Consider the following 56049-nt stretch of genomic DNA (forward strand, 5'->3'; position numbering starts at 1 on the left):
TGTGGGCGCTGCCGCGGATCCGCGAGGAACTCGGTGACGATTTCGGGGTGCTGCCCTTTCCGGGGGACGGCAGTCACGGGCGGCCTTCCGTGCCGGTCGGGGCGTACGGCGCCGCCGTCAGCGCCCGCAGCCGGCACAAGGAGCCGGCCAAGGAGTACGTGAAGTGGCTCTGGGTCGAACGCACCGATTACCAGGAGGACTTCGCGCTGTCCTACGGGCTTCACCTTCCCGCCCGGATCTCCCTCGTCGAGAAGGCCACCGCGCTCAAGGACGGTCCCGCCGCCGACGCCGTTCGCTTCACCACCGACCACGGCTACGCCCAGCCGCTGCTGTGGACCCCGGCCGCCCAGAGCGCCTACCAGGACGCGCTCAGCCGGATCATCAAGAACGGGGCCGGTCCGGAGCGGGAACTGCGGGCCGTCGTACGGAAGGTGGCGGCCGAACTCGACCGTGTGAAGAAGACCTCGTGAGGCGGCGCGGGGCGCTCTGGTTCTGGGTGTTCGTCGGGCCGTTCGCGCTCGGGCTCGCGCTGTTCACGTACGTCCCGCTGCTGTGGAGCGTGGCGCTCAGCTTCTTCGACGCGCACAACACCGTCACGCCCACGCACTTCGTCGGGCTGGACAACTACACGGCGATGCTGCGGGACCGCGCGTTCGTGGACAGCCTGAAGACCTTTCTCGTCTTCACCGCCTTCATCGTGCCCGTCACCTACCTGTTCTCCCTCTCCCTCGCCCTCATGGTCAACCGGGTCCGGCGGGCCCGGGCCTTCTTCCGGTCCGTGTTCTTCCTGCCGGCCGCGTGCAGTTATGTCGTGGCCGCGCTCATCTGGAAGATGTCGCTCTTCAACGGGGTGCGGTTCGGGCTGGCGAACACGGTGCTGGGGTGGTTCGGCGCCGACCCGGTCGCCTGGCTGTCGACACCCGATCCGCCCTGGTACTGGCTGGTGATCGTGACCGTACGGCTGTGGCTCCAGGCCGGGTTCTACATGATCCTGTTCCTCGCCGGGCTCCAGCGGATCGACCCGGTGCTGTACGAGGCGGCGGCCGTGGACGGGGCCCGGCCCGGCTGGACGGTGCTGCGGCACATCACCCTGCCCCAGCTGCGGGCCACCTCGGTCGCGGTGGTGCTGCTGCTCGTCATCAACGCCTTCCAGGCCTTCGACGAGTTCTACAACCTGCTGTCCGACGCCCGGGGCTATCCGCCGTACGCCCGGCCGCCGTTGGTCTATCTCTACTACACCGCACTCGGGCAGGGGCAGAACCTCGGGCTCGGCAGCGCGGGCGCGGTGATCCTCGCGCTGGTCATCGCCGTCGTCACGGTGGGGCAGGCGCGCTGGCTGCGGCTCGGGAGGACGGACGGCGATGGATGACGCCCTGGTGCGGGCCGGGCGGGCGCTGCGGCTGGTGCTGCTGATCGCGCTCGCCCTGCTCTTCCTGATCCCCTTCTACCTGCTCGTGCGCAACGGGCTGGCCGGCGAGAAGGACATCACCTCTCCCGAGTGGACCTTCTTCCCCCGAACGGTGCGGTGGGGGAACGTCGGTGAGCTGTTCGGCGATCCGTCCGTGCCCTTCGCGCGCTCCCTGCTCAACTCCGCGCTGATCGCCGTCGCCACCACCCTCGGCACCCTGCTCCTCGCCTCCCTCGCGGGCTACGGCCTCGCCCGCGTCCCCTACCGTCACGCGAACAAGGTCTTCTACGGCATCCTCGGCACCCTGCTGGTTCCGGCGGCCGTCACCTTCGTGCCCAGCTTCGTGCTGGTGTCGTCGCTGGGCTGGATCTCCACGCTGCGCGGGCTGATCGTCCCGACCCTGTTCCCGGCCTTCGCCTGCTTCGTCTTCCGGCAGTACTTCCTCGGTTTCCCCAGGGAGTTGGAGGACGCGGCGCAGGTGGACGGGCTCGGGTACTGGCGGACGTACTGGCTCGTCGTCGTACCGAGCACCCGTCCGGTGTTCGCGGCCGTCGGGACCATCGTGTTCCTCGGCGCGTGGAACTCCTTCCTGTGGCCGCTGGTGATCGGGCAGGACCAGAGCGCCTGGACGGTGCAGGTCGCGCTGTCCTCGTTCACCACCGCCCAGGTCGTGCGGCTGCACGAGTTGTTCGTCGCGGCCGCCGTGTCGATCCTGCCGTTGCTGCTGGTGTTCCTGTGCTTCCAGCGGTGGATCGTGGCCGGGGTGGAGCGGTCCGGGATCGACTGACGCGAGCCGGGCTCAGGCCGTGGAGCCACCGTCGATCACCAGGTCGGTGCCGACCACCGAGGCCGCGTCGTCGGAGGCCAGGTACAGCACGGCGGCGGCCACCTCCTCGACGGTGGAGACCCGGCCGAGCGGCACCTCGGAGCGCATGCGCGCGGCCCGGCCGGCCTCGGTCTCCCCGTCCCGGAACGACATCTCCGTGGCGGTGGGGCCCGGGCTGACGGCGTTGATGCGCACGCCGTCGGCGATGTGGTCCAGGGCGGCGGCGCGGGTGAGGACGGAGACGGCCGCCTTGCTGACGGCGTAGCCGGCGGTGCCGGGCAGCCGGCTGTGCACGCCGATCCGGGAGGCGATGTTGACGATCGCGCCGCCGTTCGGCTGGGTGCGCATCCGCGCGATCTCGGCCTGGAGGGCGAGGAAGACACCGGTGACGTTGACGTCGAGCATCCGGCGCCAGTCCTCCTCGGCCAGGTCGCCCACGGACCGCCCCCGGCCCTGAAGGACACCGGCGTTGTTCACCGCCACGTCCAGGGAGCCGAACCGGTCCACGGCCGCGTCCACCAGGGCCCGCAGGTCGTCGGCGCGGGAGACGTCGGCGGTGACGGCGAGCCCCTTGCCGCCCTCGGTCTCGATCAGCGCCACGGTCTCGTCCAGCGGGTCCCGGCGCCGGCCGGCGACGACGACCTGGGCGCCCTCCCGGGCGAGGGCGAGGGCCACCCCGCGGCCGATGCCGGAGCCGGCGCCGGTGACGAGAGCGGTCCGGCCGGAGAAGCGGTGCGTCATGGTGAGGTTCCCTTTACTTGAACGATCGGTTCAATCTAAAGTCCCGGAAAAGCGGCCGGACCCGCGACGGTGCGGTGTCAGTCCAGCAGTGCCAGGGCCTGCTCCGCCGCGTCCCGGACCCGGGCCGGGTCGGCCGAGGCCTTGCCGACCACCCGCAGGCCCTGGAGCAGGACCAGCGTCATGCGCGCGAGGGCCAGTGGATCGCGGTCGCCGGCCAGCTCACCCTGCGCCTGGGCGCGGACGAGGGCGGAGTGCAGCAGGGTCTCGACGGTGTCCCAGCTGTGCTCCACCCGGCGGGCGGCCTCCCGGTCGTGCGGGGCCAGTTCGACCGCCGTGTTGGTGACCAGGCAGCCCTGCTCCCGGGTCGCCTCGGAGGCGGCCTCGGCGGCGAACCGCCGGACCAGCCCGCGCACGGCCGGCAGCACCGGGCCGGGTTGGGACAGCTCACGCGTCAGCACCGGGTCCTGCGCCTGCCCGTACCGGTCCAGCGCCCGCAGATACAGCTCGTGCTTGCTGCCGAAGGTGGCGTACAGACTCGCCTTGCCGATGCCCAGGTGCGCGACCAGGTCGGCCATCGACGTCGCCTCGTAACCCCGCCGCCAGAACAGCTCCAGGGCCGACTGGAGGGCTGCGTCGGGGTCGAATTCCTTGGTCCTGGCCATGTGCGCAGCGTAGGGTTATCGAAACCGATCGGTCAAGAAACGGTGGTGGGAAACGGCGCCCGCGCGCGTTCCGGCCCCCGGTGGCAGCATGGGATGCCATGCGTGCCGCGTACATCCAGGAGCTGGGTTCCCCGGACGTCATCCGGTACGGCGAGCTGCCCCCGCCCCGGCCCGGCCCGACCGACGTCCTGGTGGACGTGCTCGCCACCGCCGTGGACCCGGTGGACGCCTTCGTCCGGTCGGGGGTGTTCCGTACGGCCGTGGACTTCCCGTTCGTCATCGGCCGTGACCTGGTGGGTACGGTCGCGGAGACGGGACCCGGCGTGACCGGCTTCCGGGCCGGGGACCGCGTGTGGTGCGACAGCCTCGGGCACGAGGGGCGGCAGGGCGCGGCCGCCGAGCAGGCGGTGGTGGCGGCCGACCGGCTCTACCCCTTGCCCGACGGCGTCGATCCGGACCTCGCCGTGGCGGCGCTGCATCCGGCCGCCACCGCGTATCTCGCCCTGTTCGTCCACGGCCGCCTCCGCTTCGGCGAGACCGTGCTGGTCGCGGGCGGCGCGGGCCATGTCGGCAGTGCCCTGGTGACGTTCGCGGCGCGGGCGGGGGCCCGGGTCCTCGCCACGGCCGGCGCACGGGACGCCGGGTACTGCGCCGAGTCCGGCGCGGCCGAGGTGTTCGACTACCGGGACCCGGAGCTGACCGGGACGATCCGCAGGGCGGCGCCGGCGGGCGTCGACGTGTACGTGGACACTGCGGGCGTCAACGACCTGGAGACCTCGGTCGGTCTGCTCGCCCGCCGTGGCCGGGTGGTGCTGCTGGCCGGCGCCGGCACCCGGCCCGTGCTGCCCGCCGGGCCGCTGTACATGAATGGCAACTCCGTCGTGGGCTTCGCCATCTCGCACGCGACGACCGTCGAACTCGCCGCCGCCGCGACCGCCGTCAACGACCTGCTGGGGCAGGGTCTGCTGCGCCCCCGGAACGTCGAGGTGCTCCCGCTGAGCGCCGCCGCCGAGGCGCACGCGCGGATGGAGAAGGGGGAGCTGCGGGGGCGCCGGGTCGTGCTGAGTACGGACCTGACCTGAGCCGAAGCCCGCGGCCCGGTCCGTACGCCCTGTCACATCACCGCTACAGCGCCCGCACCTCGTACGCGGTCACCCGTACCGACTCGTCGTCCAGGCACTGCCCGGTGACCAGGTCGAAGCGCTGCTTCAGCAGCGGGGACGCGACGAACGGGCGGCCCTGGTGGGTGCCGGTCAGGCCGCGGGAGAGGACGGCCGCGCCGGTGAAGGGGTCCCGGTTGTCGACGGCGTACAGCCGGTCCGCGCGGTCGCGGAAGAGGGCCACCTGGCGGCCGTCCGGCAGCAGGGCCGCCACTCCGCGGCCCGGGACCAGCAGGCTCAGGTCGCAGACCGTGAACCAGCCGTCCGCGAGCTGGAGCTGGACCTTCAGGTCGGTCGTCTCAACTGCCAGGGTCATCGCTGGGCGCTTCCTTCCAGGACGTCGTCGGCGGGCCGCAGGCCGATGTTCAGCAGCGGCAGGTCGGGCTTGATCTGGTCGCGCTCGGGGACGAAGGAGACGACCGGGTCCGGGGTGTCCGGCGCGTTCACGAAGGACACGAACCGGGCCAGCTTCTCGGGGTCGTTCACGGTCTCCGCCCACTCGTCGCGGTAGTGCGCGACATGCGCCCGCATCAGCTTCTCCAGCTCGTCGCAGATGCCGAGCGAGTCGTGCACCACCACGTCCCGTACGTGCTCCAGGCCCCCCGGGATGCGCTCCAGCCAGGTGCTGGTGCGCTCCAGACGGTCGGCGGTGCGGATGTAGAACATCAGGAACCGGTCGATCAGCCGGACCAGTTCGGCGTCGGACAGGTCCTGGGCCAGCAGGTCGGCGTGGCGCGGGGTGGCCCCGCCGTTGCCGCCGACGTACAGGTTCCAGCCGTTCGAGGTGGCGATCACCCCGAAGTCCTTGGACTGGGCCTCCGCGCACTCGCGGGCGCACCCGGACACCGCCGACTTCAGCTTGTGCGGGGACCGCAGGCCCCGGTAGCGCAGCTCCAGGTCGATCGCCATGCGGACCGAGTCCTGCACGCCGTACCGGCACCAGGTGGAGCCGACGCAGGACTTCACCGTGCGCAGCGACTTGCCGTAGGCGTGACCGGACTCGAAGCCGGCGTCCACCAGCCTCGCCCAGATCAGCGGCAGTTGCTCGACGCGGGCGCCGAACATGTCGATCCGCTGGCCGCCGGTGATCTTCGTGTAGAGGCCGAAGTCCCGGGCGATCTCGCCGATGACGATCAGCTTCTCGGGCGCGATCTCCCCGCCGGGAATGCGCGGGACCACCGAGTACGAGCCGTTCTTCTGGAGGTTGGCGAGGAAGTGGTCGTTGGTGTCCTGGAGCGCGGCCTGCTCGCCGTCCAGGACATAGCCGCTCGCGCCGATCGTCGGGGCGAGGGACGCGATGATCGAGCCGACCGCCGGCTTGCACACCTCGCAGCCGTCACCGCCCCGGGCGCCCTCGCGGCCGTAGCGGTCCAGCAGCTCCTGGTACGACGTGATACGCAGGGCCAGGACGATCTCGTACAGCTCCTCGCGGGTCTGCGCGAAGCAGGCGCACAGGCCCTTGTCGACCTCGACGCCGGACGCCTCCAGCTCGGCGGTGACCAGCTGGCCCAGCACCTTGACGCAACTGCCGCAGCCGGTGCCGGCCTTGGTGCACTTCTTCACCTCGGGCACGGTCGTGCAGTTGTGCTCGGTGACCGCGCCGCGGATCGTGCCCTTGCTGACGTTGTGGCAGGAGCAGATGACCGCCTCGTCCGGCAGCGCGGACGGGCCGAGCTGGGCCCCCGAGCCCGCTCCGGCGGGCAGGACGAGCGACTCGGGGGAGATGGGCGGCACCGAGCCGGTGAGCGCGCGCAGGGTGCCGTACGCGTCCGCGTCACCGACCAGGATGCCGCCGAGCAGCGTGCCGTCCGCGCCGATGACCAGCTTCTTGTACAGGCCCGCGCGCGAGTCGGAGTAGACGACGTCCAGGCAGTCCTCGGTGGTGCCGTGCGCGTCGCCGAAGGAGGCGACATCCACGCCGAGCAGCTTCAGCTTGGTGGACAGGTCGGCGCCGGTGAACGAGGCCTCGTCCGCGGCGATGGTCGCGGCGGCCGTCTCGGCCTGCTCGTAGCCCGGCGCCACCAGGCCGTAGACCCGGCCGTCGGCGGCCAGCGCGCACTCGCCGATCGCGAACACATGCGGGTCGGAGACGGTCCGGCACTGCTCGTCCACCGCGATGCCGCCGCGCTCGCCGACGTCGAGGCCGCAGTCGCGGGCCAGCTGGTCGCGGGGACGGACACCGGCGCTGAACACCACCATGTCCGCGGCGAGTTCGGAACCGTCCGACAGCCTCATGCCGGTGACGGCACCGGAGTCGTCCGTCACGATCTCCTGGGTGCCCACACCGGTGTGGACGGTCAGGCCCATGTCCTCGATGGTCCGCAGCAGGGCCGCGCCACCGCCGTCGTCGACCTGCACCGGCATCAGGCGCGGCGCGAACTCCACGATGTGCGCGTTGAGTCCGAGCCCCTTGAGCGCGCCGGCGGCCTCCAGGCCGAGCAGACCGCCGCCGACCACGGCACCCGTCGTCGCCCGGGTCTTCGCGTACTCCTCGATCGCCAGCAGGTCCTCGATGGTCCGGTACACGAAACAGCCGGTGGCGTCCTTGTTCGGCACCGGCGGCACGAACGGGTAGGAGCCGGTGGCCAGGACCAGGACGTCGTAGTCCACGACCAGACCCGAGCGGGCGGTCACCGTGCGCGCCTCGCGGTCGATCGTCTCCGCCGGGTCGCCGATGTGCAGCTCGATGCCGTGGTCCTTGATGAACTCCATGTCGGTCATGGAGAGGTCCTCGGGCGTCCTGCCGGAGAAGTACGAGGTCAGCTGGACGCGGTCGTACGCCGGACGCGGCTCCTCGCACAGTACGACCACGCGGTGCGTGGCGGTCAGGCCGCGCTCGGCGAGCGCTTCGAGGAAGCGCTGGCCGACCATGCCGTGGCCGACGAGCACGATCGTGGGGGTGGCCCCCAGGGTGGCGGTCATTCAGGAGCCTCCATCGTTGGTGAGCAGGTGGAGCAGGGGGCCGTCGTCGGGGAGCGGCTCCGCTCCCTCCCAGGCGCGGGCGAGCGCGCCGACGGTGCCGAGTTCGCCGACGAGGACCCCGCCGACCAGGCGGTCGTCGCGGACGACGACCTTGCGGTAGGTGCCCCGGGTGGCGTCGGCGATCCGCACGACGTCGTCGCCGGGGCGGGGTTCTGTCTCGCCGAACGCGGCGAGGTCGAAGGGGGAGTCGGGACCGGTGAGGGTCAGCCGGGTCAGGGAGCGGGTGCCGGTGTAGCGGGCACGGGCGTCACCTGCCAGCAGCTCGGCGAGCGCGTCGGCCTGTTCGAGCGCCGGGGCGGCCAGGCCGTAGACCGTGCCGTCGTGCTGGGCGCAGTCGCCGACGGCGTGGATGTGCGGGTCGGAGGTGCGCAGCTCGTCGTCCACGAGGACGCCCTTGTGGACGGCGAGGCCCGCCTGCTCGGCGAGACCCGTGCGGGGCCGTACCCCGCAGGCCAGGACGACGAGGTCGGCGTCGAGCGCGTACCCGTCGGCCATCTCCACCGAGCGGACCGCGCCGGCGACGCAGCGCACGTCCCGCACCCGGCACTCGGTGTGCACCTCGACGCCCAGCTCGGTCAGGTGCCGCAGCACCAGCCGGGAGGCGTCCGGGTCGAGCTGGCGCTCCATGAGCCGCTCGGCCTGCTGCGCGAGCACCACCTGGGCGCCGCGTACGGCGAGGGCGCGGGCCGCGGAGACGCCGAGCAGCCCGCCGCCGATGACGACCGCCCGCACGCCCGGGCGTACGGCCTTGGCGAGGCCCAGGCAGTCGTCCATGGTGCGGAACGCGTGGACGCCCTCCGGTAGTTGGCGGTCGGGGGTGAACAGGCCGCGCAGCGGGGGCAGCACCGCGTTGGAGCCGGTGGCCAGCACCAGCCTGTCGTATGCGATCGACGTACCGTCGGCGCAGGCGACCGTCCGGGCGGCACGGTCGATGCCGGTGACCCGGGTGCGCAGCAGGCCGGCGGGCGGCGGGAGGGTGATCACCTCCGGGGCGTACCGGCCGGCCAGTACCTCGGCCAGCAGCACCCGGTTGTACGGCGCGTGCTCCTCCTCGCCGACGAGCAGCGCGGGCGTGCCCAGCTCGCCGAGCCGCCGGGCGAGCCGTACGCCCGCGAGGCCGGCGCCGATCACCACCACACGCGTATTCGAGGTCATGTCCCGAGCGTGCGGCCCCGACGTTACCCGGCAGCATCACTCCTGTTTCCCGGGAGGAACGCTGCCCTCAGCGAGGCGACACCCCGGATGTGAGGGACCTGCGGGGCCCGGGGCGGCACGGTGAGGCCGGGGCGGGGGCTTGGGGCGGGGCTCGGACCGTTGGGGCCCTGGGCTGGGGCCCGGCGGTCGGCGGGTGCGCAGGAGGTCCACCGGGCCGGTGGTGTCCTCCGTGGCGTGGCCGGCTGCCAGGCGGTCGCGCATCAGCTGGAGGAACGGGGCGGGAAGAAGCACGTCCTGGGCGTGAGCCTGGCGCGGTGCTGAGTCTCGGCGGGTGCCGTCAGCGGCTTGCCGTCAGGTGGGCGAACACGACCACGTTGCCCTGGTAGCCGGTGGCCTTCGAGTAGCCCCCGCCGCAGGTGATGACGCGGAGTTCGGGGCGGGGGGCGGCGCCGTACACCTTCTCGTCGGGGAAGGCGTGCGCCGAGTACACCTCCACCGCGTCCACGGTGAACACGGCCACGGTGCCGTCCCGGCGGTCCACTTCGATGCGGGCGCCCCGCTTCAGCGCGCCGAGGTCGTAGAAGACGGCGGGGCCCTCGGTGTTGTCGACATGGCCGGCGACGATCGCGGTGCCCGTCTCGCCGGGGGTGGTGCCGGCCTCGTACCAGCCGGCCAGGTTCTTCTCCTTGGCGGGCGGCGCGTCCAGGCTGCCGGAGCGGGTGAGGGCCAGGCCCATGAGGGGCGCGTTCACCCGGATCGCGGGGATGCGGATGCGGAGCGGCGGGGACGGCGCGAGGCCGGGTGCCGCGACCCGCGCGCCGCCCGGGTCGGGGCGGCCCTCGGCGGCGGCCGGCTGCGGTGGGGTGTGCGGGCCGGTGCCGCCGCCCAGCAGCCACACGCCCGAGCCGAGGGCCACGACGGTGACGGCGGCTATGACGGTGTCGCCGAGCCGGGCGGCCCTGGCGCTCCGAGCGGTCCCGCGGTTCCCGGCGGCCTTGCGCATACCAATCCCCTCTCCCGGGGGCGGACCCCACAAGCCCCTTCCCCCTCCGGGCCGCGAGGGGCGTCGGACCCGGAGGGGGCGGGGTGTGCGGTACCGGCGGACGGACAGCGGAGGGTGTCCGTCAGATCCCGTCGCCTCTCGCCCGGCGATGCAGGAGCCAGGTACCGCCCGCGGCGGCGACGGCCAGTGCCGCCACGCCCGCCGCGGTCTGCACGGGGTCGGGGCCGAGTCCGCCGCCGACCCCCGTCTTCACGCTTCCTCGCGGCAGCACCTGCTCGTGTGCCGCGCTCAACGCGACCACCAGGTCGCCCGCCACCTGCCGGTCGCCCTCGGCGCACCGGGCGACGATCTCGTACGTCCCCGGCTGCGCGCTCGGCGGCACCCGGAACTGTCCGATCGCCTCGCCCTCGTGCGTGGTGGGCGCCAGCATGAACGTTCCGGCACCGACCGCGCCGGCGTCCCCGGTCGCGGCCCCCGTGTCCCCGCACGCGGCCGTGTTCACCGTGACCTGGCCACCTGGTGCCACGGTCGCCGGGTACAGGTCCAGACGGCCGGTTCCGGCCGCGTGGGCGGGCGCCGCGGCGGCCACGGCGAGCGCGGTACCGGCCAGCAGACGGGCAGTGCGTCGCATGGTGCTCCCCAGAGCTTGTCCGACTCGTCCAGGGGTGCGCCCCTGCCCTACCGAGGTAAGTCGCAGTCGCGGGGATCCGCTTCCCGAGGCGGCGCCGGGAATGCGGTGAACGGGTGGCGCGAACGGCCCCCCACACGGCCTAGCCGGAGCGTGTTCCAGCAGGTCAGGGCCGTGTGAGGGGCCGGGGGCGAAGAGCACACGATTGGCCCCCACCCGCCGGCCGCACCCCGTCGCCGTCAGCCGGGACAGCCGGGACATCCGGCGACGGGGGCGGCCGGCCGTGGAGGCCGCGTCGGTTCAGTTGACGTTGACCGCGCTCCAGGCGGCGGCCACCGCGTTGTACTCGGTGCTGCCCGCGCCGTAGAGGTCCTTGGCCGCGTTGAGGGTGGCCGTGCGCGCTCCCGCGTAGTTGGTCGAGGAGGTCATGTAGACCGTCAGCGCCCGGTACCAGATCTTGCCGACCTTCTCCCGGCCGATGCCGGTGACCGTCGAGCCGTTGTACGTCGGGGAGTCGTAGTTGACGCCGTTGACGGTCTTCGCGCCGCTGCCCTCGGCGAGCAGGTAGGCGAAGTGGTTGGCGACGCCCGAGGAGTAGTGGACGTCCAGGTTCCCGACCGACGAACTCCAGTAGTCCGCCGAACTCCCGTCCTTGGACGGCTTGTCCATGAAGCGCAGGGCCGCCTTGCCGAAGCCGGGCTTCACGATCTTCTCGCCGATGAGGTAGTCACCGGTGTCGGAGGAGTTGTTCGCGTACCACTCGACCATCGTGCCGAGGATGTCGGAGGTGGCCTCGTTCAGTCCGCCGGACTCGCCCGAGTAGGTCAGCGCGGCGGTCTTGGACGTCACGCCGTGGGTCATCTCGTGCCCGGCGACGTCGAGGGCGACCAGCGGCCCGAAGGTGGTGCCGTCACCGTCGCCGTACGTCATGCAGAAGCAACTGTCGTCCCAGAAGGCGTTGTTGTAGTTGCTGCCGTAGTGGACGCGGTTGTACGAGCCCTTGCCGTCGCCCGCGATGCCGCTGCGGCCGTGGATGTTCTTGTAGTAGTCCCAGGTCTCGTCGGTGCCGTACTGGGCGTCGACGGCGGCCGAGGCGCGGTCCGCGGTGGCGCCCGAGCCCCAGTGGTTGTCGGCGTCCGTGAACAGGGTCGCGGGGGCCCGGCTGAAGCAGATGCCGAAGATGCACAGGTCGGACTTGTTCTCGGCGTCACCGGTGTAGGTGTTGCCCCGCGTCGGGTCCTTGAGCTGGTACGACGTCCCCGACTGGGTGGTCTCCAGCGGCACCGTGCCGCTGTAGAGCGCCTTGCCGTCGCCGGTGGCCGTCTCGATGCTGTCCCAGGCGTCGATCTGCGCGCCGGTGCGCGCGTCGGTCAGCACGGTCCGGGCGACGGGGTTGCCGAGCGAGTCCAGGCCGACCGCGTCGGTGCGCCAGGCCAGCTTCGGGGTGCCGTGCAGGGCGTCGACCACCAGCACGGGCTTGGCCTTGGCCTGCTTCAGCGTCGTGCCGGGGTTGGCCGCGCGCAGGGCGTTCACCGCGAGACCGGCGGCCTTGGGGCCGGAGACCCGCGGGGTGACGGAGGGCACGGAGATCGCCTGCCGGGTGGCGCGGTCGGTGCTGCGGTAGGCACCGTCGGGGGCGAGGTGGACGACGAAGTCACCACCAATGACGGGGAGTCGGTGGTAGGTGCGGTCGTAGCGGACGTGCTGGGTGCCGTCCTTGTCCACGACCACGTCCCGGACGCTGGTGTCCTGGGGAGCGGTCAGGCCCAGGGCCGTCGCGTGGGCCAGGAGGGCCGAGGCCGCGTTCTCGATCGCGCTGGCCCGGGTCGGTCCGGCGTCGGCGTGGGCGGCGGGGGAGAGGGTGACGGCCAGCAGGGTCGCGGTGGTCAGGGCGACACCGGCGGTGGCTGTGCGGCGGGTTCCTCGGACGTGCTGCCGTATCCGGCTCATCTGTCTCCTCGGGGAGGCGCCAGGCTGGGTGTGGGGGTGGCGCTGACGTGTCACCGAGATTTAAGAGGCCATGACATGTCATGTCCATAGCGCGTTCATGGATCTTCAGACGGATGTGTGGGGAGCCGGCGAGGGTCCAGAATCGTTTCCGTGATCGCCGAGGACCCCCGCCCCCTGCCCTTCTTCGTCTACGGCACGCTCCGCCCCGGCGAGGCCAACCACGACCTCTTCCTGCGCGGTCGCACGCTCGCCGAGGAACCGGCCCGCCTCACCGGTGCCGTGCTGTACGACGGCCCCGGCTACCCCTACGCCGTCGAGGAGCCCGGCGGAACCGTGCGCGGGGAACTGGTGACCGCCCGGCCCGAGGCGTACGAGGAGCTGCTGGCCGCACTGGACCGGCTGGAGGAGTACGCGCCGGGCGACGCCCGCAACCTCTACGAACGCCTCGCCCGGGACGTCGTACGCACCGCCGGCGGCACCGTCCGCGCCTGGGTCTACCTGGCCGCCCCGCCCGTCGCCGCCCGGCTGCGCGCCACCGGCACCCGCATCGCGGACGGCGACTGGCTCTCCCGCCGCTGAGTCAGCGCAGCAGGGTGAACCCCTCGGGCACCTCGATGCCGAACTCCTCCGCCACCAGGCGCCGCGCCTCCGCCTCCTCGGTCAGCGTGCGCCCGGTCACCGTGCCGTCGGCGCGCGTCTCGGTGAACCGGGCACCGTCCAGGGCGAGATGGCGATCGGCGGTGGTGCGCTGAAGATAGGGACGGCGGGTGAACGGGGACCGCGGGTGGGTGCCGACGAACCAGTTGAACACCTCGAAGTCGGGCGCCGCGAACGGCTCCTGGGTGAACGCGTACTGACCGGCCCAGGCCCCTTCGCCGGGGCCGCCCTCGGGGTCGTGGGCCTGCAACTCCCACAGCTCCAGCGGCCCGTCGTGCGGCAGCCGCACCAGCCGGTGCCGTCGACCGGCGCCCTCGAACTCGGTGCCGGTCACCAGCGGCACCGGCAGCAGCAGCGCGCCGAGCGCCCCGAAGCCGACGTCCGCCAGATACGGCAGCGGCTCGCCCGCCACCTCGACCCGGAGCATCGCGTGTGTCCGGGGCCGGCTCTCCGGCGTCGCCGCGCCCACCACGACCCGGCCGGCCAGCGGGGTCACCCGGAAACCGAGCGCCTCCAGCGCCAGCCGGAGCAGAATGTTGTGCTCATAGCAGTAGCCGCCGCGCCGGCCGTGGATCATCTTGGCCATCAGGTCGGCGGGCGCGAGGGAGGGGGCCGTGCCCCGCACCGGGTCCAGGTTCTCGAAGGGCAGCGACAGCGCGTGCGCCAGATGCACCCCGCGCAGGGTGGCCAGGTCGGCCCGCCGCTCGCCCTTCCAGCCGATGCGGTCGAGATAGGCGTCGAGGTCGTACGGCTCGCTCTGCTCGGGCAGGTCGGTGTCGGACATACCCCGAACCTATGCGAGCCCCGCCGCGTGTGCCGGGTCCGGCGGACCGAATCCTGCTAGTCCGCTGGGCCCAGGACCTCCACCCGCACCGCGCACGACTTGAACTCGGGCATCCGGGAGGTCGGGTCCAGGGCCGGGTTGGTGAGCGTGTTGGCGCGGCCCTCGCCCGGCCAGTGGAAGGGCATGAAGACGGTGTCCGGCCGGATGGCAGTGGTGATCCGCGCCGGCGCGACGGCCCGGCCGCGCCGGGACACCACCGCCACCGGGTCGCCGTCGGCCGCGCCCAGCCGGGCCGCGAGCCGTGGGTGCAGCTCCACGAACGGGCCGGGAGCCGCCGCGTTCAACTCCGCCACCCGCCGGGTCTGCGCCCCCGACTGGTACTGCGACACCACGCGTCCGGTGGTCAGCAACAGCGGATACTCGGCATCCGGCTCCTCGGCCGTGGCCCGGTGCACCACGGGCACGAACCGGGCCCGGCCGTCGGGGGTGGCGAAACGGTCGAGGAAGAGGCGCGGCGTGCCGGGGTGCGCACCGGCCGGTCCGACGCCGGCCACGGGGGCGCCGCCGGGGAGCGTGCCGGCGTCGGCTGCGGTCGCGCCGAGGGGGGTGCCGGCGGCGGCGGTGGGGTGGGCGGGCAGGGTGTCGCGAGCGATGTCGGTGTCCGCCGCCGGGTCGTCGGGCAGCGTGTCCAGGGCCGTGTCCTCGCCGTCGGCCACGCCAGTACCCCCGGTCTCACCAGAACTTCCGGTCCCAGTTGAACCGCCGGTCTCACCGGAACCCTCCGGGCACGGCCAGAAGACGCCGTTCTGCTCGGTCAGGCGGCGGTAGGTGATGCCGGAGTAGTCCGCCGGGCCGCCGGCGCTCGCGCGGCGGAGTTCCTCGAAGATCTCCTCCGGGTCGGTCGGGAAGCCCTTCTCCACCCCGAGGCGCTCGGCCAGCTCATGGAGGACGTACAGATCGCTGTGGACGCCGGGCGGGGGAGTGACGGCCTGGCGGCGCAGCAGCACGCGGCCCTCCAGGCTGGTCGTCGTGCCCGTCTCCTCCGCCCACTGGGTCACCGGCAGCACGACGTCCGCCAGCTCCGCCGTCTCGGAGAGGACGACGTCGGCCACCGCGAGGAAGTCCAGTGAGCGCAGCCGCTGCTCGACGTGGGCCGCGCGCGGGGCGGACACCACCGGGTTGGAGCCCATCAGCAGCAGCGCCCGGATATCCGTACCGAGGGCGTCGAGGAGTTCGTACGCGCTGCGCCCGGGACCCGGCAGGCTGTCCGGGTCCACCCCCCACACCCCCGCCACATGCCGCCGCGCCGCCGGGTCGTCCAGCTTGCGGTAGCCGGGCAACTGGTCCGCCTTCTGACCGTGTTCGCGTCCGCCCTGCCCGTTGCCCTGCCCGGTCAGACAGCCGTACCCGGAGAAGGGGCGGCCCGGACGGCCGGTCGCCAGGCACAGGTTGATCCAGGCGCCCACCGTGTCCGTGCCCTTGGACTGCTGCTCCGGCCCGCGCGCGGTGAGCACCATCGCCGCCTCCGGCGCGCAGAACATCCGTACCGCCTCGCGCAGTCGCGGCACCGGCACCCCGGTGATCCGCTCCACGTACTCCGGCCAGTGCGCCATCGCCGCGGCCCGGGCCTCCTCCCACCCGGTGGTCCGCTCCCGGATGTACTCCTCGTCCGTGCGCCCCTCGGCCACCACGAGGTGCAACAGGCCCAGGGCGAGGGCGAGATCGGTGCCGGGCCGGGGCGCGAGGTGCAGGTCGGCCTGCTCGGCGGTCCGCGTCCGGCGCGGGTCGACGACGATCAGCGTGCCGCCGTTCTCCCGCAGCTCCGTGAAGAACCGCAGCGACGGCGGCATGGTCTCGGCCAGGTTGGACCCGACGAGGATCACACACCCGGTCCTCGGAATGTCCTCCAGCGGGAACGGCAGCCCCCGGTCGAGACCGAACGCCTTCGTACCGGCCGCGGCCGCCGACGACATGCAGAACCGGCCGTTGTAGTCGATCTGCGAGGTGCCCAGCACCACCCGGGCGAACTTGCCGAGCGTGTACGCCTTCTCGTTGGTCAGCCCGCCCCCGCCGAACACCCCGAGCGCGTCGGCGCCGTACCGCTCCCGTGTCGCCCCGAGCCGCTCGGCGATCCGGTCCAGCGCCTCCGGCCAGCTCGCCTCCACCAGCCGGCCCCCCTCCCGCACCAGCGGCGCGGTCAGCCGTACCGCGGGCGACAGCACCTCGGCCGCCGTACGGCCCTTGCCGCACAGCGCGCCCCGGTTCACGGGGAAGTCCGCGCGCTCGGTGACCTCGACGCCCCCCTGGGGCAGGGGCGTGATGTTCATCCCGCACTGCAGGGCGCAGTACGGGCAGTGGGTGGGCGTCGAGGTGTTCTCCATGCCACCCAGCGTGCGTCGTACGTGTTACGGCCCCGGGTCGCCTCCGGTTACGCCCCCGGCACGGCGACCTCCCCGCGCCGGCCGGCGGGCCGTGAGGCCACGGTCACCGCCCGGCGGCCAGCGCCCGCGCCACCCCCGGCTCCTTCGGCCCCAGGAACCGCGGATCGGGCCGGAAGACGGCATCCAGCGCCGCCTTGCCCGCCGCGAACACCTCGCGCGTCCCGCCGTAGTACCAGGTCACGTCGTGCTCGGCGTCGACCCCGACCCCGTACGAGTCCACCCCCGCCGCCTCGCACAGCGCCACCGCCCGCCGGATGTGGAAGCCCTGGCTGATCAGCACCGCCCGGTCCACCCCGAAGATCTTCTTCGCCCGGACACAGGAGTCCCAGGTGTCGAACCCGGCGTAGTCGCTGACGATCCGCGCGTCCGGCACCCCGTGCCTCGTGAGGTAGGCGCGCATGGCGTCGGGCTCGTCGTAGTCCTCCCGGCTGTTGTCCCCGGTGACCAGCACCACCTCGATCCGCCCCGCCCGGTACAGCGTGGCCGCCGCGTCCAGCCGGTGCGCGAGGTACGGCGACGGCTGCCCGTGCTTCCACAGGCCCGCCCCGAAGACCACCGCGACCTCGGTGCGCGGCACGTCCGCCGTGGTCCGCAGCCGGTCCGCCGTCGACACGTACAGCCAGGTCATCGGCAGCAGCGCCAGCACACACCCGGCCATCACGGCCTGCACCAGCCGCCGCTGCCCGGTCCGCGTGCGCGGCCATCGCGGTCGACGCGTCCTCATACGGCCCCCCAGTGATCGCTCCCGACCAAGGAGGACGCCACCGGCGCCGCTCCGGTTCACCTCACATCGGACGTCCGTGCGAGGTGAACCCGCGGAAAATACCCGTGACGGCCACGCAACGGGCGCGCAACGTCCTTTGGTCAGGATCGTTCCATGACGGCGTCGATCCCCCTCCGCACCAGCAGCCGGCTCGTCTCCCCGCTCGGCCGCCGCCCGGCCCCGCCGGCCCTCGTGCTGGTCGCCCACGGCAGCCGGAACCCCCGGGCGCTCACCACCGTGCGGGCCCTCATGGCCCAGGTCCGCGCGCTGCGCCCCGGCCTCCCCGTCCACCTGGGCCACATAGAGCTGAACGAGCCGCTGCTCACCGACACCCTCGCCGCCCTCGGCAGCGCCCCCGCCGTCCTCGTCCCGCTCCTCCTCGGCCGCGGCTACCACGTCAAGCAGGACATCCCCGAGATGGCGGCGGCGTCACCGGTACGCGCGCACGTGGCCACCCCGCTCGGCCCGCACCCCCTCGTCGCCGAGACCCTGCACGCCCGCCTCCTGGAGGCCGGCTGGCCGGCGGCCATGGACGACACCGCCCGCCGCGAGACCGCCGTCGTCCTCGCCGCGGCCGGCTCCCGCGACCCCGACTCGGCCACGGACACCCACCACACGGCTCGCCTCCTCTCCGCCCGCCTGGGCGTCCCGGTGGTCCCCGCGTACGCCTCGGCGGCGACCCCGACGGTCCCGACGGCTCTGCGTGCCCTGGCGGCAAGGGGCCGCCGCAGAGTGGCAGTGGCGTCCTGTTTCACAGCCCCGGGCCGCTTCGCGACCCAGTCCGCGGAAGCGGCGCCGTGGATCGCTTCGGCCCCTCTGGGTGCGCACGAGGCGATGGCGCGTCTGGTCCTGCACCGCTACGACCAGAGCTCGACGGAAAGGTCCACGGCAGCCGCCTGAAAGGCCACAACGCACCCGCAGCCGCCGGCGAAACCGAACATGGCAGACGATTGGGCTTACTGTCGACCCATGGAAGGCACCGCACTCAACACGGCATACGACCCGGCGTCGGTCGACCGCTGGGCCCCCGAACCCGACAAACGCCCGGGCCGCACAGCCTTCCAGCGCGACCGCGCCCGCATCCTCCACTCCGCCGCCCTACGACGTCTCGCCGGCAAGACACAGGTGGTGACCCCGGGCACCAGAAGCCAGGTCTGGGACGCCAGCCCCCGGACACGGCTCACCCACTCCCTCGAATGCGCCCAGGTCGGCCGGGAGCTGGGCGCGGCCCTCGGCTGTGACCCCGACCTGGTCGAGGCGGCCTGCCTCGCCCACGACCTCGGTCACCCGCCCTTCGGCCACAACGGCGAAACCGCGCTGAACGAGTTCGCCGACGACTGCGGCGGCTTCGAGGGCAACGCCCAGTCCCTCAGGCTCCTCACCCGCATCGAGCCCAAGCGGTTCACCGAGGACCGCTCCGTCGGCCTGAACCTGACCCGCGCCACCCTGGACGCCGCCACCAAGTACCCGTGGCCGCGCGGCACGCACCCCACCGACCCGGCGTCGCGGAAGTTCGGCGTGTACGAGGACGACCGTCCGGTGTTCGACTGGGTCAGACAGCACGCCCCCGGCAGCCGCACCTGCTTCGAGGCGCAGGTCATGGACTGGTCGGACGACGTCGCCTATTCGGTGCACGACGTCGAGGACGGCCTGCACGCCGGCCACATCGACCCCAACTGCCTGCACGCCGAGCCGGAACGGCAGGCGGTGTTCGAGGTGGCCATCGGCCGGTACGTCCCCGTGGACACCGACCCCGCCGAACTCGCCGCCGCCCTGGACCGCCTCCAGGACGAGGAGTGGTGGCCGCACGGCTACGACGGCACGGCGGTCGCCCAGGCCCGTCTGAAGGACGCCACCAGTCAGCTCATCGGCCGGTTCTGCCTGGCCGCCGAGGGCGCCACCCGCGCCGCGTACGGGTCCGGCCCGCTCACCCGCTACGACGCCGAACTCGTCGTACCCCGTCAGACCCGCATGGAGTGCGCGGTGCTCAAGGCGGTCGCGGACCGGTACGTGATGCAGCGCGCGGAGCAGGAGCGGCTGCGCGCCGACCAGCGGGTCATCGTCGCGGAGCTGGCCGAGGCGCTGACCGCCCGCGCGCCCGAGGGCCTGGACCCCCAGTTCCGGGCGCTGTTCGACGCGGCGGACGACGACCGGGCGCGCAAGCGGGTGATCGTGGACCAGATCGCCTCCCTGACCGACGCCTCGGCGCTCTCGCTGCACGCGAGACTTACGGGGCATATGTGAGAGGAACATGACCCTCCGTGGCCTGATCGGGTCACACCCTCTTCCCGCATCACGCTGCGTGCGGGACGCTCGCATGTGGCGGCACCCTTACGAGGAGGCATCAAGTGGTCGACGCGGATCAGACATTCGTCATCGTGGGAGGCGGTCTCGCCGGTGCGAAGGCGGCCGAGACGCTCCGGGCGGAGGGCTTCAGCGGCCGCGTGATACTGATCTGCGACGAACGCGACCACCCCTACGAGCGCCCGCCGCTGTCCAAGGGCTATCTGCTCGGCAAGGAGGAGCGGGACAGCGTCTTCGTGCACGAGCCCGCCTGGTACGCCCGCAACGACATCGAGCTGCACCTCGGCCAGACCGTGGACCGGATCGACCGCACGGCGAAGACGGTCCGCTTCGGTGACGACGGCACGATCGTCCGCTACGACAAGCTGCTGCTGGTCACCGGTGCCGAGCCACGCCGCCTGGACATCCCCGGCACCGACCTGGCGGGCGTCCATCACCTGCGCCGTCTCGCGCACGCCGAGCGCCTGAAGGGCGTCCTGCACCACCTCGGCCGGGACAACGGGCACCTGGTGATCGCGGGCGCCGGCTGGATCGGACTGGAGGTCGCGGCGGCGGCCCGGGGCTACGGCGCCGAGGTCACGGTCATCGAACCGGCGTCGACCCCGCTGCACGGCGTGCTCGGCCCCGAGCTGGGCAACGTCTTCGCCGAGCTGCACCGCGAGCACGGCGTCCGCTTCCACTTCGGCGTCCAGCTCACCGAGATCGTCGGCCAGGACGGCGTGGTCCTCGCGGCCCGTACGAACGACGGCGAGGAGCACCCGGCGCACGACGTCCTCGCGGCGATCGGCGCGGCACCCCGGACGGCCCTCGCGGAGGCGGCCGGGCTGGAGATCGCCGACCGGGCGCACGGCGGCGGCATCGTCGTGGACGAACGGCTGCGCACGTCCGACCCCGACATCTACGCGGCCGGCGACGTGGCGTCCTTCCCGCTCGCCCTGTTCGGCACCCGGCTGCGGGTGGAGCACTGGGCGAACGCGCTGAACGGCGGCCCGGCGGCGGCGCGCGCGATGCTGGGCGAGGAGGTGGTCTACGACCGTGTGCCGTACTTCTTCACCGATCAGTACGACCTGGGGATGGAGTACAGCGGATGGGCGCCGCCGGGGTCGTACGACGAGGTGGTGATCCGGGGCGACGCCGGGAGGCGGGAGTTCATCGCGTTCTGGGTGAAGGAGGGACGCGTGCTGGCCGGGATGAACGTGAACGTGTGGGATGTCACAGAGCAGATCCAGAAGCTGATCCGTTCCCGGGCCCAGGTGAACATCGAGGCGCTCTCGGACCCGCACGTACCCCTCGACAGCCTCACCTCATGACCTCCGCGAGCACCGGGACTGTCACCGCACCCCCGTAGAATTCACGCGTGGCAGGACGGATCAACGACGAGGACGTGAAGGCGGTACGGGACGCGGTCCCGATCGACGCCGTGGTCTCCGAGTACCTCCAGCTGCGCAACGCGGGCGGCGGCAACCTCAAGGGCCTGTGCCCGTTCCATGACGAGAAGTCGCCGTCCTTCCAGGTCAGCCCGAGCAAGGGGCTCTTCCACTGCTTCGGCTGCCAGGAGGGCGGCGACACCATCACCTTCGTGATGAAGGTGGACCACCTCTCCTTCTCGGAGGCGGTGGAGCGGCTGGCCGCGCAGGCCGGCATCACGCTGCGGTACGAGGAGGGCGGGTACAACCCGGCCCACCAGCGCGGTGAGCGCATCCGCCTGGTCGAGGCGCACAAGATCGCCGCCCAGTGGTACGCCGAGCAGCTCGCCACCAGCCCCGAGGCCGAGACCGGCCGGATCTTCCTCGCCGAGCGCGGCTTCGACCAGGCCGCCGCCGTCCACTTCGGCGTGGGCTACAGCCCCCAGGGATGGGACCACCTGACCCGCTATCTGCGGGGCAAGGGCTTCACCGACAAGGAGCTGGTCCTCTCCGGCCTGGCCCAGGAGGGCCGCCGGGGTCCCATCGACCGGTTCCGGGGCCGGCTGATGTGGCCGATCCGGGACATCGGCGGCGACGTCGTCGGTTTCGGCGCCCGCAAGCTGTACGAGGCGGACACCGGCCCGAAGTACCTCAACACCCCCGACACGCAGATCTACCGGAAGAGCCAGGTGCTGTACGGCATCGACCTGGCGAAGAAGGAGATCGCGAAGAGCAGCCGCGCGGTGGTGGTCGAGGGGTACACGGACGTCATGGCCTGCCACCTCGCCGGTGTGACGACGGCCATCGCGACCTGCGGTACGGCCTTCGGCGGCGAGCACATCAAGATCCTGCGCCGACTGCTGATGGACAACGGCTCGGCCCGGGTGATCTTCACCTTCGACGGCGACGCGGCCGGGCAGAAGGCCGCCCTGCGCGCCTTCGAGGACGACCAGAAGTTCGCCGCCGAGACGTACATCGCCATCGCGCCCGACGGCATGGACCCGTGCGATCTGCGCCTCGCGAAGGGCGACGAGGCGGTCGCGGACCTGGTCGAACCGCGCACGCCCCTCTTCGAGTTCGCGCTCCGCCAGATCCTGAGCCGGTACGACCTGGACACCCCGGCGGGCCGTGCGGCGGCGCTGGACGAGGCCGCGCCGATCGTCGCCCGGATCAAGAACAGCGGCGCCCAGCACGAGGTCGCCGTCGAGCTGGCCGGCATGCTCGGCATCCTCGACACCCAGTTCGTGGTCCGCCGGGTGGCGCAGCTGGCCCGCTGGGCCCGTGACGGCAAGGGCCCCCAGCAGCAGGACCGGCGCCGCCCGGCCGACCGGCAGTGGACGGAGGCGCCCCGCCCCGCGAACTCCGGGCCGGCCCTGACCCTGCGCAACCCGGTCTTCGCCGCCGAACGCGAACTGCTCAAACTCGCCCTCCAGCGCCCCGAACTGGTCTCCCCGGCCTTCGACGCCTATGGCGTGGACGAGTTCACCGCCCCGCCGTACGCGGCCGTGCGCCAGGCCATCGCGGAGGCGGGCGGCGCCGAGTACGGCGTATCCGACCCGCAGGAGTACCTGGTCCGGGTGCGCGAGGCCGCGCCCGACGACACCGTGCGGGCGATGGTCACGGAGCTGGCAGTCGAGCCGATCATGCGCCGCACGGTGGACGAGGTCTACGCCGGCACGGTCCTGGTGCAGATCCGCCGCCGCGCCGTGGAGCGGCGCATCCGCGACATCCAGTCCCAGATGACCCGCCTGTCCACTGCCGGCGACCCGGCCCAGCTGGCCGCCGTACAGAACGAGATGTGGGTCCTCCAGCAGTACGACCAGGCGTTGCGGGAGCGGGGCGCGGAGGCGCTGTGACGGGGGCTAGCCCTCTTCGCGGGGCTGCTCGGGCTGGGTGATGCCGAGGTGGTCGGTGATGGCCTGGAGCTGCTGCATCATCGCCACCTGACCGGACACCAGGGCGCCGAGCAGCTTGCCGTGCTCCTCCAGGGTCTTGGTGTGTGCTTCCAGCACCTTGCCGTGTGCTTCCAGCACCTTGCTGTGCTCCAGCTGCGTCTGCCGCAGTGCCTGCATGAGCTGAACGTCGGCCCGCCGCTGCTCCTGGAGTGCCGCCACGTCCCGGTCGGAGTTCACGGCGAGGTGCCGTGTGGCAGCCTGCTCCTCCCGCATGTCGTGCACCTCTGCCTCCAGCGCCTCCAGACGCCGCCGCAGCTCTTCCATCTCGCTCATGCCTTCCATCTTCCCCCACCTCCATGCGGACCAAGGGCCCGCAGTTGCCAGTCGCATAGTCCAACGAGACGAGTAACCGACCGGTGACGGACCGGACGCAAAAAGTCACGGCACGACCCTCGTGGCGGTGTTGTGTCGTACTCCACACTGGGGGCGGTGCCCGAGCCTCGGAGCGCACGCTGCCGCACACCTTCAGCAGCGATCATCCTGGAGGTCGCCCCCCGTGCAGACCCAGACCCTCACCCAGACCGACAGCAGCACCAGCGCCACCGGCATCACCGCGGACGAGCCGGAAGCGGAGGCGGACGTCCTCGCGGCCGTGCCCCCGCAGAGCCGTGCCGCCCTGCATCCCGAGGCGGAGCCGCCCGCCGACACGCTCGCGGACGAACCCGAGGAACCCGTCGAGGTCCCGGCCGTCGCCCGGGTCGAATCCGGCGGTCCCTCCGCCGACCTGTTCCGCCAGTACCTGCGCGAGATCGGCCGTATCCCGCTGCTCACCGCCGCCGAGGAGGTGGAACTGGCCCGCCGGGTCGAGGCGGGCCTGTTCGCGGAGGAGAAGCTCGGCAGCACGCCCGACCTGGACAGCGAACTCGCGCTGGACCTGGACCGGCTCGTCGTCATGGGCCGCATGGCCAAGCGCCGGCTCATCGAGGCGAACCTGCGGCTCGTCGTCTCCGTGGCCAAGCGGTACGTCGGCCGCGGCCTGACCATGCTGGACCTCGTCCAGGAGGGCAACCTCGGGCTCATCCGGGCCGTGGAGAAGTTCGACTACGCGCGCGGCTACAAGTTCTCCACCTACGCCACCTGGTGGATCCGGCAGGCCATGTCCCGGGCGCTCGCCGACCAGGCCCGCACCATCCGCGTCCCGGTCCATGTCGTGGAGCTGATCAACCGGGTCGTCCGGGTCCAGCGGCGGATGCTCCAGGAGCGCGGCTATGAGCCGACGGCCGAGGAGGTCGGCGCCCATCTGGACCTGCCGCCCGAGCGGGTCGGCGAGGTGCTGCGGCTCGCCCAGGAGCCGGTGTCGCTGCACGCCCCGGTCGGCGAGGAGGACGACGTCGCCCTCGGCGACCTCATCGAGGACGGCGACGCGACGAGCCCCGTCGAGTCCGCCGCCTTCCTGCTGCTGCGCGAGCACCTGGAAGCGGTGCTGTCCACGCTGGGGGAGCGCGAGCGGAAGGTCGTCCAGCTCCGGTACGGCCTGGTCGACGGCCGCCCGCGCACCCTCGAGGAGATAGGCCGCATCTTCGGCGTGACCCGCGAACGGATACGGCAGATCGAGTCCAAGACGTTGAACAAGCTCCGGGACCACGCGTTCGCGGATCAGCTGAGGGGTTACCTGGACTGAGGGGCCGCCGCCGCGCGGCGGCCCCCTCGCGCCTAGTCCACCTCGGCCACCGCCTGTGCGAACTGGGCCTTGTACAGCCGGGCGTACGCCCCGTCCGCCGCCAACAGCTCCTGGTGCCCGCCCTGTTCGACGATGGACCCGTTCTCCATCACGAGGATCGTGTCCGCGTCCCGGATGGTCGACAGCCGGTGCGCGATCACGAACGACGTACGGCCGGCGGCCAGCTTGGCCATGGCCTTCTGGATCAGCACCTCCGTCCGCGTGTCCACGGAACTCGTCGCCTCGTCCAGCACCAGGATCACCGGGTCGGACAGGAACGCCCGCGCGATGGTGATCAGCTGCTTCTCACCGGCGCTGACGCCCGTGCCCTCGTCGTCGATCACGGTGTCGTACCCGTCCGGCAGGGTGCGGACGAAGCGGTCCGCGTGGGCCGCCCGGGCCGCCTCCTCGATCTCCCCGCGCGTGACCTCGCGCGAGGCGCCGTACGCGATGTTCTCCGCGATGGTGCCGCCGAACAGCCAGGTGTCCTGGAGCACCATGCCGATCCCGGACCGCAGTTCGTCCCGGGTCATCTTCCGGATGTCGACCCCGTCCAGGGTGATCCGGCCGCCGGAGACGTCGTAGAACCGCATCAGCAGGTTGACCAGCGTGGTCTTGCCCGCGCCGGTCGGGCCGACGATCGCCACCGTGTGACCCGGCTCCACCGTGAGCGACAGGTCCTCGATCAGCGGCTTCTCGGGGTCGTACCGGAACGACACATGCTCCAGGCGCACCCGCCCGCGCAGTTCCTCGGGCCGCTCGCCCGGCACCGGATCCGCCTCCTGCTCCTCCGCGTCCAGGAGTTCGAAGATCCGCTCGGCCGAGGCGACACCGGACTGCACCAGGTTCGCCATCGACGCGACCTGCGTCAGCGGCATCGAGAACTGCCGCGAGTACTGGATGAAGGCCTGCACGTCACCGATGGAGAGGGCGCCGGACGCGACCCGCAGACCGCCGACGACCGCCACCAGCACATAGTTCAGGTTCGACACGAACATCATCAGCGGCTGCATGACACCGCTGTGGAACTGCGCCTTGAACGCGGCCTGGTACAACGCCTCGTTCTGCTCGGCGAACTGCTGCGCCGACTCCTCCTGCCGCCCGAACACCTTCACCAGGGCGTGCCCGGTGTACATCTCCTCGATGTGCGCGTTCAGTTTGCCGGTGGAGCGCCACTGCTGCACGAAGTGCGGCTGCGACCGCTTGCCGACCCGGGTGGCGACCACGAACGACAGCGGGACGGTGACGAGCGCGACCAGCGCCAGCAGCCAGGACACCCAGAACATCACCACGAGCACGCCGACGATGGTCAGCACCGAGTTGATCAGCTGGCCCATCGACTGCTGGAGCGTCTGCCCGATGTTGTCGATGTCGTTGGTCGCCCGGGACAGCACCTCACCGCGCTGGCGCTTGTCGAAGTACGACAGCGGCAGCCGCGACAGCTTCGTCTGCACGTCCTCCCGCAGCCGGTACATCGTGCGGTTCACGGCCCGGTTGACCAGCCGCGTCGCGACCGCCATCAGCAGGCCGGCGACCAGGAACACACCGAGCGCGAGCAGCAGGACCTGTCCGACGGCGTCGAAGTCGATGCCCTTGCCGGGCGTGAAGTCGGTGCCCCTGAGCACGTCCGCGATGCGGCCCTGGCCCCGCTCGCGCAGGGAGTCGAGGACCTGCTCCTTGGTGGCGCCGGCCGGGAACCGCCGGCCGACGATGCCCGCGAACACCAGGTCGGTGGCCCGGCCGAGGATCTTCGGGCCGACCACGCTCAGGCTCACGCTGATGACCACGCACGCCAGCAGGCCGTAGATCGTGAGGCGTTCCGGTTTGAACTGGGCGACGAGCCGTTTGCCCGACCCCTTGAAGTCCATCGAGCGCTGGTCGGGGCCGCCCCCGGCCATCATGCGTCCCATGGGCCCGGCCATCAGGCGGCCTCCGCTTCCGTCAGCTGGGAGAGCACGATCTCCCGGTAGGTCTCGTTGGATGCCATCAGCTCGGCGTGCCGGCCGGAGCCGACCACCCGGCCCTCGTCCAGCACGATGATCCGGTCCGCGTCCCGGATGGTCGCCACCCGCTGGGCCACGATCACGACGGTCGCCTCGGAGGTCTCCTGGGAGAGCGCGGCGCGCAGGGCCGCGTCCGTGGCGTAGTCGAGCGCGGAGAAGGAGTCGTCGAAGAGGTAGATCTCCGGGCGCTGCACCAGGGTGCGGGCGATGGCGAGCCGCTGCCGCTGACCGCCGGAGACGTTGGTGCCTCCCTGCGCGATCGGCGCGTCCAGGCCGCCCTCCAGCTTCCGCACGAAGTCCTTGGCCTGCGCCACCTCCAGCGCGTGCCACAGCTCCTCGTCGGTGGCGTCCGGGTTGCCGTAGCGCAGGTTGGTCGCCACGGTGCCCGCGAACAGGTACGGCTTCTGCGGCACGAGCCCGACCGTCCGGGCGAGCAGGTGCGGCTCGACCTCCCGGACGTCCACGCCGTCCACCAGGACCTGGCCCTCGGTGGCGTCGAACAGCCGGGGGACGAGACCGAGCAGGGTCGACTTGCCGCTGCCGGTGGAGCCGATCACGGCGGTCGTCTGCCCCGGCCGGGCCACCAGGTCGATGGACCTCAGCACCGGCTCCTCGGCGCCCGGGTAGCGGAAGCCCGCGCCCCGGATCTCCAGGTGGCCGTGCGCCCGCAGCCGGGTGACGGGGGCCGTCGGCGGCACGACGCTCGAATCGGTCTCCAGGACGTCCTGGATGCGCTCGGCGCAGACCTCCGCGCGCGGCACCATCATGAACATGAAGGTGGCCATCATCACGGACATGACGATCTGCATCAGATAGGCGAGGAACGCGGTGAGGTCACCGATGGCCATCCCGCCGCTGTCGATCCGGTGGGCGCCGAACCACACGACCGCGATGGACGACAGGTTCACCACCGTCATCACGATCGGGAACATCAGGGCGAGCAGCCGGCCGGTGGCCAGCTGCATGTCGGTCAGCTCGCCGTTGGCCTTCCCGAACCGGCCCTGCTCGTACTCGTCCCGGACGAAGGCGCGGATCACCCGGTTGCCGGTGATCTGCTCGCGCAGCACCCGGTTCACCGTGTCCAGCCGGACCTGCATCGAGCGGAACAGCGGGCGCAGCCGGCGCACGATGAGCGTCACGGAGATGCCGAGCACCGGTACCACCGCGACCAGTACCCCGGACAGCGGCACGTCCAGACCGAGGGCCAGCACGATGCCGCCCACGCACATGATGGGTGCCGACACCATCAGGGTGAACGTCATCAGGGCCAGCATCTGGACCTGCTGCACGTCGTTCGTCGTACGGGTGATGAGCGAGGGCGCTCCGAAGTGACCCACCTCACGCGCGGAGAACGACTGGACCCGGTCGAAGACGGCACCGCGCACGTCCCGGCCGAGCGCGGAGGCGGTCCGGGCGCCGTAGTACACGGCACCGATGTTGCACACCACCTGTACCAGCGAGATGCCGATCATCAGGGCACCGAAGGACAGGATGTAACCGGTGTCACCCTTCACGACACCGTTGTCGATGATGTCCGCGTTCAGAGTGGGCAGGTAGAGGGTGGCGCAGGTCTGTAGGAACTGAAGCACCACCAGTAGAGCGATGGGTTTCTTGTAGGGCCTGAGATGGGCCCGAAGAAGTCGTATGAGCACGCTACGTCTCTCGGAGTCGGCGACAGGGGCTGGTCGGTTGCCCTTGGCCCCTATCGTCGGACACTCCACCGGCGTTACCTCAACTGGTTAATCGTCCGCCGGTCTTCAGAGACGGAACGCCCCCGGATGGGTCTGCTCCCGCACCGCCGTGAACTGCTGCCGTACCGCCTGCCCCACGGCCAGCTCCTCGCCGGGCTCCAGCACCTGCGCCGCCGCGCCCTGCCAGGCCGGCGGGGTACGCGGATCGAGTGTGCCCTGCGACACACCGAGCGCCCAGGCCGCCTGCCGGGCCGCGCCGATCGCCGTGTAGTCCGCGGGCTGCGGTACGACGACCTGCGCGCCGAACAGCGAGGGCGCCGAGGCCTGCACGGCGGGCAGTTCGGCGGCCGGGCCGAGCAGGAAGATCCGGCGCACGTCCACGCCCCGCCCGCGCAGCACGTCCAGCGCGTCGGCCAGGCCGCACAGCATGCCCTCGAACGCGGCCCGCGCCAGATGCTCCGGCTTCATCGACTCACGCCGCAGCCCCGCGAGGGTCCCCGCGGTGTGCGGCAGATTCGGCGTCCGCTCGCCCTCCAGATACGGCAGCAGCACCAGCCCGTGCGCGCCCGGCGTGGACTTCATCGCCAGCTCGGACAGGCTCTCCAGGTCCGGCAGGCCGAGCAGCTCGGCGGCGCCGCGCAGGGTGCGCACGGCGTTCAGGGTGGTGACGACCGGCAGGTGCATGCCGGTGGCGTCGGCGAGGGAGGTGATCATCCCGGACTGGTCGGTGAGCGCCTCCCGGTGCACGGCCATCACGGACCCGGACGCCCCGAGGGACACGACCGCGTCGCCCAGCCCGATCCCCAGCCCGAACGCGGCGGCCATGGTCTCCCCGGTGCCGGCGGAGATCAGCAGGCCCTCCGGGGTCGTACCGGCCGCGTCGGACGGGCCGATCACCTCCGGCAGCATCGCCTGGTGGCCGAGGGCCAGCTCGACCAGGTCGGGCCGGTAGGCACCGGTGGCCGCAGACCAGTACCCGGTGCCGGACGCGCCGCCGCGGTCGGTGGTCCGCCGCACGGGCCGCCCGAGCAACTGCCACACCAGCCAGTCGTGGGCCTGGAGCAGGGCGGCCGTCCGCAGCGCGTTCTCGGGCTCGTTCTTCGCCAGCCAGCGCAGCTTGGTCACCGGCTGGGCCGCCTGCGGGACGCATCCGACCGCCTGCGCCCAGGCCTCCCGGCCGCCGAGCGCGTCCACGAGATCGGCCGCCGCGACCTGGGCGCGCTTGTCGCCGCCGACCATCGCGGGGCGGACGGTGTTGCCCTGGGCGTCCAGCGGGATCACCGCGTTCTGCTGGGCCGACACACCGATGGCCTGCACGCCCTCCAGCAGACCACCGCCGGCGGCCTCACCGAGCGAGAGCAGCCAGGCCTGCGGGTCGACATCGCTGGGCCGGCCCTCCACCGGGTGCGGGGCGTACCCCTGCCGTAGTACGGCACCGGTGTCCGTGTCGCAGACCACGATGCGTGTGAAGTCCGGTGAGCTGTCCAAGCCGGCGACTATCCCCATGTGGAGAATTTTGCCGCATTCCTACGGTGGATTCGGCCGAGGGCGGCCAGTGGCCGTGGGCGCGGAGAGTTCCCCTACGTGTTGCTCGTGCCCCAGTCGTCCTGGGCCCTGCCGTCGGTGTTGCGGTCGCGCAGGCCACGGACTCGTTGGGTCACCGACTCCGGGACCCGGTCGCCGACCTTGTCGCTGACCGTGTGGAAGGCCTTGCCGGCGTAGACGCGGCCCTGCTGGGCGGCCGTCTCGGCGGTGTTGCGCACCGCGGGGTTCTGCGCGACCCGCCGGGCCGACTTCTTCAGCTGCTCGTAGCGCTCACGACCGGCCCTCGTGCCGAGTACGTAACCGAGGGCCAGTCCGGCGAGGAACGTGAGCCGGTAGCGCATGGCTGCCACCCTTCCCGTGCGTAGGTTTCCGGTGCCGCGCTGGCGCCGAGGGTACCGATTGGCGGAGCACCCCCCTGCTTGCGCTAATGTATGTGTCGCAGCGAGCGCGCGCCCCCTGGCGAATACCCAGGTAGGTACGTTCGATGCAACGAGGCGATCCTCCGTAGCTCAATTGGCAGAGCAGCCGGCTGTTAACCGGCAGGTTACTGGTTCGAGTCCAGTCGGGGGAGCTTCGGTCCTCCGTAGCTCAATTGGCAGAGCAGCCGGCTGTTAACCGGCAGGTTACTGGTTCGAGTCCAGTCGGGGGAGCGCTGAACGAGGACCCCTCCGGGGTCCTTTTTCATGTCCCCGGGAACCGCCGCGGCCTGCGGCGCTGTCCTCGAGGTCATGAGCAGCGCAGATGCCGACCATCCGAGGCAGGAGATCGTATGAGCGGCTATGCTGCGGCAGACGGCGCGCACACTTGTACGCGACACGCCGCTATGGGGCGGTAGCTCAGCCGGTTAGAGCAGCGGACTCATAATCCGTCGGCCGTGGGTTCGAGTCCCACCCGCCCCACCGCCGCCCGTCGGCGCAGGAACGTTTTCACCTGTGCCCCAGCGTTAACCCCCTCCGGCCGGAGGGGGTTACGGCGCCTCCGAAGATCCTTGGCTCGTCCGTTTCCGTAGCCGACTGATCGCGGACAGTCAGCGCCGTTCCCCCGCGCGGGCCGGGATCGTCAGTGGGTCGCTCCGGCGGCGACCGCGATGTCCGACTCGTGGGCCAGCGCGGTCGACAGGACGACGCGGAGGCCGTCCGCCGCTCGGTCCACCGGGAGCGAGGGGACCTGGCCCTTCACGGCACGGGGCATCTCGGGGGTGTGCGGGATGTGGACGAAGCCGCCGCGCCGCTCCTTGCCCTCGGTGGCCAGCAGGTGCATCAGGCCGTAGAACACGTGGTTGCACACGAACGTGCCGGCGGTCTGGGAGACCTCGGCGTACAGGCCGGTCTGCTTCTGCACCTCCGTCATGCAGCGCTTGATCGGGAGGGTGGAGAAGTAGGCGGCGGGGCCCTCGGGGACGATGGGCTCGTCGACCGCCGTCCGGCCGGCGTTGTCGGGGATGGGGGCGTCGTCGACGTTGATGGCGACGCGCTCGACCGAGATGCCGCTGCGGGGGGAGAGGCCGATCGACAGGACGAGGGCCGGGTCCGTCTCCAGCACCGCCTCGCGCAGCACCTTCAGGGATTCACCGAAGACGCACGGCAGTTGAACGGCCGTCACCTCCGCGCCCTCCGGCGGGTGCTCCTGGAGCAGCCGGGCCGCGGCCCAGGAGGGGTTGTAGGTGTCGATGTCGAACGGATCGAAGCCCGTCACCAAGACGCGGGTCATGGGAACTTCCTTTCGCTGAGGGCCGTTTGGCCTTCGCGGACGGTCAGTCGATGGAGACGGAGGCGCCGTTCACGGTGGCCTGGCCGCCGGGCTGGATCAGGCCCTCCCACTGGCCGAAGCAGCCGCCGTTCGGGTAGACGTAGGCCGGCTGGTTCGTGTTGTTGACGACGGAGACCATGAAGCCGCCCGCCGGGTAGCAGCCCTGCGGGTCGGTGTGGGGAACGCCGTTGACGACCAGGGTGCCGGTGGCCGTCCCCGTGCCGGAGGCGGCCATGGCGGGCGGGCAGGCCGCGCCGGACACGGCGGTGATGAGGGAGACGCCGGCGACGGCGAGGAACTTGCGCATCGTGTTGCCCTTTCGGTTCGTGCTCCAGTGCGGTTCCTCCCCGTTTGTTTGATTTTTTCTGCCTTCTTTGCCGAGTGTTCGCCCGAGCGGACGCCTCGTCAGGCGTACGTCACCGCAGGGTCGGTGGGCAGTGCGCGGCGCCGCTGGAGGACGGTGACGGCGCCCGCGGACAGGGCGCCGAGCGCGGCACAGCACACCCAGGGCAGCCAGCCGCGGCCGCTGTCCGCGGCCCGGTCCATCACCCATCCGACCCCGCTGGTGCACGCGGCGCCGACCGTGCCCGACAGGACGTAGAAGAGGCCGAAGTAGGTGCCCGTCATGCGGTCGGTGGCGTACCGCGAGACAAGTTCCATGGCCGGCGGCTGGGCCACCATCACGCCCAGGTGGAGCAGGAGCGCCCCGAGGACGAGCGGCGCGAGTCGTACGGCGGTGCGCAGTGCGCCGCTGGCCGGGTCGGGGCCGTCCGTGAGGGCCGGGGGGAGGAAGCCGAGCGCTATGAGCAGCACGCCGGGCGCGATCCACGCCTCGGCGCCGCCGCGCAGCCGGGTCAGGGCGGTGACGCGCAGCTGGAGCAGGAGGTTCGCCACCGCGCCGACCAGGGGTAGCAGCGCGGCGGCGCCGTCCCAGCCGGAGGTCCGCCGGGCGCTCTCGGTGAAGAGCAGATACACCTGGCTCTCCAGCGCCGACATGCCCGACATGGTGAGCGCGAAGGCCAGGAAGGCGTGGTGGCGCAGGGCCTCGCGCCAGTCCCGTAACACCGTGCCGGTGGCGGGCCGGACGTGGTGCTCGGGCAACGCGAAGAACTGAGCCACTGTCAGAACCCCGAACACGGTGGCGGCGGCGAGCGCGGTGACCCGGAAGTCGATCAGGCACAGCGCGCTGCCCAGCAGCAGGCCGAGCAGCCCGCCGGTGGTGGCGAAGACGTTGAACAGGGCGAACGCCTCCGTCTTGCGGTCGGCGGCGGCCTCCGCGACGTAGGCCCGCACCGCCGGATAGAACAGCGCGCCCGCCAGCCCGCTGAGCACCGACGCGGCCAGCGCGGCGGGCACGCCGTCGCCGAAGGCGAAGAGCGCGAAACCGGCCGTGCGCACGGCGCAGCCGAACGGGATGACCCGGTGCGCGCCCAGCCGGTCCGCCGCCGTGCCGCCCACCACGAACAGGCCGTGCTGGCTGAGCTGGCGCGCGCCCAGGATCGCGCCGGTGGCGGCCGCGGACAGGTGGAGGTCGTCGCTCAGGTGGGTGGAGAGGTAGGGGATCAGGAGGTAGAAGCCGACGTCGATGCCGAGTTGGTTGACCAGGAGGAGGCGGATCGTCGGCGGAAAGCTGCGAACGGTTCGGAAGGTGTGCATGGCGCTTCCTTCGGCGCCGCCGCTCCGTCAGGCGGGCGGCTGGGCGCGGCTGTTCATGCGTTTCCTTGACGACCGTAGGCAGATATGCAGAGCTTCGGACCGAATGCAGCAATGAGCACCCTTACAAGCTACTTGCGTGCGATGGGCTAACTATCAGGTGGTTTGACGTCAATGCGCGGGCTCGCAGACGTGCGGCGCGGTGGTGAATCTGGCGGCGCTCGCGCGTCGCTCAGCGCGGGCGCGGGAAGCGAGGGAGCGTGGAACGAACCTCTTCTCACCAAGGCCCCGAACCACAACAGCCGTTATCCGGGGCCATACCGTCCGCCTCCGACGCCGTCGGCCGGGAGGAGCGCAAACTCCGCAAGCACCTGGGCTTCTGGGCGCTGACGGCGGTCGGCTTCAGTGACATCGTCGGCTCCGGCTGGCTGTTCAGCGCGATGTACGCCGCCCAGACGGCGGGTCCCCTGTCCCTGCTGTCCTGGCTGGCCGCCGGGGCGCTCGCCATGCTGGTCGCGCTGGTCCTGGTGGACCTCGCGGCCCGGATGCCGGAGGCGGGCGGCACGGTGCGCTGGCCTCTGTACGCCAACGGTCCGCTCGTCGCCGGGGTGATCAGCTGGGCGGTGCTGCTGTCCGTGGGCGCGAACGCGGCCGAGGTCACCGCGACCGTGCAGTACCTCACCCGCTGGTTCCCCGGACTGCACGAGCACGGCCGGCTGAGCTGGCCGGGGGTCGGGGTCGCGGTCGCCCTCACCCTCGTGTTCGCGACCCTCAACTGGTTCGGCGTACGCCTCTTCACCCGGGTGAACATCGCCCTCACCCTCGTCAAGACGTCCGTCCCGGTCCTGACCGTCGTGCTGCTGCTGGCCTCCGGCTTCCACCCGCACCGGCTCACCGACCACGGCGGCTTCGCCCCCTACGGCTGGTCCGCGGGCCTCGCCGCCCTCTCGGCGGGCGGGGTCATCTACGCCGTGAACGGCTTCCAGGCACCCGTCGACCTGGCGGGCGAGGCCCGCGACCCCGGCCGGCACCTGCGCAGGGCGGTGCCGACCGCCATCGCACTGGCGATCCTGCTGTACGCGTCTCTCCAGCTCGCCTTCCTCTTCGCCGTTCCGGACAGCGCCCTCACCCACGGCTGGCGGGGCGTCGACTTCACCTCACCGTTCGGTCAGCTCGCCCTGCTGATCAACCTGCACTGGCTGGCCATGCTGCTGTACGCCGACGCCGTCGTCTCGCCCGGCGGCGCGACCTTCGTCGGGGTCGGGATCAACGCCCGGCGGTCCTACGCGCTCGCCAAGAACGGCATGCTGCCCCGCTGGTTCCTGAACGTGCACGCGGGCTCCGGCATCCCGCGCCGCGCCCTCGCCCTGAACGTCACGGTGATGATGGTGTACCTGCTCCCGTTCGGCACCTGGCAGGACGTCGTCGGCACCCTCGGCAACCTCTTCCTGCTCGTGTACGCCACCTCCGCCGTCGCCTCGGCCACCCTGCGCCCCGCCGGACAGCCCGCCGGAGCGATGCGCTGGATCCCGCCGCTCAGCTTCCTCGTGGCCACCCTGTTCGTGTACTGGTCCACCTGGCACCGCCTGCACCTGACCCTGCCCCTCGCGCTGGCCGGCGTCCCGCTGTCGTGGCTGGTCCGTTCCGGCCGGGGCCGCTTCCCGCTGCGTCGGGAGCTGCGCGACGGCGCCTGGCTGCTGGTGTGGCTGGCGGGACTGCTGTGCTGTTCCGCGCTCGGTTCCTTCGGCGGCTCGGGCCTGCTCCGGCAGCCCTACGACACCCTCGCCGTGGTCCTCTTCGCCGCAGCGGTGTTCGCCTGGGCGGTGCGGTCGGGTCGGCGTCATGTGGCCGACACCCGATCTACCGGCACGAGTTGACCACTCCTACGCTGGTCGGGCACCGGGAGCGGCGCCAACCGATACCCCCTGCCTGGAGGCGGCATGACGGTCAGCAACGGTTCGGGAGCCCCATGCCCCGCGCTGCTCGACGGGGTCGTCGTCACCGTGGCCGGCACCGGCGAACCCGGCTACGGCGGGGACGGCGGGCCCGCGGTCAAGGCGATACTGAACCAGCCCCGGGCGCTCGCCGTGGACGCCGCCTCCGGCGCCTGGTACGTCGCCGAGTGGAAGGGTCACCGCGTCCGGCGCGTCGACCGCGACGGCACCATCACCACCGTCGCCGGCACCGGCGAGGCGGGCTACGACGGCGACGGCGGCCCGTCCGGCCAGGCCCGGCTGAACGAGCCCGGCGGGCTGGTCGTGGGCCCCGACGGCGCCCTGTACGTGGCGGACTACTGGAACCACCGCATCCGGCGCATCGACCGGGACGGCGTCATCACCACCGTCGCCGGCACCGGCGAGCCGGGCTACGGCGGAGACGGCGGCCCGGCCGCCGCGGCGCGGTTCAGCGAGCCCCGGGGGCTCGCCCTGGACGGGGCGGGCACCCTGTACGTCGCCGAGTGGGGCGGGCACCGGGTCCGGGCCATCGGTGCCGACGGCGTGATCCGGACGGTGGCCGGCACCGGCGAACCCGGCTCCGGCCTGGACTCCGTCCCCGGACCCGCCAGCGCCCTGCACCACCCGATCGACCTCGCCGTCGACGCCGACGGCCGGCTGTACATAGCCGACTGCTTCTCGCACCGGGTGCGGGTGGTCGACCCGGACGGTGTGATCGGCACGGTGGCGGGCACCGGTGAACCGGGCGTCGAGGACGGGCGGCTGCACCAGCCGCGCGGGGTCGACCTCGACGGCACCGGCTCCCTGTACATAGCCGACTCGCTCAACGAGCGTGTCTGCTCTTTGACTTCGGACGGTGTGCTGCACACGGTGGCCGGGGGCCCACCCGGTCACGAGGTGGAGGGCGGGCCCGCGCTGGGTGCTCGGCTGCGGCTGCCGCGAGCGCTCGCCCTGACCGCGGACGGGAGCCTGATCGTGGCGGAGACCGACAGCCACCGGGTGCGGTTGGTCAGGCCGGGTCAGTAGGCGTAGCTGGACTGGCTGTTGCCGGCGGTGACGTGGGTGAAGGGGGTCTTCTTCTCGGCCTCCTGCGGGAAGATGGTGACGAACTGGTCGTTGTTGTTCAGGTTGTGGGCGAGGTTGTCACCGCCGCCGAGCTGTCCGTGGTCGTTCTTGCCCCAGCCGATGATGTCGCGGCTGGTGCCGGTGTTGTCGGCGGTGCGTACGGCGAGACCGTAGCCCCGGCCCGCCGAGATCTCCGTCACCGACGGCAGCTGGACGGCCTCGTGGGCGCTCGTCCGGTTGGTCGTCGTGCCATCGGCGAGCTGTCCCTTGTCGTTGTTGCCCCAGCCGTAGACCTTGTTGTCGGAGAAGAGGGCGTAGGCGTGGTCGTAGCCGGCGACGATATGACGCGGCGTCGGACCGGTTCCCTGGGCGGTGCCGGTGCCGGTGCCCGTGCCCGTTCCGGTCCCCGTACCGCCGGTCTGGTCGGCCGGGGTGGTCTGGCCCGCTTGCACCCCGGGAAGGCCCATGACCTGTACTGGCTTGGGGCTGGTCGCGAGGTCGGTGCTGTTCTTGTTGGCGCCGAGTTGGCCCTTCGAGTTGTCACCCCACGCCCAGACCGTGCCGTCGGACTTCCTGGCCAGGCTGTAGTCGCACCCGGCGGCGATCTGCACCACGTTGGTGAGATCCGGGACCTCGTTCGGGGTGTTGCGGTCGGTGGTGTCACCGGTGCCGAGCTGTCCCTTGGAGTTGTCGCCCCAGGTCATCACCTTGTTGTCCGCGGTGAGGAGCATGCTGTGGTTGCAGCCGGCCGCGACCTGCCTGCCGCCGTGCATGCTCTGGACCAGCTTGGGCACTGAGCGGTTGTCGTTCGAGCCGTCGCCGACCTGGCCGTTGTCGTTCAGGCCCCACGCGTAGACGCCGTCCGCCTTGCCGGTGTTCGTCCGCAGGGCGAGCGCGTGCTGGCCGCCCGCGGCCACGTCCACGATGCCGTTGAGTCCGGGCACCTTGCCCACCGCGGGGTTCTTGGTGATGGTGGTGCTGCCGGGGCCGGTGCCGAGCTGGCCCTTGTCGTTCTGGCCCCACGACCAGACGGACTTGTCGTTGCGCAGGGCGATGGCGAAGCCCCAGCCGTCGTCGATACCGCCGCCGGCCGCGATCTTGTACACGTCCTGCTTGGGAACGGTGGGGATCGGAGCGGGCGCGTACCGCTCGGGTTCTGTCGAATTGCCGAGCTGGCCGCCCTTGTTGGCGCCCCACGCGTACACCAGCGGGTCGTGTCCCTCGGCGGGGAGGGCCGGGGCCGCCGCCGCGCCCAGCGCGGTCGCGGTGGCTATGACGGTCAGCGCGGCGCGCAGGCGCAGCCCACGGGTCTTCGTGTTCATGGGATTTCCGTTCTTTCGGGCAGCACGACATAAGCGTGGCGCCGTAGTTGGGGGAGGAGGACTGCCCACTGGAATCGGGGCGTCCAGCAACATGTCTGCCGCGCCCGAATCGCTTTTCGGCCTCCGACAGCCCGAGTTCACGCCATTGGGCGGTGGCTCGCGAACCTTGGCTACGCCAAAGTCCAAGCCGCTTGAGGCCAGTCGGAGTCACTTCGCTGCAATCGGCGCAAAACAGGGCAAGTTCGGATGGCGGCGATCATCGACGTGCCGGAATCTGAGACCGGCGGCCCCCTCCGTGGTGTGGCTCTGTGGCCGCCGAATCCCCCCTGCCTGACCGAAGGAGAACCATGCGTGTTCCCGTTGTGCGCCGTGCCCTGCTCGCTGCCGGAATCGTCACCGCGGCGGGTGCCTCCGCCCTGGGCCTGAGCAGCCTGACCCCGGTCGCCGCCGTGCCCACGGCCGCGGTGGCCAAGGCGGACGACCCGCCGGCCTCGTTCAGCCCGGCGCCCAAGCCCGACACCCAGACGGCGCCGCCGCCGGCGGACCCCGGGCAGCCCAAGCCGCCGTCGATCAGCTCCGGCTCACCCGTCCCGTCCCCGCCCGGCACCAACCCCTGCGCCAGCGCGGGCATCAACGGCATCCCGGCGAGCGAGCAGTGCGGAAGCATCGCGAAGAACCAGGCGGCCAACGACAAGTGCCAGGTGGAGAAGTTCCACGAGTGCAACAGGCCCATCTCGGGCGAGGCGCAGGACACGTGGCAGAAGGACCAGGACACCTACCACCAGAAGCACGAGGACTTCGACGCCGTCACCCGGTCCGCCGCCCCGGAAGCGGGAGTGGAGCAGCAGTGCCACGTCACCTCGGGCATGCGTGATCGGCTGACCGACGACCAGGTCATCGTGCCCCAGTCCTCCTGGTGGGCCTGCTGAACCCCCAGGACCACCCAGGCACCGACACCACCACTTCGCGCAAGGAGACACACGCATGCCCCGACGCCCCCTGACGTATGCCCTGTCCGCGCTGCTCGGCAGCTCGCTCGTGCTGGGCGCCCTGCCCGGCGGCGCGCTCGCCGAGGACGCGGTCGACGTGCCGATCGAGAACCCGGACCTGGCCCGGCCCGCCGTACCGGACGGCGAAGCCCACGACGAGACGCCGAACGGCTGGGACGGCCGGAACACCCAGCTGTTCTCGGCCGGCCTCGCCGACCACCCCAGGAAGTACCAGGCGGCCGCGCTCTCCAACGGCGCCGCCGGCTCGCTCGGCACCCGGCTGTGGCGCGTCCAGAAGGGCTCCCGGGTCACCGTCACGTGGGACGACAGCCCCAGTCCGCTCACCAACTGCCAGCCGGACGACCCCGCCAAGGGCCAGCGGTACCGCGTGTCCGTCGCCGGTGACCAGGGCGAGTCCGCGCAGGACTTCACCACGGACACCACCACGGAGGGCAAGACCCACTGGCACGAGGGACGTTCGTACTCCTTCACGGCCACGGAGAACAACCCGCTGATCACGTGGGCTTACCAGCAGGCGTCCACCTGCGGCCCGCTGGTCACCCACTTCCGGGCCACGCAGGACCCGGCCCCGGTGCCGTACGACCTCAAGAAGGCGCGGCTGCCCATGCCCCAGGCGTACCAGGGAACCACGCCGATCGAGGCCAGGCTCGTGATGCAGGACTGCCTGGCGGGCCCCAGAGCCTGCCACTTCGACAAGGACGACCGGTACTCCTTCCGGTACTACGACCGGCCGCGCATGGTGGGCCAGGCATACATCAACTGCACCCGCAACGCCATCACCGATCAGCGCCCGGTGAACTGGGAGGAGCTGCCGTACGACAACCTCACCCAGTACCTCGCGCGGCACGAGGGCGAACCGCAGGAGTCGCAGGAACTCGGTCCGCAGGGCCTCCAGCAGGAGGCCGCGCCGCAGTTGTCGCACCAGACCGACCTGCGCCAGGGCTACCAGAACATCGCCACGCAGATCGCGGCCGGCTTCACCCGGGCCGACGGCAACCCGCTGGAGATGGCGACGAACAACCCGCTGCTGTACGGCCGCAAGGAGCAGCGCAACCTCTCCGTCACCGTGCAGCCGGGCGAGGTGAGCTGGATCGAGGTCCAGGCGGCCCGGGAGCGGGTCACCGGCACCCTGATCCACGACTCCAAGAACGAGCGGATGGACGTCTTCGCCGACCTGCCCTCCGGCTCCTTCGGTGACCGCCTCTACCAGCGCACCGGCCCGATGAGCAAGGTCGAGCTGGCCCGGTGCGCCGACGCCCGCGACAACGCCCGCACCCCGGACAACACCGTCGGCGCGCCCACGCTGCGGACGGCTCCGCACCTGGTGCCGGTCGGTGAGGCGCCGAAGGGCATCAAGACCCGCACCGCTCCGCTGACCGCCGACGGCTCCCTTGCCCGGGACTGACCCGCAACGAAAGGACACACCCATGGCTCACACCGCGCGACCCTCCCGGCGCCGGCGAGCGGCGACCCACCGTGCGCTCGTGCTGCTCCCCGTCCTGTCCGCCCTCACCCTGACCGCCGCGTTCCCCTCGGCGGCGGCACCGCTCGGCGGCCGGGCGGCGGAGTACGGCATCGAGGAGATGCCGACGCCACGGGCCTTCGACGGCAAGAAGCCGCTGAAGTCCGTGGACGAGGTGACCTCCCTGTGCGGACAGCGGGAACGCTACAGCTGCTCGTTCAAGCTGGACCCCGAGCGAAAGCGGGAGTTCACCAGCGCCGTCTACTCGGTGTCCAACGGCGCCATCAACTGCACCAACGCGGACATGACCGTCAAGCGCACGGTGAAGCTGGACACCACCAGCAGCGACAACCTCGGCGGCGAGATCTCCGGCAGCGGCACCATCGAGGGCACCGCCTGGACCGACAACGAGGTCAGCGGCTCGGCCACGGGCGAGGTCGACGCGCAGCAGACCCTGACGAACGCCGCCAAGGGCAGCGCAACCAAGGAGAACACCAGCAAGAGCAGCCAGACCAACCACTCGGCGCCCAAGGACAAGGGCCCCAACCAGGACACCACCTCGGAGAGCACCTCCAAGGTGAGCGCCACGGTCGAGGACACGGTCACCACCACGGCCCAGATGACCGAGAAGGGCACCACCACCGGCGCGTTCAAGAGCCTCATCCACCTGGCCCTGCGCGGCGCGTTCACCGCGGCCTTCAAGGGGACCTGGAACCACACCTGGAGCATGACCAACTCCGAGAGCACCGAGGTCACCTTCACCCTCAAGCCCAACGACGAGATCCAGTTCGGCGCCCTCAACTCCATGTCCCGCGTCGTCGGCGACCTGCACGTGGACGGCACCGGCAAGCTGGTCAAGGACATCGCCGTGGACGGCCCGTCGACCACGAACTCCTCCACCGTCGTGGCGCAGACCTACACCAACCCCGACAAGTGCCAGACACTGCGCCCGTCCGGCGCCACAGCGAAGCAGCCGGACGACAGCGGCAAGAGAAGCGTCAAGCCGCGGGCCGGCGTCGGCCTGCGCAAGCCCACCGGGACGTACGTCCTGGAGAAGGGAGGCGACTGGCGGAAGGTGGCGTGACGCCGGGACCGCACGGGGTGGCCGGAGCCGGGACCTCTCCGGCCGTCCCCTCCGCGCGTCTCAATTCGGCCACAGATTACGGCAGTTGACTGGCCGGATCAGTGTCTGGCGACCTGCCGGGACCGGTTCGGACAATACACGGACCGGGAGGGGTGAGCGTGGACGCATCAGGGACGGCGAAGCTCGGGGACGGGTCTCTGGCCCGGCTCCACGACGCCGTCCTGCTGGACCTCGACGGTGTCGTCCGGATCGGCTCGCGGCCCGTTCCGCACGCCGTGCCGGTGCTGGGCCGGCTGCGGGAGGCGGGCTGCCGCACCGCCTACGTCACCAACAACGCGGGCCGCCCGCCCGCCGAGGTGGCCGGGGACCTCGGACGGCTGGGCCTGGCCGTGGCGGACGCCGACGTGGTGACCTCCGCGCAGGCCGCCGCCCGGCTCGCGGCCGAGCGGTGCGGGCCGGGGGCGCGGGTGCTCGTCGTCGGTTCGGAGGCGCTGCGCACGGCGGTCGCCGGGCAGGGACTGCGGCCCGTGTCGTCGGAGCGGGACGGGCCCGCCGCCGTGGTGCAGGGCTTCGCGCCGACGGTGTCCTGGCGGGAGCTGGCCGAGGCCGGGTACGCCGTCGCGCGGGGCGTGCCCTGGATCGTCACCAACGCCGACCTGAGCGCGCCCACACAGCGGGGCGTCGCGCCCGGCAACGGCGCGCTGGTCGCCGTCGTCCAGGCCGCCACCGGGGCGGAACCGACGGTCGCGGGCAAGCCGTCGGCCGCCCTGTTCCGGGAGGCCGCCGAGCGCGTCGGGGCCCGGCACCCGCTGATGGTCGGGGACAGCCTGGACACCGACGTCCAGGGCGCGCGCCGGGCCGGCTACGACAGCCTGCTGGTGCTCACCGGCCGCACCGGGCCGGCCGACCTGCTCACCGCGCCCCCGCACCGCAGGCCCACCCATGTCGGGCGGGACCTGCGGGCCCTGTGCGCGCCGCCGCGGACCGCCGGCCGGCAGCCGGACGGGTCGTGGCGGTGCGCCGGCTGGTACGCCCGTGTCGCGGGCGGGGAGTTGCTGCTGGCGGGCCACGGCGACCTCGGCGCCGGGCTGTGGGCGGCCTGTACAGCGGCCTGGTCCGCCCCCGCACCACCGGATCCGGCCCCGGCCCTCGCGGTCCTCGACCGGCTCCCGGACCCCTAGCCGAGCCCGGCCGAGTCCGGCTCGGCGAGCAGGCGCACCACTTCGGACGTGGTGTATCCCCGCTCGAAGTGCCGGGGATCGGACAGCATCAGCGACACCAGCCGGTGCAGCGTCACGGCGTACCGCTCCGTCGTGCCCTCCCACCGTGTCGCGTCCAGCATCCAGGGCGGCGTGTCCGGGGACAGCTCCGCCCTGCCCTCCCGCATCAGGGACTTGGAGAGCTTGGCGCCGGACGCGGACAGGACGACGGGTGTGAAGACGCGGGCCGGCGGACGGCTGCCCGGGAAGCAGAGGAACGCCTCGTCCAGCAGCCGGCAGCCCGCCGCCCAGTCCGCGCCCTTGACGATGACGGGCAGCGCCTCGTCCCGGTCGGCCAGCCGCTCCTTGACGAGGTTGCGGTGCAGGGTGGTCAGGCCCAGCCACGCCTCCCCGTCGGGCCGTACGTCGGTCTCGTACCGCCCGTGATCGAGGCAGACGGCGGCGAACCGGGCCCGCCCGTCACCGGCGTCGAGGAGTGCGGTGTCCTCGCCGTTCTTCTGGAGCCAGCCGCACTCCGGGCAGGGGAAGCTGATCGGCACGTGCCCGCTGGACGGCGCCAGCGTCCAGCGCAGCTCGTCCCACCGGCCGAGCGAGGCCAGGAACTCCTCGCGGAACGCGGGGGACCGCTGCTGCCGGGTGTACGTCTCGACCGTGTACGGCACTCCGGTCAGCGCGCTCAGCGCGTCGAACAGGCCGCCGTAGAACCGCTTCACCAGCTCCGAGATCCGCGCCGGACCCAGGGCGTGGTGGTACGACCGTGTGTACGTGGTGCCGGTGCGCGGGCAGACGCGGGTCGCGTGGGGGGCGTTGTCCAGTGCGCCGAAGCGGAGCTCGGCCGGCACCCCGAGCCGGTCCCGGGCGGCGGCAGCCAGCAGGAAGGCCGCCGTCTGCATGACGTTGGTGCCGAGGTGCGGTGCGCCGTTGATCTGCACCCCCGCGTACAGAGCAACCCGGCGGGCCGCGCGGGCGCGCAGCCGGGGGCGGACGAAGTCGACGCTGTGCTCGACCGCGCCGACGGTGACGCTGACGGGGGAGACGGGTGCGGCGGGCTTCGGGGCCGGGGACACGGACGAAGTCATGGGGAGGCTCCCTGGGCGGGTTACCAGTGGTGGCGGGCGGTCGCGGGCGGCAGGTCCAGGACCCGTACCGGCCAGGGGAGCGGCGCCGCGCCCGGGGCGTCGAGGCTCTCCAGGCGGGTGGTGGCGGACCGGGCCGCCGTGTGCAGCAGGTCCATGAGTTCCTCGGCGCCGCCGGGCTGTCCGGTGGTGCCGGCGCGGCGGCAGGCCAGGCCGACGACGAAGTAGGCGAGCGGGTCGGGGCCGTTGCGCCACAGCACCGCCTCGCCCTGCTCCTCCAGGGCGAGGACCCGCTCGGGGTGCCGCAGGGTGAAGTCGCCGAGCGGCAGCGGGCACAGGGTCACGGCGGCGACGCGGTACCCGGCCCCGGCGAGTAGCGCCGCCGCGCGGCGCGGGGCCGAGTAGGAGCCGATGGTCAGGCCGAGGTCCGCGCGCAGGCCGTGGGCGTGGCCGATGATGGCCCCGGCCCACCGGAGGCCGTCCGTGCCGCCGCTGATCGAGGGCCGGGTCCGGGCCGCCTCCGCAGGCAGCGGCACATAGGCGGGGTTGCTGGTGACGACGAGCGGGCGGGGCGGCTGCCCGGGGGCCGTCGCGAGCAGCTCCCGCGGGCTGAGCGCGGAGTAGTCGCCGAGCGCGAAGGTGACCCGGCCGTCGGACGAGGCGTAGTGGCGCTCGGCCCAGCGCAGGGTCTGACGGCCGTTGTCCACGCCGTGCACGCGTGCCGCGCCGGCCCGGGCCATGGCGGCGGCCGCCGCCCCGCTGCCCGAACCGAGGTCCAGTACGGTGCCCCCGCCACCGGGCGGCAGCAGGTCGGCGGCGACCCACACGCCGATCTCCGTGTCGGCCGGCTCGAAGAAGACCTCGGGCTCTCCCGGCGGCTTCAGGTCGTCCGGGGTCAGATGGGTGTACGCGCCGACCCGTGCGACAGACGGCATGGCACGCTCCTTCCGAACAGGCGGGGTTGTGAGGGGTCAGGTGCGCAGCGTTCCGATGCCGTGTTGCAGGACGGCCATGGCGCTGGGCAGTTTCATCGCGGCCTGCGTCCAGGCCAGGGACCGGGGGCCGTCCAGCACCTCGCCGGCGACCTCGTCGCCCCGGTGGGCGGGCAGGTCGTGCAGGAAGAGCGCGCGCGGCCACCGCGCCAGCAGCGCGCCGTCCACGTGGAAGGGGCGGAAGACCTCCCGCCAGGAGGGGTCCGGCTTGCTCGTGCCGGTCGTCTGCCAGCGCGTGGTGTACACGACGTCCACCTCGGCGGGCGCGTCCGCGAGATCGTGGACCTCGTCCAGCCGGGCCCCGGTGGCCTCCGCGTTCTTGCGGGCCGTGGCCAGCGCGTCGCCGGGCAGGCCGTAGCCGGGCGGGGTGGCGAAGGTGACGTGCGCGCCCGGCACCGCGGCCAGTCCGTGGGCGAGGGCCGTGGCCGTGTTGTTGCCCTCCCCGGCGTACAGCAGCCGGATACCGCTCAGGTCGCCGAAGGCCAGGGTGAGTACGGCGAGGTCGCAGACGCCCTGGGTGGGGTGTTCCTCGCTCGCCATCGCGTTGATCACGGGCAGCCGGCCGGCGCGGGACAGCTCCCGCAGCTCCGCCAGCGGCCCCGCGGTGCGCGCGACCAGCAGGTCCAGCATGGCACCGAGGACCCGGCCGGTGTCCGGCACCGACTCGCCGGTGTTGAGCTGGAGGTCGCCGGGTCCGTACGCGACGGGCGTGCCGCCGAGCCGTACGGTGCCGCTCTGGAAGGCGGTCCGGGTACGGGTGGAGGTGCGGGTGAACAGCACGCCGACGACCCGGTCCCGCAGCGGCCGGTCGTGCGCGCCCCGGTCCCGGAACAGCTCGACCGACCTGGCGACGAGCCGGTGCAGCCGCGCGGGCGGCAACTCGGCGAGGCTGAACAGCCCTTGCTCGGGGGCCGGTGCCGGAACGCCCAGAGGGAAGGGGAGTTCGAGGGAGGGGAGTTCACCGGCGGTGTCACGCATGGCAGTCCACCTCTTCGTATGGCGGGGGAGGGGCGCGGGCAGTGGGGTCGTGGGCTCGGTCCGGGTCAGTAAAGGCGTAGTCGGCGGCCGGTCCCTTGGCTGACGGCGATCTCGTGGACGGCCCCGAGCAGCGCCACGTCCAGGACGGCCATGCCGAACGGGTTGCTGACGACGTGCCCGGCGCCGGGGCGCACCGCCGGGACCTCGCCGGTGAGGACCTGGCCGAGCGTTCCGTTGATCCCCCGCCCGCCCGCGGGCCCCGGCTCCCGGGCCGTCACCCGCCCGTCCCGCATCAGCGCGCCCAGCGTCCGGCGCGGGTTGTCGGCGACCAGGCCGACGTCGTCGACGTACAGGGCCTGCGCGCCGAGCAGGGCGTCGGGCAGCAGGTCCGACAGGGACACGTGCGCGACGAACGTGCCCGGCCGCAGCCAGGCCGCCGGCAGATAGCCCTCCCCGGCCGTGGTCACCGTCACCACGACCGGCGAGGCCGTCACCGTGCTCCGGGCGCTGTCGTGGACCCTCGCGCGCAGGCCGGGCCGGTGCCGGGAGACCCAGTCGGCGAGGGCGCCCGACCGCCGTGAGTCGACGTCGTACAGATGGACCGTGTGTACCTGCGGGAAGCAGGCGTCGAGGAGTTCCAGGTGGGTACGGGCCAGGGTGCCGCAGCCGACGAGCGTCAGCTCCGCCCAGTCCGGCGGCCCCAGATGGCGCAGGCTCACCATGGTGTACGCGGCCGTGCGGGCCGCGCTCAGCCAGCCGGCCTCGGCCAGCACCAGCGGGCGGGCCGTCGCGTGGTCGAACAGGAAGCTGACACCGGCCGCGCGCTCCCTGCCCAGCGCCGGGTTGCTCGTGGCGGCGTTGATGAGCTTCATGCCCCGCACGGGCGGGGCGCCGTCGCCCTCCAGGGCGCCGAGCATGGCGAGCGAACGGCAGGAGGCGCCGGAGTCGTTGGTCCAGGGCAGATAGCCCTCGGCGGGCAGGGTGACGGCGCCGCGCGCGTGCCGGACCAGCGCGTCGGCGACGACCTGGCACACATCGACCTCGGCCGCGCACGCCAGGACGTCCGCACGGTCGAGGAAGAGCAGTTCCTCCGTCATGAGCCGGATCCTTCCGCCTCGGTGAGCAGGCCCGCCGCGAGGAAGGCGTCCCGGGCGCCGTCGACCGCGAGCACGCCCGTCTCCTCGAAGAGCCGCAGCGCGTGCCGCGCGGCCTCCCGCATCCCCCGCTCCGTCGCGGCACGCGGATACGCGTCCCGCACGACCTCCTCCACCTGCGCCGCGCCGAGTCCGGCGGCGGCCAGCGCGGCCCGCACCGGACGCAGATCGGGCAGCAGACTGGAGCGGATCAGCCCCGGCAGGCAGCGGGCGACGCGCACCCGCTCCCGGGGCGACTGGCGGGCCCACAGCTCGCGGAAGAAACGGGCGAAGAACGCGTGGTGCCACCCCTCGTCCCGGGCGTGGTCCCGCACGACCTGCCGTACGACGGTCAGCACACGGCCGTCCTTCGGCACGTCGTTGAGGATGGCCGTGACCAGCGTCTCGAACACGACGACCTGGAGCAGCTGGGCCAGCACCGGCTGACCCGGCAGGGCCTTCCGGCCGACCGCGTCGAGCCGTTCCCGGAACGGCGTGAAGTCGTACGGCACCGGCTCCACGCCGGAGGCGTCCGCGATCTGCCGGATGACGTCGAAGCTGTACAGCGCGTGGTAGCCCTCGTCGCAGTAGATCCGGAACGCGTCGAGTCGGGTCTCCGAGGTGGTGTCGACACCGGCGCGGCCGGTCGCGATGCGCTGGGTGGCGCGGTTGACGACCTCGGTCTCGAAGTGGGTGGTGAAGCCGAGGTACTGGAACAGGTGCCGGGCGGCCAGCGCCTCCCGCGCGGCGGCGGGCAGGGCGCGCACCAGGGGGTGACCGGCGTACGGGATGAGGGCCGGCGGGAAGTACAGCTGTCCGGTGCGCAGTTCGTCCCGCAGCAGCCGGCGCGGGTCCCGGCGGACGCCCGCCCTCGTGTACCAGTCCCGCTCCCCGCTGCCGTCGTTCATCACCGTGCCCCCTCGGCGGTGAGGACCCGTACGCCGGGCAGCGGGACGGAACCGGTCATGCCGTGCGCGCGGCGCCAGTCGGGGGAGTAGACGGTGTCGAGGTACCGGTCGGCGCCGTCGGGGCACAGACAGGCGGCGCCGGTGCGCCGGGCGTCGGCGCGGAACAGCCGCAGCGCCGCCGCGACCAGTGCCCCGGCGCTCGCGCCGACGCCGATGCCGGTCGTGTCGCGCAGCCACAGGCACGCCGTGACCGCCTCCTCCGGGTCGACGCGCACGGCGGGCCGGTGCCCGTCGGGCAGAAAGGCGGACGGCCGGCTGGAGCCGAGGCCGGACAGCAGCCGGGGTCCCGGCGGGCCGCCCAGGGCCGCCGAACCGGCCGCGTCCACGCCGACCAGCTCCCAGTCCGCGCCGGACTCGGCGGCGTACCGCCGGAAACCGGCGAGGGTGCCCCCGGTGGACACGGCCACCAGCACGCTCAGCCGCTCCCCGCGTGTCTGCCAGTGCAGCTCGGGCGCGGTGCCGGTGGCGTGGGCGGCCGGGTTGGCCGGGTTGCCGTACTGGTCGGTCCACACCAGGCCCGGCCGCTCGTGGAGCAGGGCCCGCACGCGGGCGAGCCGGCCCAGGAGGTAGCCGCCGGCGCCGTCCGGGGTGTCCACGGTGACGACGTGGGCGCCGAGGGCGCGGATGTCGTACAGCAGCGCGGCACTGGTGCGCGGATCCACGACCGCGGTGAACGGCACCCGGTGGGCGGCGGCCAGCGCGGCCAGGGCCAGGCCGAGATTGCCGGACGTCGACTCCACCAGCCCCGCGCCCCGCTCCACCCGGTCCGCGACGTCCCGCCACAGCGCGAGCGCCGTCCGCCCCTTGATGGACCCGTACGGGTTGTACCCCTCCAGCTTCAGCCACAGCTCCCGTGGCGTGCCGGCGACCTCTACCCCGAGGCGGACCACCGGCGTCGGCGCCAGGCCGTCCCCCGTCCCCGGCGCCCAGGTCATCCGGAAGTGCCGTTCCCGGTCGCCTCCTGCCACACATACCGTGCGACCTCGGCATGGGTCGCGTACCAGACGTCACCGCGGGCGGCGATGTGGTCCAGCAACTCCGCCAGGACCACGATCCGCGAGCGGTGCCCGATGACGTGCGGATGCATCGTCAGCTGGAACAGGCCGCCCTCGGCGTGGGCCGCCTCGAACTCGTCCCGCCACAGCGGGATCAGGTCCCGGGGCGGGGTGTAGGGGCGCACGGCGGAGTAGCGGTCCATGTTCAGGTAGGCGGCGTCGTCGCGGATCCACTCCGGGGGGATCTCCACCACGCCGGTGGGTTCGCCGTGGGCGAGCAGTTCATAGGGCTCGTCGTCCGCCATGAGGGAGGAGTCGTAGACGAGGCCCAGCTCCCGGGTGATGTCGAGGGTGTGCTCGCTGAAGTCCCAGGAAGGGGTGCGGATGCCCACGGGGCGCCGGCCGGTGAGCCGTTCCAGGGTGTCCGCGCTGCGGAAGGCGAGGTCCCGCTCGTCCTTGTACTCCAGCTCCATGGTGCGTTCGTGGATCCAGCCGTGCAGGGCGACCTCATGGCCCGCGTCGGCGTAGGCGCGGGCCTCGTCCGGACGCAGCAGCGCGGACACCGCCGGCATGAAGAACGTGGCGGGTACGCCGTGCCGCTCCAGCAGGCGCAGGATGCGCGGCACGCCGACGCGGGCGCCGTACTCGCCCTGCGACAGCTTGCCGGGCATGACCTCGCCGTCGCGGAGCGGGATGGTCTCGTGGTCGGGGTCGAAGGAGAGCGCCACCGCGCAGCGCGCCCCGCCGGGCCAGGACACGGGTGCGAGGCCGCGTCCGGCGCGGACCCGGCCGACGTGCCGCCGCCATTCGGTCTCGTCCCATTCCCAGGGGCGCCGGGGGCCTCCCGGAGACGTGGACATCACCATGGATGGGTCCTCACCCTCAGTCGGGCCTGCGGACTGTCTCACCCGAGCATGTCAGCGCGTCGGCCCCTGGTCAGGGGGCGGAATCCGCCATCCTGTCAGCATCGGTCCCTGTCCGAATCCCGTGCGCCGGGGGCGTCGGGGACTGTCCAGGGCGGCGGTGCCGTCCTTACGGTGAGGGGGTACCGCCTCCTCGTGCGACGCCGTCGCGGGCCGCGCCGCCATGGACCGGGCCCGGGAAGGAGAACGGCTCCATGACACCTCCGCCTCGGCCGGCGCACGGCACGCCGGGTGCCGCCCTGTCCCGGGACACGCCGGGTGACGTCCCGTCCGGGGACGTACCGCGTACGCCGGGTGACGCGGCGTCCGAGGAGGCGGGCGGTACGCCGGCGGGCGTCGGCAGCGGCGGTCCCGCTCCGCTGGACGAGGCGCGTCGGCTGGCGCCCGAGGCGATCGCCCTGCGCCGCGCCCTGCACCGTGGCCCGGAGCTGGGGCTCGATCTGCCCGCCACCCAGCGTCTGGTCCTCGACGCGCTCGACGGTCTCGGGCTGGACGTCCGTACCGGCCGTGCCCTGTCCTCCGTCACCGCGACCCTCACCGGAGCGGACGACGGCCCGACGATCCTGCTGCGCGCCGACATGGACGCGCTGCCCGTCACCGAGGACACCGGACTGCCGTTCGCCTCGCGGACCGGCGGGCTGATGCACGCCTGCGGGCACGACGCCCACACGGCCATGCTGGTGGGCGCCGCACGGCTGCTCGCCGGCCGGCGGGACGCGCTCGCCGGACGCGTGGTGTTCATGTTCCAGCCCGGCGAGGAGGGCCATCACGGGGCCCGGCACATGATCGAGGAGGGGGTGCTGGACGCCTCCGGCGCCCGGGCGGACGCCGCCTTCGCCCTGCACGTGCACCCCAATCTGCCGGCCGGTGCGGTACGGCTGCGGCCCGGGCCGCAGATGGCGGCCTCCGACCGGTTCCGCATCCTCGTCCGGGGGCGCGGCGGGCACGCCTCGGCGCCGCACACCGCCTGTGACCCCGTGCCCGTGGCCTGCGAGATCGTGCTCGCCCTACAGACGGCGGTCACGCGTGGCGTGGCCGCCGACGACAGCGCCGTCCTCAGCGTGACCCGGCTGACCGCGGGCACCGCCACCGGCGTCATCCCGGACACCGCGGAACTGGCCGGCACCCTGCGCACGCTGGCCGAGCCGACCCGGCGGCGGCTGCACGAGGCGATCGACCGGGTCGCCCGGGGCGTGGCCGCCGCACACGGAGCGACGGCGGAGGCGACCGTCGAGACCGGCTACCCGGTCACCGCCAACGATCCCCGCTTCACCGACTTCGTCCTGCGCGCCGCCGCCGACGCGCTCGGCGCCGAGGCGGTGGACGTGCTGCCGGCCGCGCAGATGACGGCGGAGGACTTCTCCTACGTCCTGCGGGCCGTACCCGGCGCCCTGGCCTTCCTCGGCGCGTGCCCGAGGGACCGGGCACCGCACGAGGCCCCGGCGTTGCACTCGCCCCGCATGGACATCGACGAGGACGTGATCGCCACGGGCATCGCCTGCGAGGCCGCCGTGGCCCTGGCCTTCCTCGCCGGCGACGGAGCGGAGCCGGCCCGGTGACCGCCCCGGACATACGGGCCGCCCGCCCCGGCGAGCTGGAGCAGGTCGAGGCCCTGTGGCTGGAGGCGAGCCGCTGGCTGGCCGGCCGGGGACTCGACCAGTGGCAGTACCCGCCGCGCCGGTGGCGCATGGCGGAGGCCATCGAGGCGGGCGACTGCTACCTCGCCTTCCGCGCAGGGCGGCCCGTCGCCACGATCACCGTCCACGAACGGGCCGACCCGGAGTGGTGGCGCGACGACGACCCCGGCTCCGCCCTCTACGTCCACGACCTCGCGGTGAGCCGGGCCGTCGCCGGCCAGGCGATCGGCGCGCGGCTGCTGGACTGGGCGGCCGCGTTGGCGGCCCGGCGGGGCAAGCGCTGGCTGCGGCTGGAGGCGTGGAAGACGAACCGGCTGCTGCACCGCTACTACCTGGCCCAGGGCTTCGAACTCCTGCGGATCGTCGACCTGCCCCACCGCAACTCCGGCGCCCTGTTCCAACGCCCGGCCACCCCACCGCCCCACCCGGAGGAGAGCCCCCGATGACCGCCACGGTGCCCCCCACCGCCCCGGGGGACGACCTGTATCCGACGCGCACCCCCGAGGCCGGCGCCCCCTTCCCCCGCCGCCACCCGGTGGTCTGGCGTCCCGAGGCGGACGGCCCCCTGTCCGCAACCGAGCTGACCGCCTACGACGCCGACGGGTGCCTGCGGTTCGAGGCGCTGCTGACGGCGGAGCAGACTTCGGCCTGTCTGGCGGAGACGGCGCGGCTGGTGGCCGACACGGCGTTGCGCGCGTCGGGACGGGTGGTGCCGGAACCCGACGGCGACGGCGTCCGCTCGGTGTTCGAGGTGCACGCGCTGAGCGAGACGTTCCGCGAGGTCGTCCACTCGGCCCGGCTCGCGGACATCGCCCGCCAGATCCTCGGCTCGGAGGTGTACGTCCACCAGACCCGGGTGAACCTCAAGTCGGCTTTCACCGGCTCAGGTTTCGGCTGGCACTCGGACTTCGAGACCTGGCACTCGGAGGACGGCATGCCGGCCCCGCGCGCCCTGAGCCTGTCCATCGCCCTGACCGAGAACGCCCCGCACAACGGCCCCCTCATGATCATCCCGGGCGCGCACCGCACCTTCGTGCCGTCCGTCGGCGAGACACCGCCCGACTACCACCGCACGTCCCTGCGCGGAAAGAACCTGCCCGCGGGCCCGGCGGACCGCACCGCGGTCACCGCGCTGGCCCGGGAACTCGGCATCCGCCAGTTCACCGGCCCGGCGGGCTCGGCGGTGGCCTTCGACTCCAACAGCCTGCACGCCTCCAGCCCCAACGTCTCGCCGTTCCCGCGCACCAACCTCTTCGTCGTCTACAACAGCGTCGAGAACCCCCTCGGCACCCCGTACGCGGCCCCGCGCCCGCGCCCCGCCTATCTCGCGAGCCGCGCCTTCACGCCCGTACCGCGCCCGGGCGGTGACTGAACGGGTCGCCGTTCCCCTCAGGCGGCCGGTCCCGGGAACCAGGAGAGCACCCTCCAACTGGACGTGTGGCCACGGGCGTACGTCGTGCACGTCGTGCTCCGAGCCGCACCGGCCGCCGGGCACGGACGGAACCCCACCGGGGCATGGACGGGGCAGGTCCGGCGGCCATACTGGACCGCATGGAACGCATCGGGGGATACCTCGTCGAGCGCCGGCTCGGCGAGGGCGGCATGGGTACGGTCTATCTCGCACGGACGCGCGGCGGACGGGCCGTCGCGCTGAAGGTCGCCAAGGCCGAACTGGCCGCCGACCCGGTGTTCCGGGAGCGGTTCCGCAGCGAGGTCGAGGCGGCCCGCGCGGTCGGCGGCTTCCACACGGCACCGGTGGTGGACGCCGACGTCGACGGCGACCCGCTGTGGCTGGCCACCGCCTACATCCCCGGGCCCACCCTCGCGGCCCGGCTCGCCGCCGAGGGCGCCATGGACGAGGCCCGGTTGCGGGCCCTGGGCGCCGCGCTCGCCGAGGCGCTGGAGTCCATCCACTCCTGCGGCCTGGTGCACCGCGACCTCAAGCCCGGCAACATCATCATGGCCGTCGACGGGCCACGCGTCCTCGACTTCGGCATAGCCCGGGCCGCCGAGTCCACCCGCCTCACCGCCACCGGCACCGCCTTCGGCACCCCCGGCTTCCTCGCGCCCGAACAGGCCCTCGGTCACGATGTGACCGGCGCCGCCGACGTGTTCGCCCTCGGCGCCGTACTGGTCGCGGCGGCCGGCGGCAGCGCCTGGGGCGAGGGCACGCCGATGGGACTGATGTACCGCTCCGTGCACGAGCCGCCGGACCTGTCCGCCGTACCCGCCGGGCTGGTGGACCTGGTCTCGGCGTGCCTGGCGAAGGAGCCCGCGGACCGCCCGACGCCCGCCGCGCTGCTGGACCGGCTGACGGACCCGGCACCGGACCCGTCCCGGCCGGCCGCACCGCCGTACCCGCCCCCGCTCACCGCGTCCCCGCAGCCGGCCACACCCCCGCCGGCGTTCACCCCGCCCCCGCCGCCCGCGACACCCCCGCAGGCCGCCGCGCACCCGTACCAGTACCCCGTGCGGCAGCCCGCACCGCAGCCCGTCCAGACCGCCACGCCACCCCACCTGCCCGCGCAGCCCGCCACCCCGCCGGCCCCCTACGGCTTCGGGCCGCCGCTGCCCTACGGCACCCCGGAGGTCGTGCTCGCCGACGCGCAGTCCGGCGCGGTCGTCAACGCCACCGGAGTGCTCCTCGAAGTGGCGGGCGTCACCGCGGACTTCACCTGGGACGAGATCGCGCACGTCGGACGCCACTGGCGCGGCAACCGCCTCACCCTCACCGTGCGGCTGTGGGACGGCGGGGTCTACTCCTGCGAGCTGAACGCCCGCCGCAGGGCCCGGCTGACCGCCTGGCTGGCCCAGCTCGACCCGGTCCTCGCCCGGTACCTGACCCGCTGACGGGCCCGGGTCAACCACCGCGCCGACCCGAAGACTTGAGGCCGCCCAGGCTTGAACCGGTCAGGTCCTGGGCACGCACCTCCTACCGGCGTCCAGCCGGGCGGTGTCGGCAGGAGGAGGGCGTCATGGACCGTCGGATCCGGGTACGTGTCAGCCGGCGGCCCGCCGCGCCGCGCGGGCAGGAGATCGACCGCAGGACCCCTTCGGGGCGCATCCTGCCGTACTGACCGCCGTACCGACCCGGCGGACCGCGGCGGCCAGGGCCGTCCGCAGCGGCTCCGGCGGGGCCGGGCCGTCCGGCGCCGCGCTCGCAGTGACCGCCGACGCCACGTCCCGCAGCTTGGTGTTGGACCGCTGGGACGCCTCCCGCAGGATCTCCCACGCCTGATCCGGGGTGCACGCGTGCGCCGCCATCAGGATGCCCCGCGCCTGGTCGATCACCGGGCGGGTGTCCATCGCGTGGCGCAACTGCTCGACCTCCAGGCGCAGCAGGTGCAGTTGCTCGGTCTGCTCGGCGCGTTCCCGGGCCACCGCCGAGGCGGTACGGGCGGGCAGCCCCGTCGGCAGGGCGGCGCTCAGCGGGTCCACCGGGTCAACACCCACCAGCTCCAGCACCCGGAGCGGCTGCCCCCGCCAGCCGGTGGCCCGTACCGGTACGCCGTGCCGGCGGCCGTACTCGCCCAGCGTGCCCAGGGCCGCCAGCCCCGCCGTGTCCAGAAAGGTCACCCCGGACGCCTCCAGGTCGACCCGGGCCACGTCCGCCGGCAGGGCCGCCAGCGCCCCGGTGAGGGGCCGCGTACTGCCGTGGACCAGCTCGCCGCGTGCGGTCAGCAGGACCCGGTCGCCCTGTGTACTGCCGTCGACGGCCAGGGTCTCCAGCCGCCCGGTGTGCGGTGCGCGTGCAGCTGCGGTCATGTCTCTCGTCTCGCTTTGCCGTCGGTCGTTCGCAACTCGCCTGCCCCCGGCGCCGGGACCTACACACCGTCCGGGGGAGCGGAGGCGCATACTGGGCACTCGTGTACCCGTGCGGCTGGGAGATGGCGTGAGCGGAGCTGAGCCGGCGCGGCCCCTGCCGGCCGTCGTGCCGAGGCCCGTGGTCCCGCGGCTCGACGTGTCCCCGTTGACCGGGCGTACCGGATTCCGGGCTGCGGGCGAGGTGAGCCTGCCCACGCGCGGCATCTGGGAGCGCGCGCTGGAGCGGGCCGTTCGCGAGGGCGAGGACGTGTACTACTTGGAGCTTTCCGCGCTGACCTTCGTCGACGTCGCGGGCGCCGGCGTTCTGGCGGACGCCGCCCGGAACCTCGGCGGGCAGCGGCGTCTGGTGCTGGACCGGCCTCCGGACACTCTGCCGCGGATACTGAACCTGCTGTGGCCCGGTGCGCCGGGGATCGAGGTGTGGGCGTCATGACCGCGACCGCCGAACCCGTGGACCCGTTCGTCCACCCCGCGCTGTTCTACGCCGACGCGGGGCAGTACGTGGACGGCACCGTGCCGTTCGTCCGGGCGGCGCTGACGGCCGGCGAGCCGGTCGCGGTGGCCGTCCCCGGCGAGAACCTGCGGCTGATCCAGGACGAGCTGGGCGCCGACGGCGCCGCCGTACGGTTCCTGGACATGCGGGAGGCGGGCCGCAACCCCGGCCGGATCATCCCCGGCGTGCTGCGCGCCTTCGCCGACGCGCAGCCGCCCGGCCGCCGGGTGCGGATCATCGGCGAGCCGGTCTGGGCCGGCCGCAGCCCGGCCGAGTACCCGGCCTGCGCCCAGCACGAGGCGCTCATCAACGCGGCGTTCCGGGGCCGCGAGGTCACCATCCTGTGCCCGTACGACACCGCCCGACTGGACGAGCGGGCGCTCGCCGACGCGCACGCCACCCACCCGGTCGTCATCCCGGCCGGCTCCGGAGCCGAGCGGACCAGCGCGGCCTACGACCCCGACGGCGTGGTCGCCCGCTACAACGAGCCGTTGCCGCCCGCCCCCGACGCCGGCCCCGACGTGCTCCGCCTCTCCTTCGACGAGGACTCCCTGTCCGCCGTCCGGCATCTGGCCACCGACCACGGCGCCCGGCTGGGCCTGTCCGGCCTCGGACTGGAGAACCTGGCGCTGATCACCGCCGAGCTGACCACGAACAGCGTGATCCACGGCGGTGGCACGGGCGCGCTCACCGTGTGGCCCGAGGACGGACGCGTGCTGTGCGAGGTCCGCGACAAGGGCCGCCTCGCCGACCCGCTGGCCGGCCGCCGCCCCGCCGCCCGCGAC

At 72.8% G+C, this 56049-nt stretch carries 49 protein-coding genes, 3 tRNA genes and 1 pseudogene (2 of these 53 running past the window's edge); 25 read left to right on the top strand and 28 right to left on the bottom strand.

Annotated elements, in window-relative coordinates:
* The 3 genes in view from ACZ4WH_RS10820 to ACZ4WH_RS10830 are tightly spaced (each overlapping or abutting the next) and all read left to right on the top strand, a layout consistent with a single transcriptional unit that may run on beyond the window.
* Positions 1–470, top strand: partial view of an ABC transporter substrate-binding protein gene (locus ACZ4WH_RS10820; RefSeq protein ID WP_468178844.1) — the end only. It extends 778 nt beyond the left edge of the window; only the last 470 of its 1248 coding nucleotides appear in the window; its start codon lies beyond the left edge, outside the window; it ends in the stop codon at positions 468–470.
* On the top strand, positions 467–1369 hold the full coding sequence (locus ACZ4WH_RS10825) for a carbohydrate ABC transporter permease (RefSeq protein ID WP_468178846.1): 903 nt from the start codon (positions 467–469) through the stop codon (positions 1367–1369). The genes ACZ4WH_RS10820 and ACZ4WH_RS10825 overlap by 4 nt, the downstream gene beginning before the upstream one ends.
* Positions 1362–2195, top strand: coding sequence for a carbohydrate ABC transporter permease (locus tag ACZ4WH_RS10830; RefSeq protein WP_468178848.1), 834 nt, complete (start codon positions 1362–1364; stop codon positions 2193–2195). The genes ACZ4WH_RS10825 and ACZ4WH_RS10830 overlap by 8 nt, the downstream gene beginning before the upstream one ends.
* A 12-nt stretch (positions 2196–2207) precedes the next feature.
* On the opposite strand, the gene ACZ4WH_RS10835 is transcribed toward ACZ4WH_RS10830, so the two are convergent.
* Positions 2208–2975: an SDR family NAD(P)-dependent oxidoreductase gene (locus ACZ4WH_RS10835; RefSeq protein ID WP_468178850.1), complete on the bottom strand. Its 768-nt coding sequence runs from the start codon at positions 2973–2975 to the stop codon at positions 2208–2210.
* A 77-nt stretch (positions 2976–3052) separates the two neighbouring features.
* Positions 3053–3637, bottom strand: a complete 585-nt coding sequence (locus ACZ4WH_RS10840; RefSeq protein ID WP_468178852.1) for a TetR/AcrR family transcriptional regulator — start codon at positions 3635–3637, stop codon at positions 3053–3055.
* 98 nt (positions 3638–3735) lie between these two features.
* Between ACZ4WH_RS10840 and ACZ4WH_RS10845 the strand changes: the two genes are divergently transcribed.
* Entirely contained in the window at positions 3736–4719 is a 984-nt protein-coding gene (locus ACZ4WH_RS10845; protein ID WP_468178854.1) for an NADPH:quinone reductase, read from the top strand.
* 43 nt (positions 4720–4762) lie between these two features.
* Here ACZ4WH_RS10845 and nirD read toward each other — a convergent pair whose 3' ends face one another.
* The 6 genes from nirD to ACZ4WH_RS10875 all read right to left on the bottom strand — a co-directional run bounded on the left by nirD (position 4763) and on the right by ACZ4WH_RS10875 (position 12515).
* The gene (gene nirD / locus ACZ4WH_RS10850) at positions 4763–5113 is read right to left on the bottom strand and encodes a nitrite reductase small subunit NirD (protein WP_356122131.1); all 351 of its coding nucleotides are present in this window, start codon (positions 5111–5113) and stop codon (positions 4763–4765) included.
* On the bottom strand, positions 5110–7719 hold the full coding sequence (gene nirB, locus ACZ4WH_RS10855; RefSeq protein ID WP_468178857.1) for a nitrite reductase large subunit NirB: 2610 nt from the start codon (positions 7717–7719) through the stop codon (positions 5110–5112). The genes nirD and nirB overlap by 4 nt, the downstream gene beginning before the upstream one ends.
* On the bottom strand, positions 7720–8934 hold the full coding sequence (locus ACZ4WH_RS10860; RefSeq protein ID WP_468178859.1) for an NAD(P)/FAD-dependent oxidoreductase: 1215 nt from the start codon (positions 8932–8934) through the stop codon (positions 7720–7722). It lies immediately after the preceding gene.
* Between the two features lie 337 nt (positions 8935–9271).
* The gene (locus ACZ4WH_RS10865; RefSeq protein ID WP_468178861.1) at positions 9272–9937 is read right to left on the bottom strand and encodes a class F sortase; all 666 of its coding nucleotides are present in this window, start codon (positions 9935–9937) and stop codon (positions 9272–9274) included.
* A gap of 121 nt (positions 9938–10058) precedes the next feature.
* Positions 10059–10568, bottom strand: a complete 510-nt coding sequence (locus tag ACZ4WH_RS10870; protein WP_468178863.1) for a hypothetical protein — start codon at positions 10566–10568, stop codon at positions 10059–10061.
* A gap of 297 nt (positions 10569–10865) precedes the next feature.
* On the bottom strand, positions 10866–12515 hold the full coding sequence (locus tag ACZ4WH_RS10875) for a M4 family metallopeptidase (RefSeq protein WP_468178865.1): 1650 nt from the start codon (positions 12513–12515) through the stop codon (positions 10866–10868).
* Positions 12516–12665: 150 nt separating this feature from the next.
* Between ACZ4WH_RS10875 and ACZ4WH_RS10880 the strand changes: the two genes are divergently transcribed.
* Entirely contained in the window at positions 12666–13094 is a 429-nt protein-coding gene (locus ACZ4WH_RS10880) for a gamma-glutamylcyclotransferase family protein (RefSeq protein ID WP_468178867.1), read from the top strand.
* 1 nt (position 13095) lies between these two features.
* Here ACZ4WH_RS10880 and ACZ4WH_RS10885 read toward each other — a convergent pair whose 3' ends face one another.
* The 3 genes from ACZ4WH_RS10885 to ACZ4WH_RS10895 form a co-directional block, all read right to left on the bottom strand.
* Positions 13096–13956 carry an arylamine N-acetyltransferase family protein gene (locus ACZ4WH_RS10885; RefSeq protein ID WP_468178869.1) on the bottom strand — a complete coding sequence of 287 codons (861 nt, stop codon included), beginning with the start codon at positions 13954–13956 and terminating at the stop codon, positions 13096–13098.
* Positions 13957–14012: 56 nt separating this feature from the next.
* Complete coding sequence (locus ACZ4WH_RS10890) at positions 14013–16337, bottom strand: molybdopterin oxidoreductase family protein (RefSeq protein WP_468178871.1); 2325 nt, start codon at positions 16335–16337, stop codon at positions 14013–14015.
* A gap of 103 nt (positions 16338–16440) precedes the next feature.
* A complete protein-coding gene (locus ACZ4WH_RS10895) occupies positions 16441–17121 on the bottom strand; it encodes a SanA/YdcF family protein (RefSeq protein WP_468178873.1) in 681 nt (226 codons plus the stop codon).
* A 153-nt stretch (positions 17122–17274) separates the two neighbouring features.
* On the opposite strand from ACZ4WH_RS10895, the gene ACZ4WH_RS10900 reads away from it, so the two are divergent.
* The 4 genes from ACZ4WH_RS10900 to dnaG all read left to right on the top strand — a co-directional run bounded on the left by ACZ4WH_RS10900 (position 17275) and on the right by dnaG (position 22726).
* Entirely contained in the window at positions 17275–18060 is a 786-nt protein-coding gene (locus ACZ4WH_RS10900; protein ID WP_468178875.1) for a sirohydrochlorin chelatase, read from the top strand.
* A gap of 69 nt (positions 18061–18129) precedes the next feature.
* On the top strand, positions 18130–19404 hold the full coding sequence (locus ACZ4WH_RS10905) for a deoxyguanosinetriphosphate triphosphohydrolase (protein WP_468178877.1): 1275 nt from the start codon (positions 18130–18132) through the stop codon (positions 19402–19404).
* A 104-nt stretch (positions 19405–19508) separates the two neighbouring features.
* The gene (locus ACZ4WH_RS10910; RefSeq protein ID WP_468178879.1) at positions 19509–20774 is read left to right on the top strand and encodes an NAD(P)/FAD-dependent oxidoreductase; all 1266 of its coding nucleotides are present in this window, start codon (positions 19509–19511) and stop codon (positions 20772–20774) included.
* 47 nt (positions 20775–20821) lie between these two features.
* Positions 20822–22726: a DNA primase gene (gene dnaG / locus ACZ4WH_RS10915; protein WP_468178881.1), complete on the top strand. Its 1905-nt coding sequence runs from the start codon at positions 20822–20824 to the stop codon at positions 22724–22726.
* A 6-nt stretch (positions 22727–22732) separates the two neighbouring features.
* On the opposite strand, the gene ACZ4WH_RS10920 is transcribed toward dnaG, so the two are convergent.
* The gene (locus tag ACZ4WH_RS10920) at positions 22733–23098 is read right to left on the bottom strand and encodes a hypothetical protein (protein WP_468178883.1); all 366 of its coding nucleotides are present in this window, start codon (positions 23096–23098) and stop codon (positions 22733–22735) included.
* A gap of 147 nt (positions 23099–23245) precedes the next feature.
* On the opposite strand from ACZ4WH_RS10920, the pseudogene ACZ4WH_RS10925 reads away from it, so the two are divergent.
* Positions 23246–24446: pseudogene (locus ACZ4WH_RS10925) on the top strand (RNA polymerase sigma factor).
* A 32-nt stretch (positions 24447–24478) separates the two neighbouring features.
* Here ACZ4WH_RS10925 and ACZ4WH_RS10930 read toward each other — a convergent pair.
* From ACZ4WH_RS10930 to ACZ4WH_RS10945, 4 genes are all read right to left on the bottom strand, one after another.
* A complete protein-coding gene (locus ACZ4WH_RS10930) occupies positions 24479–26407 on the bottom strand; it encodes an ABC transporter ATP-binding protein (RefSeq protein WP_468178885.1) in 1929 nt (642 codons plus the stop codon).
* Positions 26407–28140 carry an ABC transporter ATP-binding protein gene (locus ACZ4WH_RS10935; RefSeq protein WP_468178888.1) on the bottom strand — a complete coding sequence of 578 codons (1734 nt, stop codon included), beginning with the start codon at positions 28138–28140 and terminating at the stop codon, positions 26407–26409. The genes ACZ4WH_RS10930 and ACZ4WH_RS10935 overlap by 1 nt, the downstream gene beginning before the upstream one ends.
* A gap of 105 nt (positions 28141–28245) precedes the next feature.
* Complete coding sequence (locus ACZ4WH_RS10940) at positions 28246–29685, bottom strand: xylulokinase (RefSeq protein WP_468178890.1); 1440 nt, start codon at positions 29683–29685, stop codon at positions 28246–28248.
* A gap of 74 nt (positions 29686–29759) precedes the next feature.
* Positions 29760–30065 (bottom strand): YtxH domain-containing protein, encoded by a 306-nt coding sequence (locus ACZ4WH_RS10945; RefSeq protein ID WP_468178892.1) that lies wholly within the window; start codon positions 30063–30065, stop codon positions 29760–29762.
* Positions 30066–30222: 157 nt separating this feature from the next.
* Between ACZ4WH_RS10945 and ACZ4WH_RS10950 the strand changes: the two genes are divergently transcribed.
* From ACZ4WH_RS10950 to ACZ4WH_RS10960, 3 genes are all read left to right on the top strand, one after another.
* Positions 30223–30295: transfer RNA gene (locus tag ACZ4WH_RS10950), tRNA-Asn, on the top strand.
* 6 nt (positions 30296–30301) lie between these two features.
* Positions 30302–30374: transfer RNA gene (locus ACZ4WH_RS10955), tRNA-Asn, on the top strand.
* A 175-nt stretch (positions 30375–30549) separates the two neighbouring features.
* Positions 30550–30623 (top strand) — tRNA-Ile (locus ACZ4WH_RS10960).
* 160 nt (positions 30624–30783) lie between these two features.
* Here ACZ4WH_RS10960 and pcp read toward each other — a convergent pair.
* The 3 genes from pcp to ACZ4WH_RS10975 form a co-directional block, all read right to left on the bottom strand.
* Positions 30784–31434: a pyroglutamyl-peptidase I gene (gene pcp, locus ACZ4WH_RS10965; RefSeq protein WP_468178894.1), complete on the bottom strand. Its 651-nt coding sequence runs from the start codon at positions 31432–31434 to the stop codon at positions 30784–30786.
* A gap of 43 nt (positions 31435–31477) precedes the next feature.
* Complete coding sequence (locus tag ACZ4WH_RS10970) at positions 31478–31780, bottom strand: hypothetical protein (RefSeq protein WP_468178896.1); 303 nt, start codon at positions 31778–31780, stop codon at positions 31478–31480.
* 98 nt (positions 31781–31878) lie between these two features.
* Positions 31879–33129 carry an MFS transporter gene (locus ACZ4WH_RS10975; RefSeq protein ID WP_468178898.1) on the bottom strand — a complete coding sequence of 417 codons (1251 nt, stop codon included), beginning with the start codon at positions 33127–33129 and terminating at the stop codon, positions 31879–31881.
* A gap of 257 nt (positions 33130–33386) precedes the next feature.
* On the opposite strand from ACZ4WH_RS10975, the gene ACZ4WH_RS10980 reads away from it, so the two are divergent.
* Positions 33387–35003 (top strand): APC family permease, encoded by a 1617-nt coding sequence (locus ACZ4WH_RS10980; protein ID WP_468178900.1) that lies wholly within the window; start codon positions 33387–33389, stop codon positions 35001–35003.
* Positions 35004–35066: 63 nt separating this feature from the next.
* Positions 35067–36107: an NHL domain-containing protein gene (locus tag ACZ4WH_RS10985; protein ID WP_468178902.1), complete on the top strand. Its 1041-nt coding sequence runs from the start codon at positions 35067–35069 to the stop codon at positions 36105–36107.
* On the opposite strand, the gene ACZ4WH_RS10990 is transcribed toward ACZ4WH_RS10985, so the two are convergent.
* Entirely contained in the window at positions 36101–37468 is a 1368-nt protein-coding gene (locus ACZ4WH_RS10990) for an RCC1 domain-containing protein (RefSeq protein ID WP_468178904.1), read from the bottom strand. The two genes, ACZ4WH_RS10985 and ACZ4WH_RS10990, sit on opposite strands and share 7 nt — an antisense overlap.
* 347 nt (positions 37469–37815) lie before the next feature.
* Between ACZ4WH_RS10990 and ACZ4WH_RS10995 the strand changes: the two genes are divergently transcribed.
* The 4 genes from ACZ4WH_RS10995 (at position 37816) to ACZ4WH_RS11010 (ending at position 42205) form a co-directional block, all read left to right on the top strand.
* Entirely contained in the window at positions 37816–38397 is a 582-nt protein-coding gene (locus ACZ4WH_RS10995; protein WP_468178906.1) for a hypothetical protein, read from the top strand.
* 55 nt (positions 38398–38452) lie between these two features.
* Positions 38453–39883 (top strand): hypothetical protein, encoded by a 1431-nt coding sequence (locus tag ACZ4WH_RS11000; protein ID WP_468178908.1) that lies wholly within the window; start codon positions 38453–38455, stop codon positions 39881–39883.
* Between the two features lie 22 nt (positions 39884–39905).
* Positions 39906–41024, top strand: a complete 1119-nt coding sequence (locus ACZ4WH_RS11005; RefSeq protein WP_468178910.1) for a hypothetical protein — start codon at positions 39906–39908, stop codon at positions 41022–41024.
* A 158-nt stretch (positions 41025–41182) separates the two neighbouring features.
* Positions 41183–42205: an HAD-IIA family hydrolase gene (locus ACZ4WH_RS11010; RefSeq protein WP_468178912.1), complete on the top strand. Its 1023-nt coding sequence runs from the start codon at positions 41183–41185 to the stop codon at positions 42203–42205.
* Here ACZ4WH_RS11010 and ACZ4WH_RS11015 read toward each other — a convergent pair.
* The 7 genes from ACZ4WH_RS11015 to ACZ4WH_RS11045 all read right to left on the bottom strand — a co-directional run bounded on the left by ACZ4WH_RS11015 (position 42202) and on the right by ACZ4WH_RS11045 (position 49246).
* Positions 42202–43323: a hypothetical protein gene (locus ACZ4WH_RS11015; protein ID WP_468178914.1), complete on the bottom strand. Its 1122-nt coding sequence runs from the start codon at positions 43321–43323 to the stop codon at positions 42202–42204. The two genes, ACZ4WH_RS11010 and ACZ4WH_RS11015, sit on opposite strands and share 4 nt — an antisense overlap.
* A gap of 20 nt (positions 43324–43343) precedes the next feature.
* Positions 43344–44255 (bottom strand): methyltransferase domain-containing protein, encoded by a 912-nt coding sequence (locus tag ACZ4WH_RS11020; protein ID WP_468178916.1) that lies wholly within the window; start codon positions 44253–44255, stop codon positions 43344–43346.
* A gap of 36 nt (positions 44256–44291) precedes the next feature.
* Positions 44292–45290 (bottom strand): ornithine carbamoyltransferase, encoded by a 999-nt coding sequence (locus ACZ4WH_RS11025; RefSeq protein WP_468178918.1) that lies wholly within the window; start codon positions 45288–45290, stop codon positions 44292–44294.
* A gap of 65 nt (positions 45291–45355) precedes the next feature.
* Positions 45356–46387, bottom strand: coding sequence for an ornithine cyclodeaminase family protein (locus ACZ4WH_RS11030; RefSeq protein WP_468178920.1), 1032 nt, complete (start codon positions 46385–46387; stop codon positions 45356–45358).
* A complete protein-coding gene (locus ACZ4WH_RS11035; protein ID WP_468178922.1) occupies positions 46384–47331 on the bottom strand; it encodes a diiron oxygenase in 948 nt (315 codons plus the stop codon). Before ACZ4WH_RS11035 ends, ACZ4WH_RS11030 begins: the two co-directional genes overlap by 4 nt.
* Complete coding sequence (locus ACZ4WH_RS11040) at positions 47331–48359, bottom strand: pyridoxal-phosphate dependent enzyme (protein WP_468178924.1); 1029 nt, start codon at positions 48357–48359, stop codon at positions 47331–47333. The genes ACZ4WH_RS11035 and ACZ4WH_RS11040 overlap by 1 nt, the downstream gene beginning before the upstream one ends.
* Positions 48323–49246, bottom strand: coding sequence for a polysaccharide deacetylase family protein (locus ACZ4WH_RS11045; protein ID WP_468178976.1), 924 nt, complete (start codon positions 49244–49246; stop codon positions 48323–48325). The genes ACZ4WH_RS11040 and ACZ4WH_RS11045 overlap by 37 nt, the downstream gene beginning before the upstream one ends.
* Before the next feature lie 257 nt (positions 49247–49503).
* On the opposite strand from ACZ4WH_RS11045, the gene ACZ4WH_RS11050 reads away from it, so the two are divergent.
* The 4 genes from ACZ4WH_RS11050 (at position 49504) to ACZ4WH_RS11065 (ending at position 53796) form a co-directional block, all read left to right on the top strand.
* Positions 49504–50868 (top strand): M20 metallopeptidase family protein, encoded by a 1365-nt coding sequence (locus ACZ4WH_RS11050; protein ID WP_468178926.1) that lies wholly within the window; start codon positions 49504–49506, stop codon positions 50866–50868.
* A complete protein-coding gene (locus ACZ4WH_RS11055) occupies positions 50865–51392 on the top strand; it encodes a GNAT family N-acetyltransferase (RefSeq protein WP_468178927.1) in 528 nt (175 codons plus the stop codon). Before ACZ4WH_RS11050 ends, ACZ4WH_RS11055 begins: the two co-directional genes overlap by 4 nt.
* Complete coding sequence (thpD, locus tag ACZ4WH_RS11060; protein WP_468178929.1) at positions 51389–52318, top strand: ectoine hydroxylase; 930 nt, start codon at positions 51389–51391, stop codon at positions 52316–52318. The genes ACZ4WH_RS11055 and thpD overlap by 4 nt, the downstream gene beginning before the upstream one ends.
* 179 nt (positions 52319–52497) lie before the next feature.
* Complete coding sequence (locus ACZ4WH_RS11065) at positions 52498–53796, top strand: serine/threonine-protein kinase (RefSeq protein ID WP_468178931.1); 1299 nt, start codon at positions 52498–52500, stop codon at positions 53794–53796.
* Between the two features lie 150 nt (positions 53797–53946).
* Here ACZ4WH_RS11065 and ACZ4WH_RS11070 read toward each other — a convergent pair whose 3' ends face one another.
* Positions 53947–54711 carry an ANTAR domain-containing response regulator gene (locus ACZ4WH_RS11070; RefSeq protein WP_468178933.1) on the bottom strand — a complete coding sequence of 255 codons (765 nt, stop codon included), beginning with the start codon at positions 54709–54711 and terminating at the stop codon, positions 53947–53949.
* Between the two features lie 127 nt (positions 54712–54838).
* On the opposite strand from ACZ4WH_RS11070, the gene ACZ4WH_RS11075 reads away from it, so the two are divergent.
* Both ACZ4WH_RS11075 and ACZ4WH_RS11080 read left to right on the top strand, forming a co-directional pair.
* On the top strand, positions 54839–55204 hold the full coding sequence (locus ACZ4WH_RS11075; RefSeq protein WP_468178935.1) for an STAS domain-containing protein: 366 nt from the start codon (positions 54839–54841) through the stop codon (positions 55202–55204).
* Positions 55201–56049: the 5' portion of an anti-sigma factor RsbA family regulatory protein gene (locus tag ACZ4WH_RS11080; protein WP_468178938.1), read on the top strand. It continues 105 nt past the right edge of the window; 849 of the gene's 954 nt are visible here — the first part of the coding sequence; it begins with the start codon at positions 55201–55203; its stop codon lies beyond the right edge, outside the window. The genes ACZ4WH_RS11075 and ACZ4WH_RS11080 overlap by 4 nt, the downstream gene beginning before the upstream one ends.

Source organism: Streptomyces sp. NPDC029138, from assembly GCF_055564375.1.

Coding starts and splice junctions, on each gene's coding strand:
- ACZ4WH_RS10875 (WP_468178865.1), bottom strand. CDS start 12,515: ATGAGCCGGATACGGCAGCACGTCCGAGGAACCCGCCGCACAGCCACC.
- ACZ4WH_RS10860 (WP_468178859.1), bottom strand. CDS start 8,934: ATGACCTCGAATACGCGTGTGGTGGTGATCGGCGCCGGCCTCGCGGGC.
- ACZ4WH_RS10895 (WP_468178873.1), bottom strand. CDS start 17,121: ATGAGGACGCGTCGACCGCGATGGCCGCGCACGCGGACCGGGCAGCGG.
- ACZ4WH_RS11035 (WP_468178922.1), bottom strand. CDS start 47,331: ATGAACGACGGCAGCGGGGAGCGGGACTGGTACACGAGGGCGGGCGTC.
- ACZ4WH_RS10865 (WP_468178861.1), bottom strand. CDS start 9,937: ATGCGCAAGGCCGCCGGGAACCGCGGGACCGCTCGGAGCGCCAGGGCC.
- ACZ4WH_RS11015 (WP_468178914.1), bottom strand. CDS start 43,323: ATGACTTCGTCCGTGTCCCCGGCCCCGAAGCCCGCCGCACCCGTCTCC.
- ACZ4WH_RS11000 (WP_468178908.1), top strand. CDS start 38,453: ATGCCCCGACGCCCCCTGACGTATGCCCTGTCCGCGCTGCTCGGCAGC.
- ACZ4WH_RS10940 (WP_468178890.1), bottom strand. CDS start 29,685: ATGGGGATAGTCGCCGGCTTGGACAGCTCACCGGACTTCACACGCATC.
- ACZ4WH_RS11025 (WP_468178918.1), bottom strand. CDS start 45,290: ATGCGTGACACCGCCGGTGAACTCCCCTCCCTCGAACTCCCCTTCCCT.
- ACZ4WH_RS11050 (WP_468178926.1), top strand. CDS start 49,504: ATGACACCTCCGCCTCGGCCGGCGCACGGCACGCCGGGTGCCGCCCTG.
- pcp (WP_468178894.1), bottom strand. CDS start 31,434: ATGACCCGCGTCTTGGTGACGGGCTTCGATCCGTTCGACATCGACACC.
- ACZ4WH_RS10970 (WP_468178896.1), bottom strand. CDS start 31,780: ATGCGCAAGTTCCTCGCCGTCGCCGGCGTCTCCCTCATCACCGCCGTG.
- ACZ4WH_RS10830 (WP_468178848.1), top strand. CDS start 1,362: ATGGATGACGCCCTGGTGCGGGCCGGGCGGGCGCTGCGGCTGGTGCTG.
- ACZ4WH_RS11065 (WP_468178931.1), top strand. CDS start 52,498: ATGGAACGCATCGGGGGATACCTCGTCGAGCGCCGGCTCGGCGAGGGC.
- ACZ4WH_RS10930 (WP_468178885.1), bottom strand. CDS start 26,407: ATGGCCGGGCCCATGGGACGCATGATGGCCGGGGGCGGCCCCGACCAG.
- ACZ4WH_RS10985 (WP_468178902.1), top strand. CDS start 35,067: ATGACGGTCAGCAACGGTTCGGGAGCCCCATGCCCCGCGCTGCTCGAC.
- ACZ4WH_RS10975 (WP_468178898.1), bottom strand. CDS start 33,129: ATGCACACCTTCCGAACCGTTCGCAGCTTTCCGCCGACGATCCGCCTC.
- ACZ4WH_RS10995 (WP_468178906.1), top strand. CDS start 37,816: ATGCGTGTTCCCGTTGTGCGCCGTGCCCTGCTCGCTGCCGGAATCGTC.
- ACZ4WH_RS11020 (WP_468178916.1), bottom strand. CDS start 44,255: ATGCCGTCTGTCGCACGGGTCGGCGCGTACACCCATCTGACCCCGGAC.
- nirB (WP_468178857.1), bottom strand. CDS start 7,719: ATGACCGCCACCCTGGGGGCCACCCCCACGATCGTGCTCGTCGGCCAC.
- ACZ4WH_RS10900 (WP_468178875.1), top strand. CDS start 17,275: ATGACGGCGTCGATCCCCCTCCGCACCAGCAGCCGGCTCGTCTCCCCG.
- ACZ4WH_RS10890 (WP_468178871.1), bottom strand. CDS start 16,337: ATGGAGAACACCTCGACGCCCACCCACTGCCCGTACTGCGCCCTGCAG.
- ACZ4WH_RS11070 (WP_468178933.1), bottom strand. CDS start 54,711: ATGACCGCAGCTGCACGCGCACCGCACACCGGGCGGCTGGAGACCCTG.
- ACZ4WH_RS10990 (WP_468178904.1), bottom strand. CDS start 37,468: ATGAACACGAAGACCCGTGGGCTGCGCCTGCGCGCCGCGCTGACCGTC.
- ACZ4WH_RS10845 (WP_468178854.1), top strand. CDS start 3,736: ATGCGTGCCGCGTACATCCAGGAGCTGGGTTCCCCGGACGTCATCCGG.
- ACZ4WH_RS11030 (WP_468178920.1), bottom strand. CDS start 46,387: ATGACGGAGGAACTGCTCTTCCTCGACCGTGCGGACGTCCTGGCGTGC.
- thpD (WP_468178929.1), top strand. CDS start 51,389: ATGACCGCCACGGTGCCCCCCACCGCCCCGGGGGACGACCTGTATCCG.
- ACZ4WH_RS10840 (WP_468178852.1), bottom strand. CDS start 3,637: ATGGCCAGGACCAAGGAATTCGACCCCGACGCAGCCCTCCAGTCGGCC.
- ACZ4WH_RS10945 (WP_468178892.1), bottom strand. CDS start 30,065: ATGCGCTACCGGCTCACGTTCCTCGCCGGACTGGCCCTCGGTTACGTA.
- ACZ4WH_RS10870 (WP_468178863.1), bottom strand. CDS start 10,568: ATGCGACGCACTGCCCGTCTGCTGGCCGGTACCGCGCTCGCCGTGGCC.
- ACZ4WH_RS11045 (WP_468178976.1), bottom strand. CDS start 49,246: ATGTCCACGTCTCCGGGAGGCCCCCGGCGCCCCTGGGAATGGGACGAG.
- ACZ4WH_RS10835 (WP_468178850.1), bottom strand. CDS start 2,975: ATGACGCACCGCTTCTCCGGCCGGACCGCTCTCGTCACCGGCGCCGGC.
- ACZ4WH_RS10885 (WP_468178869.1), bottom strand. CDS start 13,956: ATGTCCGACACCGACCTGCCCGAGCAGAGCGAGCCGTACGACCTCGAC.
- ACZ4WH_RS10920 (WP_468178883.1), bottom strand. CDS start 23,098: ATGAGCGAGATGGAAGAGCTGCGGCGGCGTCTGGAGGCGCTGGAGGCA.
- nirD (WP_356122131.1), bottom strand. CDS start 5,113: ATGACCCTGGCAGTTGAGACGACCGACCTGAAGGTCCAGCTCCAGCTC.
- ACZ4WH_RS10905 (WP_468178877.1), top strand. CDS start 18,130: ATGGAAGGCACCGCACTCAACACGGCATACGACCCGGCGTCGGTCGAC.
- ACZ4WH_RS11005 (WP_468178910.1), top strand. CDS start 39,906: ATGGCTCACACCGCGCGACCCTCCCGGCGCCGGCGAGCGGCGACCCAC.